Raw genomic sequence first — 57536 nt, forward strand, 5'->3', positions numbered from 1 at the left:
GTACGCCGTCGTCCTGGGCGGTTCCAAGGTCTCCGACAAGCTCGGGGTCATCGCGAACCTGTTGACGAAGGCGGACCGGCTCCTCATCGGCGGCGGGATGGTCTTCACGTTCCTGGCCGCGAAGGGCCACTCCGTGGGCTCCTCGCTGCTCGAGGCCGACCAGGTCGAGACCGTCAAGGGCTACCTCGAGCAGGCCGAGCAGAACGGCGTCGAGATCGTGCTGCCGACGGACATCGTCGCGGCCGACGCGTTCGCCGCCGACGCCGCGCACCGCACGGTGCCGGCCGACGCGATCGCCGACGGCACCATGGGCCTGGACATCGGCCCGGAGTCCGGCGAGCTGTTCGCCGCGAAGCTCGCGGACGCGAAGACCATCGCCTGGAACGGCCCCATGGGCGTCTTCGAGTTCGACGCCTTCGCGGGCGGCACCCGCGCCGTGGCCCAGGGCATCGTCGACGCGACGGCGGCCGGCGCGTTCTCCATCGTGGGCGGCGGCGACTCCGCCGCGGCGGTGCGTGCGCTCGGCTTCGACGAGGCCGGGTTCAGCCACATCTCCACCGGCGGCGGCGCCAGCCTCGAGCTCCTCGAGGGCAAGGAGCTCCCGGGCCTCGCGGTCCTCGCCGACTGACACCGCGGGCGGGCCGCGACAGCGGGGCCCCCCCCCCCCCCCCCCCCCCCCCCCCCCCCGCGCCCCCCCCCCCCCCGGGGGCCCCCCCCCCCCCCCCCCCCCGACCCACCCGTATCCCTGCAGCACGAGAGAACGAGGACCCATCGTGGCCACGAACCGCACGCCCCTGATGGCGGGCAACTGGAAGATGAACCTGGACCACACCGAGGCGATCGCCGCGGTGCAGAAGCTGGCGTGGACGCTCAAGGACGCGAAGCACGACTACGCGGCCGTGGAGGTCGCCGTCCTGCCGCCGTTCACCGATCTCCGGTCGGTGCAGACGCTGGTCGACGCCGACAAGCTGGAGCTGCGCTACGGCGCCCAGGACCTCTCCCAGCACGCCTCCGGCGCGTACACCGGCGAGATCTCGGGGGCAATGCTGGCGCGCCTGGGCGCCACGTACGCCGTCGTCGGGCACTCCGAGCGCCGTGAGTACCACGCCGAGGGCGACGACGTCGTGAACGCCAAGGTGCGCGCCGCCTACGAGCACGGCCTCGTGCCGATCCTGTGCGTGGGCGAGGGCCTCGAGGTCCGCAAGGCGGGGCAGCAGGTCGAGCACACCCTGGCCCAGGTCGCCGCCGGGCTGGTCGACGTCACGCGCGAGCAGGCCTTGCAGGTCGTCATCGCGTACGAGCCCGTCTGGGCGATCGGCACCGGTGAGGTCGCGACCCCGCAGGACGCGCAGGAGGTCTGCGGCGCGATCCGCGGCAAGCTGGCCGAGCTGTACGACCAGGAGGTCGCCGACGCGGTCCGCGTGCTGTACGGCGGCTCGGTCAAGTCGGGCAACGTCGCGCAGATCATGGCCGAGCCCGACGTCGACGGCGCCCTGGTGGGCGGTGCCAGCCTCGACCCGGTCGAGTTCGCGAAGATCGCGCGCTACCAGTCGCACGTCGGCTGACAGGCGGCACGAGGAGCGGGGCGACGCCCCGGCGGACGCCTCCCGGGACCGTCACGCGGTGGAAACACCGGTGTTCGCCTCGGGAGGCGTTCGTCACTTACTCTTGACCCGGCCGGGATGCCGTCCCGGCACCCGCCGCCAGTGACGAGCACGGTCGAGCACAGACAGCACGGGCAAGCACAGCCGGGCACGGACGAGCACAGACGAGGACAGTCGAGGAAATCGTGGACGCGTTGCAGATCATCCTTCAGGTGTTGCTGGTCCTGACCAGCGCCTTCCTGATCCTGCTCATCCTCATGCACAAGGGCAAGGGCGGCGGTCTCTCCGACATGTTCGGTGGCGGCGTCTCGAGCGCGGCGGGGAGCTCGGGCGTGGCAGAGCGGAACCTGAACCGGATCACGGTGAGCTTTGCCGTGGTGTGGTTCGTGGTGGTCGTGCTGCTGGGCCTCATCACGAAGGTCGGCTGACGCACCAACCGGACCGGGTCGCACGGGCGTAGCCCGGACCCGGGGCAGGGGCTAGCGAGGCGGCCGGCTCGGGGGAGCCGGCCGAACAGGATCGTCCGTGGGCACACGCCCACTGAGTCGAAGGTGAGGACGACAGGTCGTGGCTACTGCCGGTCATGCAATCCGAGGTTCGCGCGTGGGCGCGGGCCCCATGGGAGAGACGGAACGCGGCGAGGCGGCACCCCGGGTGCGGGTGTCGTACTGGTGCGCGAACGGTCATGAGACGACGCCGATGTTCTCGGCCAGCGAGGACGTGGCCCCCCCGGAGGTGTGGGACTGCCCGAGCTGCGGGTTCCCCGCGGGCCAGGACGCCGCCAACCCGCCGGAGCCGTCTCGCAACGAGCCCTACAAGACGCACCTCGCGTACGTGAAGGAGCGCCGTTCGGAGGACGAGGGCGCGGCTCTGCTGGAGGAGGCGCTCGAGACCCTGAGGGCACGGCGCTCCGGGCTGCGCCAGGCCAGCTGACCGCCTGCGGGTGGCGCGCGTGCACGCTCCGGCGGGCACGGGTGGCCGGCGGGCGTATCCTGGCGAAATGTTCGAAGAAGGACAGCTCTACGCCCCCGTCACCGAAGACGAGAACGGCGTCACAGTCCATCTGGCCGACGACCACCCCGGTGCGCACGACCAGGAGTACCGACGGCGCCGTGAGGTGATCGCCGGCCCGGCGCTGCGTTGGCAACCGGGTGATCCCGTGCCACAGGTGGAGTACACGGACCAGGAGAACGAGATCTGGCGCCGGGTGTGCGCCGAGCTCGCGCCGAAGCACGAGCGGCTCGCGATCAAGGGGTTCCTCGAGGGCAAGGAAGCCCTCGGCCTGCCCACGGACCGTGTGCCGCAGCTGGACGAGGTCAGCGCCGGCCTCGAGCCGCTGAGCGGTTTCCGGCTGCACCCCGCTGCGGGGCTCGTGCCGCTCGACGTGTTCTACGGCTCTCTCGCCGACGGTGTCTTCCACTCGACCCAGTACCTGCGGCACGGGTCACAACCCCTGTACACGCCGGAGCCCGACATCATCCACGAGGTCGTGGGCCACGGGAACCTGCTGGCGAACCCCGCCATCGCCGAGGTCAAGCGTCGGGCGGGGGAGGCCGCCCGCCGGTGCGAGACGCCCGAGGGACTCCAGTTCGTCGCCGACGTCTTCTGGTTCACGATCGAGTTCGGCGTCATGTACGAGGGCGGCGAGCTGCGCTGCTACGGGGCCGGCCTGCTGTCCTCGTTCGGCGAGATCGAGGAGTTCCGGGGGGCCACCATCCGGCCGATCGACTTCTACTCCATGGGCACGGTCGAGTACGACATCTCGCACTACCAGCCCACGCTCTTCGCCTGCGACGGCATGAACGAGCTCACCGAGCGGGTGGGGGAGTTCTTCGCCGAGTTCGACGACGACGTCCCGGGCCGGCTCGCGGCGGAGCGCAAGCGGGCCACGGCGAGCTGATCGGGTCCGCAGGTCGAGCCCGTCGAGACGAGGTCTCGGCGGGCTCGACCCGCGTGGCGGGGCGACGCCGCGGCCCGCGCGCGGAGGTCAGCCGTTCGCGGCGGCGGCGTCGAGCAGCCAGAGGGTGCGCTCGGTGCCGACGGCTCCCGCGGCGGGGACGTCGGTGACGGCGCCGCCCGCGAGGGCCGCGGCCGCCTGCGCCGCCTTGTCGGCGCCCGCGACGACGAACCACACCTCGCGGGCGCACCGGATGGCGTCGAACGTCAGCGACACGCGCTCCGGCGGCGGCTTCGGGGAGCCGTGGACACCCACCGTGGCGCCGACGGCCGCGAGGCCCGCGTGCCCGGGGAACAGCGAGGCCACGTGCCCGTCGGGGCCCATGCCCAGCAGCAGCACGTCGAACCGGGGGACCTGCGCCGAGGCGTCCCTCCCGTCGGCGTCGTCCGTGTCCGCGTACCGGGCGAGCTCGACGGCGTAGGCCGCCGCGGACTGCTCGGGCGTCTCGACGGTCGTGCCGGCGGTGACGGTGCCCAGGGCGGGCGCCGGGTGCACGTTGCCGGCCGGGAGGCCCGCCGACGCGACGAGCGTGTCGAGCAGCGCCTCTCGGGCCTGGGTCTCGTTGCGCTCGGGGTCGCCGTCGGGCAGGAACCGCTCGTCGCCCCACCACAGATGCACCCCGGACCAGTCGACCGCGTCCCGCACGGGGCTGACGGCGACGGCGGCGAGGGTGCGGATGCCCACGGTCCCGCCGGTGAGGACGACGTGCACGGGCGTGCGCACGGACTGCACGTCGATCAGCCGCGTGAGCAGGCGTGCGGCCGCCGCCTCGGCCAGCAGCCCGGCGTCCGGGTGGACGACGACGGCGGGCGCCGCGCCCCGCGCGGGTGTCGCGTGGCCGCTCATGCGTCGGCCCGCACGGTCTCGACCCGGTCGAGGCCCCTGGTGAGGACCTCGCCGTAGAGCTCGTCGGGGTCGAGCCGCCGCAGCTCCTCGATGAGGGCCTCGTTGAGCGCCCGGATCGGCAGCGCCATCCGGCGCTCGGGCTTGTTGGGCTGGGTGATGGTGACGACGCGCCCGTCCGGGCGGTCGAGCACGATCGGGCCGGTCTTGCGCTCGAGGACCACCCGTGTGATCGCGTCGTTGCCGTCGGTGCGGGCCACGACGGCGGGGCAGCGCAGCCGCTGCCCGAGCCAGGCGGCGAGCAGGTCGAGCGACGTGTGCTGCTCCTCGCCCTCGACGCGGACGGCGGTCACGGGCTCGAAAGGAGGCTGCTCCACGGCGGCCGCGATGAGCCCGCGCCACAGCGTGACGCGCGCCCAGGCGAGGTCGGTGTCCCCGGGCTGGTAGGCCTGGGCGAGCCGGCCGAGCATCGCCACCGGCTCGTGGGACGTCGTGGTGTCGGTGATCCGGCGGTGCGCCATGCGCCCGAGCGGGTCGGCGGACGGCTCGTCGGGACCGCCGGAGGGCCACCACACGACGATCGGGGCGTCGGGCAGGAGCAGCGGCATGACGAGGGTGTCGGTGCGCTGAACCATCTCCTGCGAGGCACGCAGGACGACGACCTCCGAGGCGCCGGCGTCGCCACCGACCCGGATCTCGGCGTCGAGCCGAGGGGGGCCGTCGTGCTCGCCGAGGGAGGTGATGACGACCACCCGGCACGGGTGCTCGTGGCTCGCCTCGTTCGCGGTGCGGACCGCCTCCTCGATGTCGGTCTCCTGGGCGACGACGACCAGGGTCAGCACGCGCCCCAGGGCGACCGCGCCGCCCTCGTCGCGCAGGTGGGCGAGGCGCTTGCCGACCGCGTTCGTCGTCGTGTCCGGCATGTCGATGATCATCGGGGCTCTCCTGTCGGGGTGCCGGACGGTGTCGTCGCGGGCGAGGGAGTCACGGGCGGGTGGGCGGGGGAGTGACGGGTGGGCTGGCGATCTCCGAACGGGTCACGGGCGACGCCAGGCGCGCCCGTCGCGGGCCATCATGGCGTCGGCCGACGGCGGCCCCCACGTCCCCGCCGGGTAGGGCTCGGGCTTGCCCTTGCTCGCCCAGTAGGAGGTGACGGGGTCGACGATCTGCCACGACAGCTCGACCTCCTCGCGGGTCGGGAAGAGCGGCGGGTCGCCCAGCAGGACGTCGAGGATCAGCCGCTCGTAGGCCTCGGGAGAGGACTCGGTGAACGAGTGCCCGTACCCGAAGTCCATCGTGACGTCCCGCACCTCCATCGCGGTGCCCGGCACCTTGGCGCCGAACCGCATCGTGACGCCCTCGTCCGGCTGGACGCGGATGACGAGGGCGTTGTTGCCCAGGTCGGAGGTGAGCGACGACTCGAACGGCAGGTGCGGCGCCTTCTTGAACACGACCGCCACCTCCGTGACCCGGCGGCCGAGCCGCTTGCCGGTCCGCAGGTAGAACGGGACGCCGGCCCAGCGGCGGTTGTCGATGTCCAGGCGCACCGCCGCGAAGGTCTCCGTGGTGGAGCGGGGGTTGAAGCCCTCCTCCTCGAGGAACCCGACGACCTTCTCGCCGCCCTGCCATGCGCCGGCGTACTGGCCGCGGGCGGTGTGCCGGCCAAGGTCGCGGGGGAGGCGGACGGAGGACAGCGCCTTGATCTTCTCCGAGCGCAGCGCCTGGGCGCCGAAGTCCACCGGTTCCTCCATCGCCACGAGCGCCAGGAGCTGGAGCAGGTGGTTCTGGATGACGTCGCGCGCCGCGCCGATGCCGTCGTAGTAGCTCGCGCGACCGCCGATGCCGATGTCCTCGGCCATGGTGATCTGCACGTGGTCGACGTAGTGGTTGTTCCACAGCGGCTCGAACATCTGGTTCGCGAACCGCAGGGCCAGGAGGTTCTGCACCGTCTCCTTGCCGAGGTAGTGGTCGATGCGGAACACGGAGTCCGGGGGGAACACCTCGGAGACGACCGCGTCGAGCTCGCGGGCGCTGGCCAGGTCGTGCCCGAACGGCTTCTCGATGACGACGCGCCGCCAGGCGTCCTCCTCGGAGCTGGACAGCCCGGAGGCGGCCAGCTGCTTGCACACCAGCGGGAACGCGCTGGGCGGGACGGACAGGTAGAAGGCGTGGTTGCCCCCGGTGCCGCGCTCCGCGTCCAGCGTCTCCACCGTCTGCCGCAGCCGTTCGAACGCCTCGGGGTCGTCGAAGGACCCCTGGACGAAGCGGATGCCCTCGGCGAGCTGGCGCCAGGTGGCCTCACGGAACGGGGTGCGCGCGTGCTCCTTGACGGCGTCGTGCACGACCTCGGCGAAGTCCTGGTCCGCCCAGTCCCGCCGGGCGAAGCCGGTGAGGGCGAAGCCCGGGGGCAGGAGCCCCCGGTTGGCGAGGTCGTACACGGCGGGCATGAGCTTCTTGCGCGACAGGTCGCCCGTGACGCCGAAGATCACCAGGCCGCTCGGGCCGGCGATTCGGGGCAGGCGCAGGTCCAGCGGGTCGCGCAACGGGTTCTGCTCAGCGGTGATCTTGGCCGGTCTCACGGTGTCCCGTCTCTCGTGCGGTGGTCGTGCGGGGGGCTGGCGGGCTGCTGACCGGGACCGCGGGCGCGCGTCCCGGCCGGTGTCAGGCGCCGGCGGCGTCGAGCCCGGACTTGGTCGTGGTGAGCAGCTCGTCCCAGCTCACTTCGAACTTGTGCACGCCCTCCTCCTCGAGCGCGCGCGTCACCTCGTCCATGGAGACTCCCTGGGCCTCGATCGCGGCGATCGTCGCGGCCGACTCGTCCGCCGCCCCCGAGACGGTGTCGCCGACGACGAGCCCGTGGTCGGCGAACGCGTCGAGGGTGGCCTGCGGCATCGTGTTCACGACCCCCGGCGCGACGAGCTCGTCGACGTAGAGGGTGTCGCGGTACGACGGGTCCTTGACTCCCGTGGAGGCCCACAGCGGTCGCTGGCCGCGTGCCCCGGACGCGGCGAGCGCCGTCCAGCGGTCGGAAGCGAAGACCTCGTCGTGGGCGGCGTAGGCGAGGCGCGCGTTGGCGATCGCCGCCTTGCCGCGCAGCGCGAGGGCCTCGTGGGTGCCGACGTCGGCCAGCGCCTTGTCGACGGCGGCGTCCACGCGGGAGACGAAGAACGACGCGACGGAGCCGATGGGAGCCAGGTCGTGGCCGTTCGCCTTCGCCTGCTCCAGACCGGCCAGGAAGGCGTCCATCACGGCGCGGTAGCGCTCGATGGAGAAGATCAGGGTGACGTTGACGCTGATGCCCTCGGCGAGGACCGCGGTGATCGCCGGCAGGCCCTCCACCGTCGCGGGGATCTTGATCATGACGTTCGGGCGGTCGACGGTGGCCCACAGCCGCTTCGCCACCGCGACGGTGGCGTCGGTGTCGCGCGCCAGGCGCGGGTCGACCTCGATCGACACCCGGCCGTCGACGGTGCCCGTCGCGTCGTAGACGTCGCGCAGGACGTCGGCCGCGGCGCGCACGTCGTCGGTGGTGATGCGCTCGACGGCGGCCTCGACGTCGGTGCCGGCGAGCTCGGCCAGGGTGCCGGTGTAGGCGTCGCCCACGGAGAGCGCCTTGGCGAAGATGGTGGGGTTGGTCGTCACGCCGACGACGTCGCGCGTGCGCACGAGCTCGGCGAGGTTGCCGGTGTCGAGGCGCTGGCGGGACAGGTCGTCGAGCCAGATCGAGACCCCGGCCTCGCTCAGGCGCTGGGTGGGTCGGACCTGGTCGGTGGTGCTCTCGGTCATCGCGGTGCCTTCCTTCTCGTCGTCGCCCCCGTCGCCGAGGGCCTCGCGCCGACGTGCCGCCGACGTCCCGTCGGGGCCGGCCGGCCCGGGAAGGACCCGGGGCCGGCCGGCGCGACGGCGGTGGGCCGGGGGGGCGCGCGGGCGCGCGGGCCCCCCGCGCCGGCACCCCGGCGGGGCGGGGGCGGCCGCCCTGGCCGCGGCCGCCCCGGCCTCGGCCGTGATGCCGAACTCGCGGTACAGCGTCTGGTAGTCGGCGGACGCGCCGTAGTGCTCCAGCGAGACGGAGCGCCCGGCGTCGCCCACGATGTCGCGCCAGCCCTGCGAGATGCCGGCCTCGACGGAGACGCGGGCCTTCACGGCGGCCGGGAGCACCTGCTCGCGGTAGGCGGCGTCCTGCTTGTCGAACCACTCGCGGCTTGGCATGGACACGACGCGCGCCGCGACGCCCTCGGCGGCGAGGAGCTCGCGCGCCTGGACGGCGAGCTGGACCTCGGAACCGGTGCCCACGAGGACCACGTCCGGCACGCCGGTGGCGGGGTTCACGGAGTCGACGAGCGTGTAGGCGCCCTTGAGGGTGCCCTCGGCGCCGGCGAACCCGTCGGTGTCGCGCGGGAACGTCGGGACGTTCTGGCGGGTGAGGACGATGCCGGCCGGGTTGGCGGTGTTCTCGATGATGCCCCGCCAGGCCCACGCGGTCTCGTTCGCGTCGGCGGGACGCACGACGTCGAGTCCCGGGATGGCGCGCAGCGCGGCCAGGTGCTCGACGGGCTGGTGCGTGGGCCCGTCCTCGCCGAGGCCGATGGAGTCGTGCGTCCACACGAAGGTCGTGGGGATCTCCATGAGCGCGGCCAGGCGGACGGACGCCCGCATGTAGTCCGCGAACTGCAGGAACGTGCCACCGTACGGACGGGTCAGGCCGTGCAGCACGATGCCGTTGAGGATCGCGCCCATGCCGTGCTCACGGATGCCGAAGTGCAGCGTGCGCCCGTAGGGGTTGCCCGGGAACTTCTTGGTCGCGTGCTCGACGGGGATGAACGACGGCTGGCCGTCCATGGTCGTGTTGTTCGAGCCGGCGAGGTCCGCGGAGCCGCCCCAGAGCTCGGGCAGCACGTCGGCGAGAGCGCTGAGGACCTTGCCGGAAGCCGCACGGGTGGCGACGCCCTTCTCGGAGGCCTCGAAGACGGGCAGCGCGTCGGTCCAGCCCTCGGGCAGCGCGCGGGCGGTGAGCCGGTCGAGGAGCGCGGCGCGGGCGGGAGCCGCCGTGCGCCAGGCCGTGTAGGCCCTGTCCCAGGCGGCCCGCTCGTCGGACTGCCGCTCGGCCACGGCACGCGTGTACGCGAGGACCTCGTCGTCGACGGCGAACGTGGCCTCCGGGTCCAGGCCGAGCACGGTCTTGAGCCCGGCCACCTCGTCGGTGCCCATGGCGGAGCCGTGGATGCCGCCCGTGTTCTGCTTGGTGGGCGAGGGCCACCCGATGATCGTGCGCAGGGCGATGAACGACGGCCGGTCGGTCTCGGCCTTCGCCGCGGCCAGGGCGGCGGCGAGCGCGTCGACGTCCTCGGCGTAGCCGGTGTCGCCCTGCGTCCAGTCGACGCGCTGGGTGTGCCAGCCGTAGGAGGCATACCGCGCCAGCGTGTCCTCCGTGAAGGCGATGTCGGTGTCGTCCTCGATGGAGATCTTGTTGTCGTCCCAGATGACGACCAGGTTGCCCAGCTTCTGGGTGCCGGCGAGCGAGGAGGCCTCGGAGGTGACGCCCTCCTGCAGGTCGCCGTCGGAGGCGATGACGTACACGTGGTGGTCGAACGGCGAGGCGCCCGGGGCCGTGTCGGGGTCGAGCAGGCCACGCTCCTTGCGGGCGGCGAACGCCATGCCCACGGCCGAGGCGAGCCCCTGGCCGAGCGGGCCGGTGGTGATCTCGACGCCGGGCGTGTGGCGGAACTCCGGGTGGCCCGGGGTCTGCGAGCCCCAGGTCCGCAGCGCCTGGAGGTCGTCGATCTCCATGCCGTAGCCGGCGAGGAAGAGCTGCAGGTACAGGGTCAGGGACGAGTGCCCCGCCGAGAGCACGAACCGGTCGCGTCCGACCCAGTGGGGGTCCGCCGGGTCGTGCCGCATCGTCTTCTGGAAGAGCAGGTAGGCGGCGGGCGCGAGCGAGATCGCCGTCCCCGGGTGGCCGTTGCCGACCTTCTCGACGGCGTCGGCGGCGAGCGCCTTGATGGTCTTCACCGCGCGGTCGTCGAGATCGGTCCACTCGAGCGGGGCGACGGCGGGGTCGAACGCGTTCACAGATGTGCCTCTTTCCTGCCCGGGGCCTGCCCCGGGTGATTGCTGCTGCTCTGCCGGTACCGGGCGTCGGCCGGCGGCGGCGCGGGGCCGCCGGGACGTCCGACTGGACGGCACGGGGCGGGTGCGGTGCGGGTGTCGACGTGCTGCACGATGTCTGGCTGCATGCCCCTGCCGTGTGCAGCACCACCCTAGCGTCGAGCATTCCGCGTTCGCCCGCAGCGCAGCGGTCCGTCCCACCTACTGGGCGCAGGCGGGACGGACGCCGGGGTGGGGGCGCGGTGCGCCGGCCGGGGGACGGGCCGGGCGTTTCTCACATCATGAACCTGGCGGGTGGGCCGACGTCCGCAGGTCGCGCGGCGTAGCATGAGGCGACGAGCGGTCCCCTCCGGTCGCCCGAACTGCCAGGACCCCCAGCCGAGAACGGAACCTGAGCGCGCGTGAGCACCACCAGCCCCACGACGTCCCACCCGTCGACGCCCACCCGTGCCGTCGAGCACCGGTCCCGGCGCGAGCGGACGAACGACGATCGGGAGCAGCAGGCGCACCTGCCCCGTGCCGACCGGAGCTGGCGGGACCGCGTCGGCGCGTACGTCGCGCTGACGAAGCCGCGCATCATCGAGCTCCTGCTGTGGACGACGCTGCCGACGATGATCCTCGCCGAGGACGGGTGGCCCAGCCTGTGGCTCGTCGTCGCGACCCTGGTGGGCGGCACGCTGGCCGCGTCGTCGGCCAACGTCTTCAACTGCTACCTCGACCGGGACATCGACGAGGTGATGAACCGGACCAAGCGTCGTCCGCTCGTCACCGGCGAGGTGACGCCGCGCGCCGCGCTCGTCTTCGCCACCGTGCTCGGGGTGGCGTCGCTCCTGTGGTTCTCGATCTTCGTCAACGTGCTGTCGGCGTGGCTCGCGTTCGCCGCGATCCTCATCTACGTCGTCGGCTACACGATGATCCTCAAGCGACGGACGCCGCAGAACATCGTGTGGGGCGGCATCGCCGGCTGCATCCCGGTGTTCATCGGCTGGGCGGCCGTCAACGACAGCCTCTCGTGGGCTTCGGTGGCGCTGTTCGGCGTGATCTTCTTCTGGACGCCGCCGCACTACTGGCCGCTGTCGGTGAAGTTCAAGCGCGACTACGCCAACGCCGGCGTGCCGATGCTCCCGGTGGTCGCGTCCGACCGCCGGGTGGCCGTCGAGATGCTCGTGCACACCGGCGCCATGATCGCCTGCTCGCTCGCCCTCGTGCCGCTGGCCGGCATGTCGTGGGTCTACACCGTGGTGGCGACCGGCCTGGGCGCATGGTTCGCGTGGCTCGTCGTGGCCATGCTGCGCCGCGCGCAGGGCAAGTCCCAGGGCAAGCTCGGCGCGATGAAGGTCTTCCACGGCTCGATCACCTACCTCACGCTGCTGTTCGTCGCCGTCGCGGTGGACGTCTTCCTGCCCTTCTGAGCACGGGCACCAGCGCCCTCGGGCCGCCCACCCCCGGCCGTGCGTCGTCGACGCGCCCGCGGGGCGCGGGCCGGTGTCCCGCGGACGCGGGCATGATGGGGGACGTGCCGACCATGACCGATCCGGACCTCGCGCCCGGGCTGGCGACCCCGTTGCGCGACTACCTCGCGCACCTGCGGGTCGAGCGCGGGCTGTCGGCGAACACGCTGGCCGCCTACCGCCGGGACCTGGGGCGGTACGCACGCCACCTGGCGACGCTCGGGCGCTCGCGGCTGGACCAGGTCGCCGAGGCGGACGTCACCGCGTACGTGGGGGTGCTGCGCCGCGGCGAGGACGGCGCGGCGGCGCTGTCCGCGTCCTCCACCGCGCGCGCCCTCGCGGCCGTGCGCGGGTGGCACCGGTTCGCGCACGCCGAGGGGCTGACGGCCGGCGACCCGGCCGCCGAGGTGGCCTCGCCCAGCGCGCTGCGGCGGCTGCCTTACGCCCTGTCCGTCGACGAGACGTCGCGGCTGCTGGAGGCCGCGGGCGCGGGGGAGGGCCCGGTGCCCCTGCGGGACCGGGCGCTGCTCGAGCTGCTCTACTCCACCGGCGGGCGCATCAGCGAGGTGGTGGGCCTCGACGTCGACGACGTGACGGGCGGGGCGGGGACCCTACGGCTGCGCGGCAAGGGGGACAAGGAACGTGTCGTGCCGGTCGGGTCGTACGCGCGTGAGGCGGTCGACGCCTACCTCGTGCGCGCACGGACGCCGCTCGCCGCCGCCGGGCGGGGCACCCCCGCCCTGTTCCTCAACACCCGGGGGGCCAGGCTGTCGCGGCAGAGCGCCTGGGCGGTGCTGCAGGCGGCGGCCGACCGGGCGGGCCTGACCCAGCACGTCTCGCCGCACACGCTGCGGCACTCGTTCGCCACCCACCTGCTCTCCGGCGGCGCCGACGTGCGCGTCGTGCAGGAGCTGCTCGGGCACGCGTCGGTGACGACCACGCAGATCTACACGATGGTCACCCCCGACACCCTGCGCGAGGTGTACGCCGCTGCGCATCCGAGGGCTCTGGGGTGAGCATCCGGCGCGCCCGGCGCGCCGCCGGGGCGCCGCAGGACGCTGGGGTAGCGTGACGCAGGTGAGCGAGGGACTCGGGAGCGACATGATGACGCAGACGACCACGAGCGACGCCTCACCGACTGCTGGTTCGGGGTCGCGTCCGAGCACGGGCGCCCCGGCTCCGCTCCTCGGCGGTCCGGGCGCCGGGGACGGTCCTGACCAGCCCCGCACCGACGTCGTGGGGCGGCCGCTGCCCGACTTCCCGGAGCCCCCGCCCCTGGCCTCGCACGGGCCCGCCCGCATCGTGGCGATGTGCAACCAGAAGGGCGGCGTCGGCAAGACCACGACGACGATCAACCTGGGTGCGGCGCTCGCGGAGTACGGGCGCCGGGTGCTCCTGGTGGACTTCGACCCGCAGGGGGCGGCGTCCGTCGGCGTCGGGGTGAACCCGCACGACCTCGACATGAGCGTCTACAACCTGCTGATGGAGCGGGACGTCACCCTGGACGACGTCCTGCAGTCCACGGCGATCGACGGCCTCGACGTGCTGCCCGCGAACATCGACCTGTCCGCGGCCGAGGTGCAGCTGGTCGGCGAGGTGGCGCGCGAATCGGTGCTCGCGCGCGCCCTGCGGCCTGCGCTCGACGACTACGACGTGATCCTCGTCGACTGCCAGCCTTCCCTGGGGCTGCTCACCGTCAACGCGCTGACCGCCGCGCACGGGGTGCTGATCCCGCTCGAGTGCGAGTTCTTCGCGCTGCGCGGCGTCGCGCTGCTGGTGGAGACCATCGAGAAGGTCCGCGACCGGCTCAACCCCGAGCTCGAGGTCGACGGCATCCTGCCCACGATGTACGACTCGCGCACGCTGCACTCCCGCGAGGTCGTGGCGCGGGTGCACGAGGCGTTCGGCGACACGTTGCTGCACACGGTCATCGGGCGGACGGTGAAGTTCCCCGACGCGTCCGTCGCCGCGGAGCCGATCACGAACTACGCCCCCGCCCACGCCGGCGCCGCGGCGTACCGGCAGCTGGCGCGGGAGCTCGTGGCCCGCGGTGACTCCGCCTGAGACGAAGGTGCAGCGCAGGGTGGAGGCCGAGGAACGAGGCATCCGGCCGGAGCGGAACCGCGGTCTCGGGCGGCAGGAGTCCGGTCCTGAGACGAAGGTGCAGCGCAGGGTGGAGGCCTCGGCCCGGGCCGCTGAGCGGGATGCCGGGTCGGGCTTCGAGGTCCACCTGGAGAACTTCAGCGGTCCGTTCGACCTGCTGCTGTCGCTGATCGCGAAGCACGAGCTGGACGTGACGGAGCTGGCGCTGGCGGCGGTCACCGACGAGTTCGTGGCCCACATCCGCGCGGCGGAGGACGCCGCCCGGTCGGCGGCGGAGCGGGGCGAGGTGCTGGCGTCGTGGGACCTCGGGGTGGCGAGCGAGTTCCTCGTCGTGGCCGCGACGCTGCTCGACCTCAAGGCCGCCCGGCTGCTGCCGGGCCTGGTGGAGGAGGACGGCGAGGACCTGGAGCTGCTGGAGGCGCGCGACCTGCTGTTCGCGCGTCTGCTCCAGTACCGCGCGTACAAGGAAGTCTCCGCGGTGCTCGCGGAACGGCTGGCGACCGAGGGTCGCAGGGTGCCGCGCTCGGTGCCGCTCGACCCCGAGCTGGCCGCGCTGCTGCCCGAGCTGGTGTGGACGCTGGACGGTGACCGTCTCGCCGCGCTCGCCGCGCGTGCCCTGGAGCCGAGGCTCCCGCCGGTGGTCGGCCTCGACCACCTGCACTCGCCGGCGGTGAGCGTGCGGGAGCAGGCCGCCGTGGTGGCGCGCCGGCTGCGGCGCGACCACGTGGTGACGTTCCGGGCCCTCGTGGCGGGGGAGGAACGTCTGGTCGCGGTGGCCCGCTTCCTCGCGCTGCTGGAGCTGTTCCGCTCGGGCCAGGTCGCGTTCGAGCAGGCGGCGGCCCTGGGGGAGCTCACGGTGCGGTGGACGGCGACGGACGACCTGTCCGACGAGGATGCGGCGTTCGCCGCGGGCTTCGAGGAGTTCGACGGCGCACCGGGCGACGCACCCGACGGCGCGACGGAGGTGGTGGCATGAGTACGAGGACCGAGGAACCGGGATCGCTCGAGGAAGACGCCGTGCATCCCGGCGAGCCGGCCGCGGACGCCGTCGACGTCGTCGACGTCGACGACCTGCCCGGCGGGCTCCCTGCGGCGCTGGAGGCGGTGCTCATGGTCACGGACGTACCGGTCGCGGTGGAACGGTTGGCCGCGGGGACGTCCCGGACGGTGGCCGAGGTCTCCGCGGCGCTGCGAGACCTGGCCGCGGAGTACCGCGGCGAGCGGGGCGGCCGACCGCGCGGGTTCGAGCTGCGCGAGGGTGCGGAGGGCTGGCGGGTCTACTCCGCCCGTGCGCACGCGGACGTGGTCGGCGGGTTCGTGCTGGAAGGGCAGTCCGCCCGGCTGAGCCAGGCGGCGCTGGAGACGCTCGCCGTCGTCGCCTACCGCCAGCCGGTGACCCGCGGACAGGTCTCGGCGGTGCGGGGTGTGAACGTGGACGGCGTCGTGCGCACGCTCCTGGCGCGAGGCCTCATCGCCGAGACGGGGCAGGACCCGCTCAGCGGCGCGGCGCTGTTCGGCACGACGGGCGACTTCCTGGACCGCATGGGCTGGTCGTCCCTCGACGAGCTGCCGCCCCTCGCGCCGCACCTGCCTGGCGTCGACGAGGCGGTCGGTCTGGACCCCACGTCGAGGCGGGTCGTGCTGCCGGGGGTGGACGAGCCCGAGGCGTGACCGGGCAGGTGTGAGGTACATGGCGTGCGGTGGCGGCGCGCGCGTGGCCGCGACCTGAGAGAATTGGCGACCATGAGCACCGAAGGCCGCGGCGGGAGCCGCCGCACCCCACGTCCCGCAGGTTCGTCGTCGAGCGGGAACCGACGTCAGGGCGGTGCGCCGCGGGGCGGCAGCGCCCGGGGCGGCGCCCAGCGACCTGCACGCCCAGCGCGTCCGGCCAGGCCTCCGCGGGCCGGCAGCGGAAAGGACGACCACCTGGACGTGCACGTCGCCGACGGCGTGCGCCTGCAGAAGGTCCTCGCGCAGGCGGGCGTGGGCTCGCGACGCAAGTGCGAGGAGCTCATCGCCGAGGGGCACGTCGAGGTGGACGGCGTCCTGGTCACCGAGCTGGGCGTGCGGGTCGACCCCGCCACCGCGGCGATCCACGTGGACGGCCTGCGGGTGCAGCTCGACGCCTCGAAGATCACCCTGGTGCTCAACAAGCCCCTGGGCGTCGTGTCGACGATGAGCGACCCCGACGGACGGCCGACGATCGCCGACCTGGTCAAGGACCGGTCCGAGCGGCTGTTCCACGTCGGGCGGCTCGACACCGACAGCGAGGGCCTGCTCCTGCTGACGAACGACGGCGAGCTGGCCAACCGGCTCGCCCACCCGAAGTACGAGATCCCGAAGACGTACCTCGTGACGGTCGAGGGCGGCGAGTTCTACCCCCGGCACGCCAAGGAGCTGCAGAGCGGCGTGGAGCTCGACGACGGCGTGGCGCGCATGGACAAGGTCCGCGTGGTCGACTCCGTGCCGGGCGTGACGATGCTCGAGGTCGTGCTGCACGAGGGCCGTAACCGCATCGTGCGACGCATGCTGGCCGAGGTGGGCTTCCCGGTCATCCGCCTGGTGCGCACCCGCATGGGCCCGATCCCGCTCGGCGACCTCAAGGCGGGGCGGACACGGGTGCTCGGACGTACCGAGCTCGGCACGCTCATGCGCGCCGTCGACATGTGAGGTCGCGGCCGTCGTCGCCCCGCACGTCCGCACGATCCTCAGCACGCAGAGCAAGGCACAACAGAAGGTGAGCAGTCACGTGGTCGTCATCGCCGTCGACGGACCCTCGGGGTCGGGCAAGTCCAGTGTCTCGAAGGCCGTCGCCGCACGGCTGCGGCTGGCCTACCTCGACACCGGCGCCATGTACCGGGCGGCGACGCTCTGGTGCGTCGGGCGGGGGACCGACCTGGCGGACGGCCCCGCCGTCGCCCACGCGGTGCGCGTGATGCCGCTGGACATGGGGCTCGACCCGGCGGCGCCGACGGTGCACCTCGACGGCCGCGACGTGGCCGAGGCCATCCGCACCACCGAGGTGTCGACGGCGGTGTCCGCCGTGGCGACGAACCTCGACGTGCGCGCCGAGCTGCGCCGCCGCCAGCGGGCGATCATCGAGGCGGAGGCCGCGGCCGGCGGGTTCTCCGACGGGCGCGGGATCGTGGCCGAGGGTCGCGACATCACGACGGTGGTCGCCCCGGACGCGGACACGCGCGTGCTGCTCACCGCGAGCGAGGCGGCCCGCCTGCGCCGTCGCTCCCTGGAGGTGCACGGTGCTGCCGACGACTCCGCCGTGGAGGCGACGCGCGACCAGGTGCTGCGCCGCGACCGGGACGACGCGACCGTGAGCCAGTTCCAGGTGGCGGCGGACGGCGTCGTGACGGTCGACTCCTCGGACCTCGACTTCGAGCAGACGGTCGACGCCGTGCTGGCGGTGGTGGGGCAGACGGCCGGCGCCTGACGCCGATGGGGGGGCGTGACGGGGGTCTCGTTCGTGCCGAGGCCGCAGGCCTGGGAGAATGGTGCGCATGACCCCTCCCGCCGACGGCTCCGTGCCTGCTGCCGAGCCCGCTGACGACCGCATCGACGAGCCGAGCGTCGACGAGCCGAGCGTCGACGAGCCGAGCGTCGACGAGCCGAGCGTCGACGAGCCGAGCGTCGACGCCGTGGCCGACGCCCTGTCCGAGCCCGACGACGAGGCCCGCGAGCGCGCGCTGCGCGCCGGGCTGGAGGACTTCGAGCTCGACGAGGCGGACCGCGCGCTGCTCGAGGCCGAGTGGGACGACGAGGGCCTGGAGCCGGGCGCGGCACCGCTGCCCGTGCTCGCCGTCGTGGGGCGTCCGAACGTGGGCAAGTCCACGCTGGTCAACCGGATCCTGGGCCGCCGCGAGGCGGTCGTCGAGGACACGCCCGGCGTGACGCGCGACCGCGTCAGCTACCCGGCCGAGTGGGCGGGCCGTGAGTTCACGCTCGTGGACACCGGCGGCTGGGAGGTCGACGTCGCCGGCATCGAGTCCAAGGTGGCCGAGCAGGCCGAGGTCGCCATCGCGCTGGCCGACGCGGTGCTGTTCGTGGTGGACGCGACCGTGGGTGCGACGTCGTCGGACGAGCGTGTCGTGGAGCTGCTGCGCCGTTCCGGCAAGCCGGTGGTGCTGTGCGCCAACAAGGTGGACGGGCCCTCCGGCGAGGCGGACGCGGCGTACCTGTGGGCCCTCGGCCTCGGCGAGCCGCACCCCGTCTCCGCCCTGCACGGGCGTGGCACCGGCGACCTGCTGGACGCCACGATGGCGGTGCTCCCCGAGGAGTCCGCGCACGGCGAGCTGCGTCCCGACGGCCCGCGCCGCGTGGCGCTCATCGGCCGCCCGAACGTGGGCAAGTCGTCGCTGCTGAACAAGATCGCGGGCTCGGAGCGCGTCGTGGTCGACGAGACCGCCGGCACCACGCGCGACCCGGTCGACGAGCTCGTCGAGATCAAGGGCGTGCCGTACTGGCTGGTCGACACCGCCGGCATCCGCCGCCGGGTGCACCAGACGCGCGGCGCCGACTTCTACGCCTCCCTGCGCACGCAGGCCGCGATCGAGAAGGCGGAGGTCGCGGTCGTCCTCGTGGACGCGTCGGAGCCGATGACGGAGCAGGACACGCGGGTCGTCTCGCAGGTGGTGGACGCCGGCCGCGCCCTCGTCATCGCGTACAACAAGTGGGACCTCATGGACGAGGACCGCCGCCCGTTCCTCGAGCGGGAGATCGAGCGCGACCTCGTGCAGGTGCAGTGGGCGCCGCGGGTCAACGTCTCGGCCCGCACCGGGTGGCACACGGAGCGGCTCGTGCCCGCGCTCGAGCGGTCTCTGGAGTCGTGGGACAAGCGCATCCCCACGGGGCGGCTCAACGCGTTCCTGGGCGAGCTCGTGGCCGCGCACCCGCACCCGCTGCGCGGGGGCAAGCAGCCGCGCATCCTGTTCGGCACGCAGGCGTCCACGCGCCCGCCGCGGTTCGTGATCTTCGCCACGGGATTCATCGAGGCGGGGTACCGGCGGTTCATCGAGCGCCGCCTGCGCGAGACGTTCGGTTTCGAGGGCACACCGATCGAGATCAGCGTGCGCGTGCGCGAGAAGCGCCGCCGCTGACCGACTCCACCTCCATCGCGTGCCCCGCTGACGGACCCCGCCCGGATACCGGGCGGAGTCCGCCTGTCGAACGGCGCCTTGCCACCGGGACCCGCGGCATGGCACGGTCAGCGATGACGAGCGAGAAGCTCGCGTGCTCTGGGGTCGGTGAAACTCCGAACCGGCGGTGACAGTCCGCGACCCGGTCACATCCTGTGGCCGGTTGACCAGGTGGAACTCCTGGACCGACGGTCAAAGTCCGGATGGGAAGTGCACGCGACGGCTCGCGCCGTCGGTCCGACCGCCGAACCTCGGGCGCACCCGTGGTGCACCCGTCTCCGGCGTCCGGCCGCGCGGTGCGACCCCGTCCGACCCCTGCCTTCCCGTCCGCCCTCGCGGTGCGCGACCGGAGGAGGGGCAGGTCATGACCGAGCACGAGGCGATGCGGCGGGCGCTGGAGCTCGCTGCGCTCTGGCCGGGCGGTGGCCCCAACCCGCGTGTGGGCTGCGTCCTGCTCGCCCCTGACGGCGCGGTGCTGGCCGAGGGGCACCATCGCGGCGCCGGCACGACGCACGCCGAGGTCGACGCCCTCCAGCGCGCCGTGGCGGCCCACGGGGCCGGGGCGGCGCGCGGCGCGACCGCGGTCGTCACCCTCGAGCCGTGCAACCACCACGGTCGCACCGGCCCCTGCGTCGAGGCGCTCCTCGACGCGGGCGTGACCCGCGTCGTGTACGGCCAGCAGGACCCGAACCCCAGCGCGGCGGGCGGGTCGGCGCGCCTGCGCGCGGCCGGCGTGGACGTCGTCGGCGGGATGCTCGCCGCCGAGGCGCGCTCGCTCAACCCCACCTGGACCCGTGCCGTCGGGCTCGGCCGTCCCGTCGTGACGTGGAAGCTGGCGGGCTCCCTCGACGGCCGGTCCGCCGCTGCGGACGGCACCTCGCGCTGGATCTCCGGCCGCTCGGCGCGCACGGACGCGCACCGCCTGCGTGCCGCCGTCGACGCGGTCATGGTCGGCACGGGCACGGTCGCCGTCGACGACCCCGACCTCACCGTGCGCCACGTGCCCCTGGACGGGCCGCCGCCCGAGCGGGTGGTGGTGGGGCTGCGCGACCTTCCCGCGGCCTCCCGCCTCGCGCGCGCCGCGGCGCAGGGGGAGCGGGTGCACCACGTGCGCACCCACGACCCGCACGCGGCCCTCGAGGCGCTCTGGTACCTCGAGCACCGGCACGTGCTGCTCGAGGGCGGGCCGACGCTCGCCGCGGCGTTCTGGCGGGCCGGCCTCGTCGACGAGGTGGTCGCCTACGTCGCCCCGGTGCTGCTCGGCCTCGGCACCCCCGCCGTGGGGGACCTCGGGATCGGCACCGTCGCCGACGCCGCGCGCCTCGACCTGCTCGACGTCACGGTCCTGCCCGTCGCGGAGCAAGGCGGCGTGCAGGACCCCACCGACACCACCACCGTGCGGCTGACCTTGCGGCCGCGGAAGGAGAGCTGAGCCATGTTCACGGGGATCGTGGAGGAGCTGGGCACTGTCGTCGCCCTCACCACCGGGGCGGACGGGCACGACGGCGGGGGGCGCCTGCGGGTCGCCGCGGAGACCGTGCTCGACGGCACGAGGCCGGGCGACTCGATCGCCGTCGACGGGTGCTGCCTGACCGTGACCGCCGTCGAGGACGGGACCTGGACCGCGGACCTGATGGGCGAGACGCTCGCGCGCACCAGCCTCGGTGCGCGACGGCCCGGCGACCGGGTGAACCTCGAGCGGGCGCTCGCGGCCGACGGGCGCCTGGGCGGGCACGTCGTGCAGGGCCACGTGGACGGCGTCGGCACCGTCGTGTCACGCACCCCCGGGAAGCGGTGGGAGGTGGTGGAGGTGGGGCTGCCCGGCGAGCTGGCGCGGTACCTCGTGGGGCAGGGGTCCGTCGCGGTCGACGGCGTGAGCCTCACCGTGGTGCACGCAGGAGACGAGTCGTTCACCGTGAGCCTCGTCCCCGAGACGCTCGAGCGCACGACACTCGGGCGGCGCGAGGTGGGCGAGAGGGTCAACCTCGAGGTGGACGTGCTGAGCAAGTATGTGGAACGGCACCTGGCGCAGGGCCTGGTGCCGGCGACGGCAGCGGCGGGGGCAGGGCGATGAGCGGGTTCCGAGAGATCGACGGCACGACGGCGGGCCGGGACGCGGCCGCGGACGAGGACGCGGTGCTGCAGCGCGTCGCGCGAGCGGTCGAGGACGTCGCGGCGGGCAAGGCCGTCGTCGTCGTGGACGACGCGGACCGCGAGAACGAGGGCGACCTGATCTTTGCCGCGTCGGCGGCCACGCCGGAGCTCATGGGGCTCCTGGTGCGGTACACGAGCGGGCTGGCGTGCGTGGCCGTCTCCGGTGACGGGCTGGACCGGCTCGGGCTGCCGCTGATGGTCGCGCGCAACCAGGACGCCTTCCGTACCGCCTACACCGTCACCGTGGACGCCGCCGAGGGAGTGACCACGGGGATCTCCGCGGCCGACCGTGCCCGCACCGCCCGGGTGCTCGCGGACCCGTCCGCGTCCCCAGCAGACCTCACGCGGCCCGGCCACGTGCTACCCCTGCGGGCACGCCGCGGTGGGGTGCTCGAACGGCGTGGGCACACGGAGTCCGCCGTCGACCTGGCACGACTGGCCGGTCGCGGTGAGGCGGGCGTGCTCGCCGAGCTGGTGCACGACGACGGCACGATGATGCGGCTCCCCGCGCTGCAGGAGTTCGCCGCCGAGCACGGGCTGACGCTCGTGAGCGTGGCGGACCTGGTCGCGTACCGGCGCGCCACCGAGCTGCTCGCCGAGCGTGTCGCCGTGACGACCCTGCCCACCCGGCACGGCGAGCTCACCGCCGTCGCCTACCGCGACACCCTGACCGGCCACGAGCACGTGGCCCTCGTGGCGGGCCTGCTCGGCGCGCTCAGGACGGACCCCGACGCCGGCGTGCTCGCCCGGGTGCACTCCGAGTGCCTCACCGGGGACACGTTCGGCAGCGAGCGGTGCGACTGCGGGCCCCAGCTCGACGAGGCGCTGCGACGGATCGTGGCGGAGGGTCGCGGCGTCGTCGTCTACCTGCGCGGGCACGAAGGCCGGGGCATCGGCCTCGCAGCCAAGCTCGCCGCGTACGCGCTGCAGGACGCCGGCCTCGACACCGTGGACGCCAACCTCAGCCAGGGCCTGCCCGCCGACGCGCGGGACTACACCGTCGCGGCGCACATCCTGCGCGACCTCGGCGTCACGGGGGTGCGGCTGCTGACCAACAACCCCGCCAAGGCGGCCGGCCTCGCCGGCGGGGGAGTGGACGTCGTCGAGCGGCTCGCGCACGCCGTGGCCGCCGGTCCCCACGCCGACGGGTACCTGCGCACCAAGCGCGACCGGCTGGGGCACGACCTGCCGCACCTGGGCGGGTCCCCGCGCGGCACCAGCAAGGACGTAGTGCACGTGACGGACGAGACGGACGGAGACACCATGACGCACCCCGAGGAGCCCACCGGCGCGGCCCTGACGACCGGAGCAGCCCGGTGAGCGGGGCGGGAGCACCCACCGTCGCGCCCGTCGACTGCTCGGACCTGCGCGTGGCCGTCGTGGCGGCAAGCTGGCACGACGCGGTCATGGACGGGCTGCTCGGCGGCGCCCTGCGAGCGTGCGCGGAACATCGAGTCGTCGCGCCCCGGGTGGTGCGGGTGCCCGGCTCCTTCGAGCTGCCCGTCGCGGCGCAGGCGCTCGCGGTCGCCGGCTACGACGCCGTCGTGGCCCTGGGCGTCGTGATCCGGGGAGGCACGCCGCACTTCGAGTACGTGTGCGAGGCCGCGACCGCCGGGTTGAACCGCGTGGCGCTCGACCACTCGGTGCCCGTGGGGTTCGGAGTGCTCACCTGCGACGACGAGCAGCAGGCCCTCGACAGGGCGGGCCTGGACGGATCCGCGGAGGACTCGGGCTACGAGGCTGCCGCCGCCGCACTGGCGACGGCGCGCGTGCTGGCGGAGGTGCGGGGCGATGCAGGAGCAGCGCCCGACCTGGGGTAGTATTTCCGTCGGCCCTCCGGGGCCGCCATCGGGCCTCGACGTACGTGTCTCTACGGAGAAGACGGGCGGAGCGGACCCGATCGGGCTGTGGCGCAGCTTGGTAGCGCACTTGACTGGGGGTCAAGGGGTCGCAGGTTCAAATCCTGTCAGCCCGACAAAAGCCCAGGTGAGAGCTGTTTCTCACCTGGGCATTTGTCGTTTCTGGTCGTTGCTGCGCGCCATTTCGACGGAGCGTTTGGACACTAGAGCCCTGCAGATCGATGGCGATGGCGCCAGGTCTGGCAGTGATGACACCTTGAGAACCGCGGGGTTTCGGGCTTTGTCGGTTACGGGCGTGTGCGTGAGTCGCGGACTTGAAGTGGGGACTCTTTGGAACAGCCTGTGACACCGGTCGGCTGGCCGGAGACGGCGGAACCCCTGAGTAGCGGCCTCGTCGTGAGCGCTCTCTCGCCCATTCGCAAACGCTCGGATCTGCAGCAGCCCGAGGATCTCTGGTGGCAGCACTGGCGGGCGGTCACAGGCGACAGCCCTCCACGGTCGAACGTGGGGACACGCGGAGGGTCGAGTCGCAGGTAAGGACGGGACTCACCGGGTTTCACCGGGGCTCCGCTATGGGCCAGGCCGGAAGCAGAGAGCGACTGGACCCGCTCGTCACCCGCCGCTGTCACACCAGGTGATGCCGCTCGGTCAGTGGGGATGAGGGGCTGCGAGAACCACGGCGCAGCCCCTCATCCCCCAGATTCCAGAGAGGTGTTTCCCATGAAGGTTGTCGTCATCGGTGGGACCGGACTGATAGGTTCCAAGGTCGTCGAGAAGCTCAACGCCCACGGGCACGACGCGAGCCCCGCCGCCCCGCAGACCGGCTGCAACACGATCACCAACGAGGGGGTGACGGAGGCGGTCGCCGGAGCAGAGGTCCTGATCGACGTGTCCAACTCCCCGTCGTTCGCGGACGACGACGTCATGAACTTCTTCGTGACGTCGACCAACAACCTGATCGCCGCGGCGAGGGAGGCGGGGGTCAAGCACTACGTCGCCCTGTCGATCGTCGGCGACGACCGGCTGCCGGACAGCGGGTATCTGCGTGCCAAGGTCGCGCAGGAGAAGCTGATCGTGGAGTCGGGCATCCCCTACACGATCGTCCGCGCTACCCAGTTCTTCGAGTTCTCCACCGCCATCGCCAACTCCTCCATGATCGACGGTAAGGCGCACCTGTCGACCGCCTACTACCAGCCGATGGCCTCCGACGACGTCGCCACGGCGGTCGGGCGGGCAGCGGCCGGCGAGCCGGTGAACGGCATCGCGGAGACGGGCGGCCCCGAGAAGGTCCGCATGTCGGAGTTCATCGCGGCGGCGCTGGCTCGCACGGGGGACGAGCGGGAGATCGTCGCCGACCCGAGCGCGAAGTACTTCGGGACCGTGCTGAAGGACGACGACCTCGTCCCCGGCCCCGACGCGGTCCTGGGCACGACGAGCTACGAGGAGTGGCTCGCCGGCTCCGGCCGCTGACCGAACGCTCGTCGTCCTGAGTCTTCCCCTCTCGGGGCGGCGAGCTGTCCGGTGCCTGGGCGTGCCCGCCCGGGCACCGGACGAACCTCGTTCGCCACCGTGCGGAAGATGTCGTGCCAGTGTGACGGACGGACCCGAGGAGACCGACATGGTGGGGCTCGACACGATGAATGCGGCCTACGTCGAGAGTCGTGGCCCGGCGAGCAGCATCCAGTACGGCCAGGTCCCCGTGCCCCGCTGCGGCCCGACCGACGTGCTCGTGCAGGTCGAGGCGGTGGCTGTGAACGCCGTCGACACCTTCGTGCGGTCCGGTGCCTATCAGACGGCGATGCCGTTCCCGTTCGTCGTCGGACGGGACCTCGTGGGCACGGTCGTGGCGTGCGGATCGGGCATCACCGGCTTCAGGTCAGGCGACCTCGTCTGGACGAACAGCCTGGGACACGGTGGACGCCAGGGCGCGGCCGCCCAGTTCGCCGTCGTCGCCGCGGACAGGCTGTACCACGCGCCGCCCGGCGCAGACCCTGTTGAGCTGGTCGCTGTCGTCCACCCGGCCGCGACCGCATACCTGGGGATCGTGGTGCACGGCCGCGCCCGGGCCGGCGAGACGGTCCTGGTCGCCGGAGCGGCGGGCCACGTGGGACGGGCGGCGACGGTCTTCGCGACCCGCGTCGGAGCGAGCGTCGTCGCGACGGCCAGCGCGACGGACCTCGACGCGTGCCGGCGGCTCGGCGCGCGCGAGGCCTTCGACTATCGCGATCCGCGGTTGGGCTACCTGCTGCGCGATGCGGCACCTGATGGCGTCGACGTGCACCTGGACACGTCCGGCCACCATGATCTCGAGCTCGCGGTCGAACTTCTGGCACAGAGGGGACGCGTCGTTGTCATGGCCGGCCTGTCCGAACATCCCGGTCTTCCGGTCGGGTCTCTCTACACCCGGGACGGTCGCATCGTCGGGTACGCCATCAGCAACGCGTCGACGACGGAGCTTGCCGCTGCTGCGGAACTGATCAACGAGCTCGCGGGCGAGGGAACGTTGGAACCCGGCCCGATCGAGGAACTTCCCCTCGATCGGGCCGGTGAGGCACACGCACGCCTGGAGACCGGGCAAGCGGCTGGAGTTCGCCTCGTCCTGAGGCCTGCGCACGGGTAAGTCTCAGATGTCGCCGATAGCGCGCATGCCGTAGTCCCACAGTCTGTCGGCGGACCCCGGATCCAGCGCGTGCTCCGCGACGCCACCGGGCTCTTCGTCGTCGGCCCGTACCGTGCGCGCCTCCTGGTTGTCCTCGAAGTAGCAGCCGGTCACATCCTTGAGGAGAGGCGACGTGGCCAGCAGCACGGACGTGGCGGCACCCTGCTCGGGCGTCTTGTAGTACGGCAGAGGCGTCAGCTTGCCTTCGCTGTCCATGACGCCGAACGCGCGCATCGTGTCGTCGTCCACGTGCCGCTGCAGGCGGGTGAGGATATATCCCGGGTTGGCGGAGTTGGCGGTGATGCCGTCCCGCATCCAGCGGCGCGCCCCCACGGTGAACAGGACGTCCGCCGACTTGGACTGCCCGTAGGCGCCCCATGGGTCGTACTGCCGTCGCTCGTATTGCGGGTCCTCGAAGTCGAAGGGCGAGTCTCGGTGCGCGCCGGAGCTGACGACGACGACGCGCGAGGACCCGGCCTCCCGCAGCGCTCCGTGAAGACCGACCGCCAAAGCGAAGTGGCCGAGGTAGTTCGTCGCGAGCTGGAGCTCCCAGCCGGCCGGCGAGAGCGTGCGTTCGGGTAGTGCGAGGATGCCGGCGTTCGCCACGAGGATGTCCAGCGGTCCGCTCCACGCCCGGACGAAGGACCGGACCGAGGCGAGGTCGGACAGGTCAAGTGCCTCGACGCGCACCCGCGCGGCTTGGTGCTCGGAGCTCAGCTCCTGGAGGAGCGCATCCGCCGACCGCGGGCGCCGGGTGGCGATCGTGACCTCCGCGCCGGCGGAATGTAGGGCGCGTACCGTCTCGGCGCCGAGGCCTGTGCTGCCTCCGGTGACCACGGCGCGTCGGCCAGTGAGGTCGATGCCGTCGACGACGTCGCGGGCGCTGGCCTTGGGGGTGAACGGGGTCGTCACTCGACGGAGATCGTCGGTTGTCACGTGTCTGCTCTCCTGGGATAGGTGGGGGCCTGGATTCAGGCTAGGCCGCAAGTGTTGGACGATCTATATTCGAAGGTCTAGCAAACGTTCGTGATCGTCCAGCCTGATCGGGATGCCGATGGATCCGCTCGAAGACGTTCTGACCCTGCTCTCGCCGCGCAGCCATCTCTCCGCCCGCCTTGCCGCCGGGGGAACGTGGGCGCTGCGGTTCGAGCCGCCGGAGGGAGTGAAGTTCAACGCCGTACGTCGTGGCTCGTGCGTGCTCGAGGTTGACGGGGTCGAGGGGGTGATCGAGCTGTCGCAGGGGGATTGCTACCTGCTCACGCGCCCTGCCCCCTTCGTGCTGCGAAGCGACCCGGCCGCCGTTCCTGTCGACGCGGGGCCGGTGTTCGCGCGGGCGGAACACGGTGTCGCCCGGGTGGGCTACGGCGATGGGGTACTGCTCGTGGGTGGCGAGTTCTCCTTCGGAGCGCGCGCTCGGGAGCTCCTGATCGGCCGGCTGCCGCCAGTGGTTCACATCCCGGCGGGCAGTCGACATGCGGAGACGGTGGCGTGGGCGTTGTCCGAGATCGAGGACGAGCTCACGCACAGGCCGATGGCCTCGAGCGTGGTCGCCGAGCATCTCGCCACGGTCATGCTCGTCCATGTCCTGCGCCTGCACATCGCGCGGGACCCTCGCCCCGCGTCGGGCTGGATGGCGGGTCTCAGAGATCCCGTCGTGGCCGCTGCGCTCGCGCAGATGCACGGGGACCCGGCGCACCCGTGGACCGTGGCGGAGCTGGCGGCGCGGGCGTCGGTCTCTCGCTCCACCCTGGCCTCGCGGTTCAAGACCCTCGTGGGGATCGGGCCCCTGGACTACCTCACCCGTTGGCGTATCGAGCTCGCGGCTCGTCAGCTGCACGACGGGCAGATGACGGTCGCCAGTGTCGCCCACTCGGTGGGCTACGGCACGGAAAGCGCCTTGAGCGTGGCGTTCAAGCGGGTCCTCGGGATGTCCCCGAGTGTCTATCGGCGTCGGCAAGGGACAACGTGATGCCGTTGACGGCGAAGGTGGGTGGCCGCCGTGGCGGCCACCCACCTGGGGTTCCACGAGGCGCCGGGGTGCGGCGCCTCAGGCGGCGTCGTGCGCGGCGCCGGCGGTCCTGAACTCCCTGAGCGCCTCGAGGATGGTGCCCGTGACCTCGTAGGGGCGCGAGACGGCGATCGCGTGCGAGGCGCCGGACACCTCGTTGACGCTTCGAGCACGCGCACGCTGGGCCTCGAGACGCAGCTCTGCCGCCGGGATGTTGCGGTCCTGGTCGCCGAAGACGAACCACGACGGCAGGGTCTGCCAGGCGGGCGAGCTGGTGGGCAGCCCCTCGCTGAGCGCCACCTCGGTCACGGGGCGCTGGGTGCGGCCCATGTTCTGGGCGACGACTGCGGGGACGTCGGCTGCGAACTGGTCGTGGAACGCGTCGAGGCGGATCGTGAACTCGTTGCCCCCCGTGGACACCGGGTAGGCCGTGAGGGCGTCGCCCAGGGTGCTCCCGGGGACGTGGGTCGAGAGCTCGAGCGCGCTTTCCCCATGGTCCGGGGCGAACGCCGAGACATAGACGAGCCCGACGACCGCCGGGTTGTCGGCGGCTGCCTCGGTGATCACGATTCCGCCGTACGAGTGGCCGACGAGCAGTACGGGCTTGCCGAGGCCGGAGATCACGTCGCGCAGGTAGGCCGCGTCGCTGGTGACGCTGCGCAGAGGGTTGGCGATCGCGATTGTGTCGATGTCGAGCTCGTGGAGCCGGTCGATGACGCCGTCCCAGCTGGCGGACTCGGCGAACGCGCCGTGCACGAGCACGACGGTCGGGACTTGGGTACTCATGAGGGTTCTCCTGTCGTGAAGAGGTCAGCGTCCGTGGAGCACGGTGCGGAGGATGCCGACGGCCTGCGCGATCGCGCCGCTCGAGGCGGCCGACGGACGCAGCGGGTTGAGCATCATGAAGTCGTGGATGGTCGCGTTGTACCGGACGGTCGTGGTCCGGACACCGGCCTCGATGAGCTTGCGCGCGTAGGCCTCACCCTCGTCGCGCAGGACGTCGTTCTCGTCGACCACCACGAACGCCTCGGGCAGTCCAGCCAGGTCCGCGAGCGTGGCGCGCAGGGGCGACGCGGTGATCTCGGCACGCTTGGACAGGTCCGGCAGGTACGCGTCCCAGAACCACGCCATGGACTTCGCGAGCAGGAACGGCCCCTCGGCGAACTCCACGTAGCTGGCCGAGTCCTGCGCGGCGTCCGTCACCGGGTAGTAGAGCGACTGGTGCACGAAGGTCACGTCGCCACGCTGCTTGGCCATGATCGTCAGCGCCGCGGCCATGTTGCCGCCCACGGAGTCGCCGGCGACGGCGATCCGCTCGGGGTCGATGCCCAGGTCGGCTCCGTGGGCCATGATCCACTGCGCGGCCGCGTACCCCTGCTCGATCGCGACCGGGTACTGCGCCTCTGGCGACCGGTCGTACTCCACGAAGGCGACGGCGGCGTTGGCGCCGGTGGCGAGATCCCGCACCAGCCGGTCGTGGGTCCCGGCGTTGCCGAGGACCCAGCCGCCGCCGTGCATGTAGAGGATGGCGGGCAGAGGGGCGGCGGTCCCGGTCGGCTTGACGACGCGCACGTGCACCTCGCCGACGTGCGCCGGGACGACGATCCACTCCTCCTCGACGTCGGGCTTGGAGGTCGGGAGGGCCTGGAGGTCGTCCAGGACCTTCCTCGCGTCGTCGGGCGTCATCTCGTAGAAGAACGGCGGCTTCGCGGTCGCGTCGGCGATCGTCTGCGCCTCGGGCTCGAGGTAGTGGTTGCTCATGGTCTTTCCTTTCGGGAGAGCTGCGGTCAGCGGGTGGCGCGCACTGCCGCGGTGATGGTCCGGGTGACCTGGGTGGGGTGAGTGATGGGGCCGAGGTGGCCGGCGTGGTACCGGACGACGGTCGATCCGGCCTTGTCGGCCATGTCCTCCTGCGCGCTCGACGGGATCACCCGGTCCTCGGTGCCGATCAGGTACCAGCTCGGGATCGACTCCCACGCGGGCTTTCCGGAGGGCTCGTTCAGCGCTCCGAACGTGACGGGCCGCTGTGTCGCCCACAGTGCGAGCGCACGGTCACGGCTCAGGCCGGTGGCGAAGGACCGCAGGAACGTCGTGGACTTCAGGTACACGTCGGTCTCGGGCGTCGGCGGTAGCGCGGCGGGGACAAAGTCGAAGATCGTCGTCGGGTCGGACACCGACAGCGCCGAGTCGGGACCCGCGAGCTCCGCGACCGTCTCGCCCTCGGCGGGCACCGAGCCGTTGACGAACACCAGGGCCTGGACGGCCGGGTCCCCGGCGGCGGCGTTGGTGATGACAGCGGCCCCGTAGGAGTGCCCGACGAGGACGATCGGCCCGTCGATGGTGGCGAGGAGCGTCTCGAGGTAGTCGGAGTCCGACTCGAGGGACCGCAGCGGGTTCGCCGGCGCGATCACGCGGTATCCGTCGGCCTGCAGCTGTCGGACGACGCCGGTCCAGCTCGACGCATCGGCCCACGCACCGTGGACCAGGACGATCGTGGGCTTCGAGCCGTGGCGCTCGCTGGTGTGGGCGTCCGCAGCCCCGGGGAGCGCGGCCACCGAGCCGATGGTGAACAGACTGACCAGCATCGCGAGGCCGGCTCGGCGGCGTGCCCTGCGCCGCGCCCTGCGAAGTGCGGAGCGAGTTGTCACGGTCATGAGAAGTCTCCCGTTCGGAGGGCGGAACCGCTGGGCGATGGCCCTCGCGGGACGGCGGATGTCGTCGCACTGATCGACCGGGCGTCCAGCACCTGCGTGACACGCGCCGTCGGCGGGAGCCCTCTCGGGCGGATCCCGGGAGGCCTCTACTCGACGAGCTTCCCGTCGGCCGAGACGTCGTGCATCCGTTCGGCGATGTCGGTCGGGATCGGCGAGATGGCCTCCCGCTGCACGCCGTGGGCGGGGGACCACACCAGGTTGACCTGCAGCTCCGGATCGAGGTCGGGATAGTCGGACCGGTTGTGACAACCGCGCGACTCCCGCCGCTCCAGCGCGGACTCCAGCGTGGCCCGGGCCGAGAGGACGGCAGAGCGAAGGTCGAAGGCGTGCGCGAGGTCCTGGTATCCGGCGATGTCGATGTGCACGCCGGCATGCGACATCCGGTCCTCGACCTCGTCCAGGGCAGCGAGCCCGGCGCGCAGGCCGACCTCGTCGCGGACGACTCCCGCGTGCTCCGTCATCAGGTCTCGGACGCTGCGCTGCATCGCCCGGACGTTCTGGTCGCCGTCGGCGTCGAGCAGCATGTCGATCGACGAGTCGGCATCCCGGATCGCCCCGAGCGACCGCCGCTGCGTCGCGAGCCCCGCCGAGTACTCGGCGGCCGAGCGACCGGTGATCCGGCCGTAGACCAGGAGCTCGATGAGAGAGTTCCCGCCGAGCCGGTTCGCGCCGTGCAGCCCGCTCGAGGCCTCCCCGATGGCGAAGAGCCCGTCGACGTCGGTGCTGTGATCCTCCGGGCGTACCCAGACGCCGCCCATCGAGTAGTGGGCCGTCGGGGCGACCTCGATCGGGTCGCGCGTGACGTCCAGCATCTGCAGCTCCAGCAGCGTCTGGTAGACGCGCGGCAGCCGCGTGAGGATCGTCTCGCGCGGCAGGTGGGAGAGGTCCAGCCAGACGCCGCCGGAACGGCTTCCCCGACCCTCCTTGATCTCCGTGTACGACGCGAGCGCGACCCGATCGCGTGTCGACAGCTCCATGCGCTCGGGGTCGTACCGGGCCATGAATCGTTCGCCGAGGTTGTTGAGCAGGACTCCGCCCTCGCCACGTGCGGCCTCGCTGACGAGCGTTCCCGCGGCGTTCTCCGGCTCGACCAGCCCCGACGGGTGGAACTGCACCAGCTCGGCGTCGCGCAGCCTGGCCCCCGCGTCGGCAGCGAGGCGGAACGCATCGCCGGTGTTCTCGTCGCGGCGGGACGACGTGCGCCGCCAGATGCGGGTATGCCCGCCCGCGGCGAGGATCACGGCATCGGCGTGGATCAGGTATCGCGATCCGTCGGTGAGGTCGAAGCCGTACGCGCCGAAGACGACCCCGTCGTTCACCAGCAGCTGCGTGATGTAGACGGTCGACAGCACCGGGATGTCCAACTGGGACGCGCGGTGGACGAGGGTCCGCTGGACCTCCAGTCCCGTGTAGTCGCCCACGAAGGCGGTGCGCCGGTAGGTGTGCGCGCCGAAGTACCGCTGCGCGATCCGTCCGTCGGGCTGCCGGTCGAAGCGCATGCCGTACCGCTCCAGGTCGTCGATGCCCCGCGGCGCGCTCTGGGCCACGACCTGAACCGTCCGGGGGTCGGCCAGCAGGTAGCTCTCCTGGAGCGTGTCCGCCGCGTGCTGCTCCCAGGTGTCAGCGGGGTCCGTCGTCGCCAGTGCGGCATTGATGCCGCCTGCCGCGAGCGACGTATGGGCGTCGGACGCCGGCCGTTTGCCCACCGCGAGCACGGCGACCCCCGACTCCGCGAGCTCGATGGCGGCGCGAAGTCCTGAACCTCCGGTCCCGATCACGACGACCGAGGTGGCGAGCTGATGGACGCGTGGAGACACGATTCCTCCTGAGACAGACGTGTGGTCGTCTTGGTCGACCGTGCGACGTCGCCGCATGTGACAACCCGGGTAATCTGCCTCCGAGGGCGGCCACAGACGTGACGCTCGCCGCGAGCCCAGGAGTCCGATGAGCACCAAGTCGCTGCCGAAGCTGGTCGGACGGGTACCCGAGCGTGCGGTCCTGGACGATCTGCTCGTCCGCCTTCGCAGCGGGGACTCGGCCGTTCGGGTTCTGCGAGGTGCGGCCGGAGAGGGAAAGACGGCACTGCTCGACTACGTGACCGCCCAGGCATCGGGGATCACGGTGACTCGGGCGCAAGGCGTCGAGGCTGACATGGAACTGCCATACGCCAGCCTGCACCAGTTGTGCACCCCGTTCCTCAGCGAGATCCCCGCCCTGCCCGGGCCACAGCGTGACGCCCTCCAGGTCGCCTTCGGCATCGCGGCCGGTGACCCGCCCGACCGGTTCCTGGTCGGGCTGGCCGTGCTGACCCTGCTCACCCGGGCATCTGAGCCCAGGCCGGTGCTCGTCGTGGTAGACGACGCGCAATGGTTGGACCAGGTCTCGCGTCAGACGCTCGAGTTCGTGGCCCGACGGCTGCTTGCCGAGTCCGTCGCGATGGTCTTCGCCGTTCGGGAGCCGGAAGGGACGGCAGCGCTGACCGGGCTCGCCGAGCTCAAGGTCGAGGGACTCGACCCGGTCTCCGCCGGCGAGCTGCTCGACATCGCGGTCGGTGGTGGACTGGAGGGGCCGGTCCGGGAGCGGCTGGTCGCGGAGACCCATGGGAATCCGCTCGCGCTGCTCGAGCTCTCACGCGGTCGCAGCGGGGCGGAACTGGTCTACGGCCTGGATGCTGCCGACACGCCGTCGGTCTCGAGCCGTGTGGAGGAGGACTTCGCACGCCGGCTGGAGTCCCTCCCAGCATCGACGCGGACTCTGTTGCTCCTGGCCGCCGCCGAGCCCGTGGGTGACAGCCGGTTGCTTCAACGGGCGGCCGGTCACCTGGGCATCACGCCAGATGCCGCGCCGGCCAAGGCCGCCGGGCTCATCGAGTTCGGCGAGTCGATCCGGTTCCGCCATCCCCTCGCTCGCTCCGCCGTCTACCGTGCGGCGACACCGCAGGAGCGCCGCAGCGTTCATCGGGCGCTCGCGTCCGCCACGGATCCCAAGCTGGAGCCCGACCGGCGAGCGTGGCACGCCGCGCAGTCGTGCGACGGTCCCGACGAGAAGGTCGCCGAGGCGTTGGAGCAGGCGGCCGATCGAGCGCGGCAACGCGGTGGCATGGCAGCCGAGGCAGTGCTCCTCGAGCGGGCTGCCGACCTGACGCCCGACCAGGGACTGCGGGGACGCCGGGCCCTTGCCGCGGCGGAGGCGCACTTCTCCGCCGCGTCTCCCGACCGTGCCACGGAGATGGCGTCCGTCGCGGATCTCTGCCCGTTGAGCCCGCTCGACCGTGCTCGGCTCACCCGCTTGCGCGCACGCGTCCTGTTCGCGCGAAGTCGGAGCGACGAGGCCGCCCCGCTTCTCCTGGACGCCGCGTCGACGTTCGCGACGGAGAAATCCGCGCTGGCGCGCGAGACCTACCTCGAGGCGATCAGCGCGACGGTCTTCTCCGGCCGGGTCCACGGGCCGTCCGGTGCCGTCGCCGCCGCGTCGGCGGCGCGCGAGCTCGGCGCGGCAACGCCGGGCTCTGCCCCGTCCGACGTCCTGCTGGACGCTGTGGCGATGCTGCTCTCCGACGGCCCGGGCGAGGGCGTTCCGGCCCTGAGAGCCGCGCTCGAGCCGTTCGCGCACGAGGTGCTCGACGGCCGCGACGCCACGATGAGGTGGCTCCTGTTGGCGCCGGTCGCGTTGGAGGCGTTCATCCACCACGCATGGGACCTGAACGCGTGGGACGTCCTGTCCGCCCGCGCCGTGCGCCTGGCCCGAGACATCGGAGCCCTCGGGGTGTTGCCGCCCGCGCTCATCTACGCGAGCGGCGTGGACATCCACCACGGCGACCTGACACGGGCCGCCGGCCTGATCGACGAGGCCGACGCGATCGCCGCTGCGACCGGCAACGCCCCGCACGCCTACGCCGCGCTCGTCCATGCGGCGTGGCGGGGCGTCGAGGGCCCCGCCACAGCCCTCATCGACGAGGCACGTCACCGAGCCACGGAGCGCGGTGAGGTGTCCCTCCTCGGCGTGACGGGATACGTCCAGGGAGTGCTGTTCAACGGGCTGGCGCGGTACGACGAGGCTCTGGCGGCCTCGCAGACCGGAATCGACCACGACGGGTTCAACTTCACGGGCCTGTCGTTGGTCGAACACATCGAGGCCGCAGTGCGCTGCGGTGCGCCGGAGCAGGCGGAGCAGTCCTTCGCTCGCCTCGATGCGCTGACACTGGCGGCCGACACCGGGTGGGCGCAGGGGATCCGGGCACGGTGTGCCGCTCTCGTCGGCGCCGGCGGCGAGCCCGACGCGCTCTACCGCAGCGCCCTCGAACACCTGAGACGAGACCGGGTCGTCGTCGAGGTCGGACGGACCCACCTCCTGTACGGCGAATGGTTACGCCGGGAGGGCCGACGTTCGGACGCCAGGGAACAGCTCCGGGCGGCGCACGACATGTTCGAGGAGATGTCGGCGAGAGCCTTCGCCGAGCGAGCACGCCGTGAGCTGCTCGCCACGGGCGACCAGGTTCGGGTGCGCAGCGTAGAGCCAGCGGCGCGCCTGACTGCTCAGGAGGCGCAGATCGCCGCGTTGGCAGCAGACGGCATGACGAACCCGAAGATCGGCGCGGAGCTCTTCCTCAGCCCGCACACGGTCGAATGGCACCTTCGCAAGGTGTACGTGAAGCTCGGCATCTCCTCCCGCCGCGAGCTGCCCGGCGCGCTCGCTGCGATCGAACCCGACGGTGTGACCCGCGGTATACGCACGCCCGCGTGACCCGTCTGTCGGCGACAGGCTCCCGCACCCGTCATAGGCGATGACCTGCGAAGATACTGATTTCCCCATGGTCCGTGGTGGCACACCACGGGTACCCCCACGGACTCGCCCACGCACTCGACCACGGACTCCCGTGGCGCGGTGATCGGTGCCGCGGACGAAAGGTGAATGCACCGCCCTTGGAGGGCGACGGTCATTCTCCGAAGGAGTCCGAGATGTACGCACCGAGCACCGACACCACGCCGACGATCGTGATAGCCGAGGAACCGTCCGAGGGGACTGACGCACCCGACATCGAGCTGCAGCAGGCGATCGCGTTCTTCGTCACGCAGCGTCCCCGGCTGTTCCGCATCGCCTACCGCGTCACCGGCGGCGATGTCTCGAGCGCCGAGGACGTGGTGCAGGAGGCGTGGCTGCGATGGCAGCGCACCGACAGGGGCGCGATCAAGAACCCCGAGGCGTTCCTGACCACGACGACCACCCGGCTGGCGATCAACGTCATTCAGTCGGCCCACCACCGCTACGAGGCACCGAGCGAGACCATCGCGGCCGAATCGGGGGACACGGTGTCCGACCCGTCCGGACAGGCCGACCAGTCGGCGGCCGTCGAGCAGGCCCTCGCCGTGCTGATGGCGCGGCTGACCCGGGCGGAGCTCGCCGCTTACCTGCTGCGGAGCATGTTCGACTACTCCTACGCAGACGTCTCGCGGCTGCTGCGCACGAGCGCCGTCAACGCGCGACAGCTGGTGAGCCGAGCCCGGTGGCGCATCGAACGGGGCACGGAGCGCTCCGCGGTGGAGCCTCGGTCCCACCGCCGCCTCGTGACGGCCTTCCTGACGGCCAGCCGTACGGGTGAGTTCGAGAGCCTGGAGCGATGCCTCGCCCACTACGTGCGCCCGGCGCTGAGCCTCGCGTCGGCACCCTCGAGGAAGCTTGCCGACATGCGCCGCGGGGCGACGCCCGCGCTGGCCGCATGAGCGTACTCGCCACTGGAACGGGCACGCCGATACCACGGCCGCCGCGCCGCGCAGGTCGCTGGCGCGACGCGCTGGGCGTCGGGCGCGGCAGGATAATCTCGGTGACCATGCAGCGATCTGGCGAGGCGTCGGGAAGGCTCCTAGGCCGGCGTCGCGAGTGCGCCGTCGTGGACGACCTCCTGCAGGCCGCCAGGGACGGCCAGGGCGCATCCATGGTCCTTCGTGGTGAACCCGGCATCGGCAAGTCCGCGCTGATCGAGTTCGCGCGTGCCAGCGCGCAGGGATTCAGGGTCATCAGCGTCGCCGGCGTAGAGGCGGAGACGGAACTAGCCTTCGGCGGGCTGCACCAGCTGTGCGCGCCGTTGCTTGACCGATTCGCTCAGCTTCCTGCGCCGCAGCGGGCGGCGCTGGAGATCGCGTTCGGGATGAGCGCGGGCAGTCCTCCCGATCGATTTCTCGTCGGGCTGGCCGTCCTCAGCCTGCTGGGTGACGCCGCCCAGGACGAGCCCGTGATCTGCCTCGTCGACGACGCCCAGTGGCTCGATGAGATCTCTGCGCAGACGCTCGCCTTCGTCGCACGCCGACTGGTGGCCGAGCGGGCGGTTCTGTTGTTCGCCGAGCGCGTGCCGGCTCCACGCGCATACTTCGAGCGGCTGCCCGCGCTGCAGATCGTGGGACTTGCGGATCACGACGCCCGTGCGCTTCTGCAGACTGTCGCGCCCGGCCAGCTCGACATCCGAGTCCGTGAGCAGATCCTTGCCGAGGCGCGAGGCAATCCGCTCGCCATCCTGGAGCTACCCCGCGACCGGACGCCTCTGAGCGCTGCCGACCCGGTGGGGACCGGTGGACAACCGTTGGCGAGCCGCATCGAGACGGGGTTCCTGCACAGGATCGGGAACCTCGCGCCCGCCACACGGCAGCTGCTGCTCGTCGCGGCGGCCGAACCCGTGGGAGACGCGGCGCTTTTACAACGCGCGGGCGAGAGAATGGGCATCGACGTCGACGAGGCGGCACGGGAGGCGGAGAACGCCGGGCTGGTCACCAGGCGCGGGATGGTTCGCTTTCGCCACCCGCTGGTCCGGTCGGCGGCCTATCGCGGGGCGACACCCCAGGAGCGCCGACGCGCGCATCAGGCGCTCGCGGACGCCATCGACCCGGCGCAAGACCCGGACCGCCGCCTGTGGCACCTGGCCAGCGCTGCACCGGAGCCTGCCGAGAGCGTCGCGACCCAGATGGAGCAGGCGGCGTCGCGCTCGATGGAGCGCGGCGGCGTCGCGGCCGCCGCGGCATTCCTGGACCGAGCGTCGCGGCTCACCCCTGATCCTGCGCAACGAGGAAAGCGTGCGCTCGCGGCCGCCCAAGCCAAGAGCCAGGCCGGCGCCTACGACGAGGCGCTGGAACTGCTCGACATCGCCAGTCTCAGCCCGCTCAGCGCCTATGACGAGGCCAGGACGGACCTGGTGCGTGGCCGGCTGCAGTTCTTCTCTCGGAGCGCGGCCAAAGGACTTCCCCTGTTACTTTCCGCCGCAGGACGCCTGGAGAGGTTCGACCCGAAGCTGGCCAAGGAGACATACCGCGACGCCATGTACGCGGCTCTGACGGCCGGCAAGCTCGCCGGAGGGTCCATCGAGCAGGTCGCGTCGGCGGTGCTGAACACGACGATCTCGAGCGAGCCCACCCGAGCCGATCTGCTCCTCGTGGGGCTGTCTCGCGTGATTGCTGACGGGTACGCCGCGGGCCTTCCGCAGATCCAGCGAGCTCTCACGAGCTACCGGACAGCGGCGCTGCCACCGGATGAGGCGCTCGGCTGGCTGCCGCTCGTGTGCCGCGTGGCTCACAACGCCTGGGACTTCGACACCTGGTCATCGCTCTCCGGATCCCTGGTCGAACTGGCGCGTGGCACCGGCGCCCTGTCAGTGCTCCCGTCGGCGCTGCTGCTGCGCCTGTCCAACCGGGTGTTCGCCGGGGAGCTCGCCGTGGCCGACGCGCTCGTGTCGGAGGCGGCGAACGTGGGCGACGTCACCGGCAGCAACGTCCTGGCCCACTATGCGGCGTTGGTCGTCGACCCGTGGAAGGGCCGGGAGTCGCAGGCGTTACGGACCATCCAGACGGTCACCGACGACTTCCTCCTGCGTGGCGAGGGGAAGGTCTCGACGGCGACCGGCTGGGCGGCTGCCGTGCTCTACAACGGTTTGGGCCGCTATGACGAGGCGTTCGACGCGGCTCGGCGCGGTGCGTCCTATCCCACCGAGATGGGTCTGTCGTCGTCCGCGATGGTCGAGCTCGTCTGGGCGGCGGCACATCTGGGCCGCCCGGGGGATGTGATCGCCGAGGCGAGGCGTGTCGTCGAGATGGCGGCGGCGAGCGGCACCGACTGGGCACTCGGGACCGCGGCGCTCGTCACTGCCATGGTCGGCAACGAACGTGACACGGACGGGCGGTACCGGGAAGCGATCGAGCGGCTGGAGCGGGGCGGTACGCGCATGTTCGTCGCCAGGGCGCACCTGTCGTACGGCGAGTGGCTCCGCCGTTCGGGACGGCGATCCGAGGCGCGGCGGAACCTGGATCTCGCCCACCGGATGCTGAGCACGTTCGGAGCGGCCGCGTTCGCCGAGCGCGCCCGTCAGGAACTCGCCGCTGTCGGGGTGCAGATGCCCAAGCCGTCGCAGGACGCGAGCGCCGGCGTCGTCGATCTGACGCAGCAAGAGGCTCGCATCGCGCAGCTCGCGGCTGACGGTCTGACGAACCCCGAGATCGGCGCCCAACTCTTCCTGAGCGCACACACCGTCGAGTGGCACCTGCGCAAGGTCTTCTCGAAGCTGGGCATCAGCTCGCGCAAGGACATCGGCGCACGGTTCGCGGATCTACAGGCCTGACAGTCGACAGACGTCAGGGGAACGGGTTCGCGGTCAACGGGCAGTCGGTGCCCGCAACGCGTCGACGAACAGGCCGACCATCGCCGCTATGTGGTCGGACTCGGCGTCGTACCCCGGTTCGGTCGCGACGGAGAGCATCACGCCTAGGAGAAGTGATGTGGCGCCCTGCGGGCTGACGTCCGCGCGGAGCGAGCCGCTGCGGGCGCCAGAAGCGAGGAATTCGGCGACGACCCTCGTGAGCACCTGGCGGGTGTGCGGGGCGGGGATGGTGCCGCTCGCCATGCCGGAACGGAGGGCTGGCCTCAGGCCGGGCTGGGTCGTCGTGAAGCGCACGTAGCGCTCGGCCCAGGTGCGGAGTGCCTCGTCGGGCGGGAAGTCATCGAGCAGCCCCGGTGCCGTTGCAGCCAGCTGGTCCAGCTCGGCGCTGTAGACAGCCTCGATGAGCGCTCCGAGGTTCGGAAAGTGGCGATAGAGCGTCCCGACCCCCACCCCTGCGTCGCGGGCGACGCCCTCGCACGTCAAGGCGCCCTGGTCATGCGCCAGAGCCGACCGCGCTGCGTCGACGAGTCGGTCGCGGTTGCGCTGTGCGTCTGCGCGCAGCGGCCGTGGCGTCCCGTCCGCCGCCCCGGTGGGCGAACTTACGTCGTGTGTCCGTGGCAACTTCAATCGGAAGCCCTTCCGGTGTGGGGTAACGTATCTAAGCGGAAGGTCTTCCGCTTAGTGCCATGCTCCCACAGGAACTGAGGTCGTGACCATGACAGCTCTCATCCCCGCTGCTTCCGCCGGTCCGTCCGGCGCTCGGCGAGCCGAGATCGCGGGCCGGGCCGTTTCGGCTGTCGGCTACGGCGCGATGCAGCTCGGTCGTCTGCGCCAGGATCGCGCTGCGGCCCTCTCGCTGGTTCGCCGAGCGTTCGAGCTCGGTGTCGACCACGTCGACACAGCACAGTTCTACGCCGACGGGTGGGTCAACGGGCTTCTGCGCGAGGCGCTCCGGGCCCACGACGGGGTCGTCGTCGCGACCAAGGTCGGCGTCGAGCCGAGCGAGGCCGGCATGCGACCCGCCCAACGACCGGAGCAGCTGCGCGCGGGCGTCGAGGAGAACTTGCGCGGCCTGGGGGTCGACCAGGTCTCGGTCGTCCACCTGCGACGCATGGACGGGCTACCGATCCCTGACGAGCAGAGGGTCGACGTCGACGACCAGCTCGCCGAGCTCATCAGGATGCGTGACGAGGGCCTAGCTGGCGCGATCGGGCTGAGCAACGTCAGCCTGGACGTCGTCCAGCGTGCGCTGCCCGCCGAGGTCGCGAGCGTGCAGAACAACTACAGTGTCGTGGCTCGCGACGGTGAAGACCTCCTGAAGCTGACGATCGACGAGCAGATCGCCTGGGTGCCGTTCTATCCGCTCGGCGGCACGGTGTCGGGCGCGCCGAAGGTGACCGACGAGCCCGTGGTGCGATCCGCGGCAGCGCGTCTCGGGCTCACGCCGGCCCAGGTGGGACTGGCCTGGCTCCTCCATCGCGCGCCGAATGCCCTGCTCATCCCTGGCACGGCCTCGATCGAGCACCTGCGGGACAACGTCGCGGTGGGTGAGATCGTGCTCGACGACTCGACGCTCGAAGCGCTGGACTCCGTCTGGACCGATCCTTCGGTGGCAGGGCGGTAACCCGGCTTCTGTGTCAGGACGACCCGGCTGTCACGGATCGTCGGCCGGCCCGGTCGAATCTTCTGTCGCACGACGCTCTGCCCCTCCGTGGGCGGGTCCATTGCAGGGGAGGCGGAAGTTCACATGCTGAGCAAATGGGAAGAGCGCCGGCTGGCGGACATCGGATACGAGCTTCGCCTCGACCGCGCGCTCGAGCGGGTGATCGGCGCGCCGACCCGCAGCGAGCTCCGCCGGCTGGCCTTCAGGAGGCGCTGGGCGGCGTTCAAGCGGAGATGGTTCACGCCCTGGCCGTGACGGCGTGTCTCGGTGACAAGGGGGGCGAGTCATCCGCGTGACGAAGTCCGGTGACGAGGAGCGAGAGAAAGTATGGCCAGCGTCCCGGGTCGCCGGTCGCGCATGCGCCTTGATACGCGGCGGTCATCATCCCGACCACCACTCGGCCAGTGACGTCAGCACGTACCGCGCCGGCCTCCACCGCGCGGCGGGCCAGGAGGTCGGCGACGTTCTCGAGGCGCATCCGCCGTTCCGTCAGGCCCGGGATCGCGAGCTCTGCCGTCGACGCGAGTTGGCAGAAGGCCTGATCTCGTGCCTGCAGCCTGATCCCGGCGGCAACGAACTCCCGTAGTGCCTGCAGCGGGTCGGTCGCGTCGAGCAGGCCCTCGGCCTGTTCGACGAGCTCGTTGACCAGGCCGGCGACGACGGCAGAGACCAGGTCCTCCTTCGAGGCGAAATGCCGGAAGACCGTGCCCTTGGCGACTCCCGCTCGATCGGCGATGTCGGACACCGACGCGCTCAGGCCTGAACTTGCCAGGACGCTGGCGGCGGCCGAGATGACCGCCTCGCGGTTACGTGCAGCATCCGCGCGCATCGCGACCACCTCCTTCGCCGGGCACGCTAGCAGAACATGACCCATCGGTCATGTTTTAGGTAGCCTCTAACATGACTGCCCGGTCATCTTGGGGAGTGGAAGAGGAGCAAGCAATGGACATGACGGATCGCAAGGTGCTGGTGGTGGGGGCCTCGTCGGGCATCGGCGCGGCAGTCGCTTGCACGCTTGCCTACGCCGGGGCCAGTGTCGTCGCCGCGGGGCGCCGGATGGAGCGTCTCAAGGAGGTCGCTGCTCAGTCCGACGCTCTGCCCGGCACGATCATGCCGCTGACTCTCGATGTCGCCGACGAAATCTCCGCGCGGACGGGCGTCGCGACTGCTGCCGAGATGCTCGGGGGGATCGACGCCGTGGTCAACAACGCGGGCGTCATGCTCACCGGACCCGTGCAGCACGCCGACCCGGGGGAGTGGGAGCGCATGATGCGCACGAACCTGCTGGGCACGATGCACGTGTCGCACGCCGCACTTCCACACCTCATCGCCAGCCGGGGGACCCTGGTGCAGACGTCGTCGACGTCGGGCCGAACGGCATCGGCCGGCGCCGGTGTCTACGCCGCAACCAAGCACGGTGTGAACGCCTTCTCGGAGGCCCTGCGCCAGGAGGTTGCGCATCAGGGGGTTCGTGTGGTTCTCGTCGAGCCCCGGCATGGTCGACACCGAGCTGGCGAGCCACCTCAGCGACCCGGCCATGCGCGAGTTCGCCGCACGGATGGCCGGGGAGATCCGGATCCTGGATCCGCAGGACGTTGCCGAGGCGGTCCTCTTCGCGGTGACCCGCCCGCCTCACGTGTCGATCAGCGAGCTGCTCATACGGCCGACGGAGCAGGCGCACTGATGGACGAAGGCCGCCCGGGACGCCGGGCAAGGGCGTCACGAGCGGCGTGCTCGTGTCAGGCGACCCGGCGCGTCGGGCCGTCGTCCGTCGTCGCCGGCCTCGGATCCGCGGGTGTCGCAGCGACGAACGCTGCGCGCGGTCTCTGCACCGATGCCAGCGAGACGATGTCGCGCCCGAAGAGCGAGGCCGTCAGCCACACGGCGAGAACGCGTACCTTTCGCTCCCAGGTGGGGATAGCGAGCACGTGGTAGCCGCGGTGCATCAGCCACGCGAGGAACCCGCGCACGACCACGCGGCGGTACTGGAAGATGCCGGAGCCGAGTCCGAGCGTCGCGACGACCCCGAGGCTCCCGTGCACGTACGGACGGGTGCGTCGGCTCCGGCGGCTGGCGACCAGGTTGCGAGCCAGGCGCCGGCCCTGACGGACGGCGTGCTGGGCGTTCGGGACGGCGAGGGCGCCCGGCCGCGGTACGGCGAGGTCGGGCACGGCAGCGCCGTCTCCTGCGGCCCAGGCGTCGTCGACGGGGTGGTCAGGGGTGCCGACACGCAGGTCCGGCCTGACGACGACGTAGCCGCGGGCGTCGACGGGCAGGTCCGTGTGAGTGGCGACGACAGGGTTCGCGGCGTTTCCGGCCGTCCAGACCAGGAGCCCCGAGGGGAAGGACTCTCCGCTCGAGAGCTCGACGACGCCGTCAGCGGCTGAGGTCAGCGCCGTCTCGAGGTGCACGCGAGCACCGCGCCGCTCGAGCAGGCTCGCCACCCAGCGGCCCGGACCGTCGGTCACCTCCGGCAGGATCCGGGGGCCGCGCTCCACGAGGTGGAACTGCAGCTCCGTCGCATCGATCTCCGGGTAGGCGCGGAGCAGGTCGTGCGCCAGCCTCTGGAGCTCGGCAAATCCTTCGACCCCGGAGAAACCGCCACCGACGAACGTCACCGTCAGGAGACGGCCACGCTCCCGACCGTGGGGCAGCCCGGCAGCCCGGTCGAACGACGTGAGGAGCCGATCCCGGATCGCCACGGCCTCCTCGACGTGCTTCATGCCGATCGCATGCTCGGCCACGCCGGGCACGGGGAAGACGCGGGTGACGGCTCCTGCGGTCACGATGACCGTGTCGTAGGAAAGCCGGAAGGTATCGCCGGACCGGGGCCGCACGACGACGACGTGATCGGCATGATCGATTCGCTCGACAGTCCCCTCGATGACCCGCGTGCGGTGCAGGTGCCGACGATGCGACACCGCGGCATGGCGCGCTTCCACGGATCCCGCCACGACTTCTGGAAGGAACGGCTGGTAGGTCATGTAGGGGCGCGGATCCACCAGGGCGAGCTCGATGTCGCCGCGGCGCAGCTCCTGGCCCAGGTGCTTCTCGAGCTCCCGGGCCGCGGTGAATCCCGCGTACCCGCCACCGACGATGACGATGCGTTCCATCTGTTCCTCCCCAAGCACCACCGCGGCGCTCTCACACGTTCGACCACGTGGCCGCGCGGTTCGTGACGTGAGGTTCGCCATGCGTCCTGGGCATCGTGCTGCGGCCCTGCCGGCCACGTACGCCGGCAGGGCCGCTGCTGTAGGGCTCTCGCTACCGAGCGATCGCGGCGTCGCCGAGCTCGAGCTCGAGCGCGGCCGCGGTCACGATCTGCGCGACCGCATCGGGCCGCGAGACGGCGACCGCGTGCGACGCGCCTTCCACCTCGGTCGTACCGCGGGAACCGGCACGCTCCGCCATGAACCGAAGCGCGGCGGGCGGGATGTTGCGGTCCTCGCCCCCGTGCACGAACCAGGACGGGAGGTGCCGCCACGCCGGCTCCGTCGTTGCGAGTGGCTCGGTCAGCGCCTCCTGCGTGACCGGGCGCTGGGATGCGGACATGCACGCGGCGTGACCGGGGGCGACGTCCGCGACGAACTGCTCGTGGAACCGCTCCGGGCGGATGGTCAGGTCGGTCCCGCCGTCGGACAGCGGAGTCGATGCGAGCGTCTCCCCGAGGGTGCTGCCGGGGAACCGGCCGGCGAGGTCGAACGCGCTCTCTCCGGTCTCGGGAGCGAACGCGCCGACGTACACGAGGCCGACGACGTTCGGCGCCTGCGAGGCCGCCTCGGTGGCGACCATCCCGCCGTACGAGTGTGCGACGACCAGAACGGGTCCCTCGGTGCCGGCGATGACGTCTCGCAGGTACGCGGCGTCACCGGCCAACGAGCGCAGCGGGACGGCGTTCGAGACGACCGGGATGCCGTCGCGGTGGAGTCGCTCGACGACGCCGTGCCAGCTCGAGGAGTCGGCGAAGGCGCCGTGTACGAGGACGGCTGTGGGTGTGGTGCTCATGGAAGTTCTCCTGTCGTGCGCGTGGAGCAGGGTGTGGCGTGCGCCGTTCCCGGACTCAGGGTTCGGTGGCACCCGATGCGGCGGGCCGAGCAGGGCTGTGAATTGCCGTCGCTAGTCCGTCGGTTCGATGTGTGCCTCGCTCCGGGTGGAGACGAGCAGGGGTCGGTATCGGACCCACAGCAGGAAGGACAGCGCCGCCGCGGTCAGCGCGACGCCGGTCCACAGGTTGACCTCGGAATCCGCGTGGCGCCCGGCGGTCTCCCCGGCGCCGACCAGCCCCATGACGAGCAGGACGACGCCGTAGATGCCGAGGACGGCTCCGATGATCGTGCGGATGTCGAAGGCTCGAGCGGCGTGCGTCGGGGTGGTGGCGAGACCGTCGGGGGTGGCGTGGTTCTCGTCGTCGCCGGGATGCGACGGCCTGGCGTTGGGTGCGTCAGACATGGTGGGCTCCGATCAGAGAAAGGCGAAGTTGAGACCGACGACGATGGCGAGGGAGACGCTCGCGAGGGGCACGGGCCGACGCCACCAGGGCAAGCGTGCGGCGACGACGTCGACGAGGTCGGACTTGGGCGTGAGCGAGTAGACGAGCCCGCGCAGCTCTTGCTCAGGCTTGGGAGTGGTCCCGAGCGTGACGAGAACGCTCAGCAGGATGTCGACGACGAACGCGGTGCCGGCCGCGACGAAGCTCGCGCCCTGACCCGACAGCGGGATGGCTCCCACGCTCAACGGTCCGAGGGCGTCCTCGCTGAGCACGGCGACCAGGACCGCGCCGATCGTGCCGGCGCTGAGGCCGACCCATCCCGCGGTGGCAGTCATGCGCTTCCAGAACATGCCGAGGATGAAGGTGGCGAACAATGGCGCGTTGAAGAAGCCGAACAGCGTCTGCAGGTAGTCCATGAGGTTCGTGTAGCCGGACGCCAGCAGCGCGGTGAACAGGGCGACAACCGTGGCGACGATCGTCGCGATGCGTCCGACGCGTGTGTAGTAGCCGTCGGGCTTGTCCTTCTTGACGTACTGCTGCCAGATGTCGTAGCTGAAGACGGTGTTGAATGCGGAGATATTGGCCGCCATGCCCGCCATGAACGATGCGAGAAGCCCGGCGAGCGCGACGCCGAGCATCCCGTTGGGGAGCAGATCGCGGATCATGAGCAGGATCGCGTCGTTGTACTGCACGGTCCCGGCGCCCTGGCCATCCTTTAGGGCCGTGATCTCCGGGACGAGGACGCTCGCGATGATGCCCGGGACGACGACGACGAAGGGGATCAGCATCTTCGGGAACGAACCGATGACCGGGGCCGTGCGAGCCGATGTGATCGAGTCCGACGCCATGGCGCGCTGCACCTCGACGAAGTTCGTCGTCCAGTAGCCGAAGGACAGCACGAAGCCGAGGCCGAAGACGATGCCGATCACCGACCACACGGGGGAGTCGAAGCCGGTCAGGGACTCACCGGGCCACGAGGAGAGCATCTCCGTTCCGAACGACTCCTCGACGTTGTCGACCAGGCCGCCGACGCCGCCCACACGGTTCAGGCCGACGATCGTCAGGGGGAGCAGGGCCGCGACGATGACGAAGAACTGCAGGACCTCGTTGTAGATCGCGGCGGACAACCCGCCGAGCGCCGTGTACGTGAGCACCACCGCCGCAGCGGCGACCAGGGAGACCCATAACGGCCAACCCAGGAGGGCGTTCACGATGGTCGCCAGGAGGAACAGGTTCACGCCCGCGATGAGCAGCTGCGCCACCGCGAAGCTGATGGCGTTCACTAGGTGCGCGCCGGTCCCGAACCGTCGTCGCATGAACTCGGGGACGGACCTGACCTTCGACCCGTAGTAGAACGGCATCATCACCACGCCGAGGAACAGCATCGCCGGCACGGCACCGATCCAGTAGTAGTGCATGGTGGCCATGCCGATCTGCGCGCCGTTGGCCGACATCCCCATGATCTCGACGGCGCCGAGGTTCGCTGAGATGAACGCGAGCCCGGTGACCCAGGCCGGAAGCGAGCGGCCCGAGAGGAAGAAGTCCAGGCTGGACGAGACCTGGCGACGCGCCAGCCAGCCGATGCCCAGAACGAAGATGAAGTAGACAGCCACCAGCCCGAAGTCGATGAAGTTGGCATCCAGGCGTAGCGGGTTGTCACTGGCTGCACTGATCACGTCGTCCGCCTCACTCTCCGTGGTCGTACGTCACGATGTGGATGAGAACTCGACATGACTGACCGGACGCCGAGGCTCGGCGTGACGCGGTCGGATGACAGGCGTGCTGTGCATGCTTCCGACGGTTGGGTCGGCCCCGCACGGGACTGACCGTCCCGGGGGCGCCGTCCGCTCTCGATCGGGAGCCTCTGTGGATGTTGCGGTCCTACCTACTCCGGACTGTCCGATTCGCCTTCGCGGCGTTCGGGGCGAACGGCATTCCCGCCACACCAGGCGGAACTCGCACCAGCCCAGGAGTGCGGCCACAAGATAGAGGGCCGCGGTCAGGACGATCTGGCCGGTCATGGTGCCGGCTCCATCGTTCTGAAGGCGTCGTCGGCGAGGGCGGAAGCCGTGACCGGCACGATCGTGGTGAGCGACCTGAGGATTTCCGCGGCCTCGATCATCACGTCGACGGAGCGACTGGTGATCGCCTCGCCGGCATGGAGTCGCAGTGCGGCCCGGTACAACTGGTCGCCGAGAGCGGCGGGGTGGCCGTCGTGGGACGGGTCGTGATCGGGGTGCATGTCCGCCTCCTTGAGGATGGGAGCCGCTTCACGGCGCCACCCATCCACCGTCGGCTTGCGAGACGGGGGAGCGCGCCCTGGGAGTCCGTAGTCAGGTGCGTGGGGACTGCGTAGTGCCTGCGTTGCCTGACCAAGGCCATGACCCGGTGCCCGCGGGGATACGCTTGATCGGTGTCGCCGTCCAGAGGCCTTCTGGGTCGGGCCCAGGAGCTGACCCGATTGCAGGAGTTGGTCGTTCGCGCGCGCGACGGGCACAGCGGCGCCATCGTCCTGAGCGGCGAGGCGGGGATCGGCAAGACTGCTCTCTTGGACGCGCTGGTCGCCGACGTGTCCGCGGATGTCCGCGTCGAACGGATGGTCGCCTCCGAGAATGAAATGGAGCTCACCTTCGCGGGACTGCAGCTTCTCTGCGGACGCCTGTTGACGTCGTCGTCGGTAGATCTTCCCGAGCCTCGCCAGCGAGCGTTGGAATGTGCATTCGGCCTCCGCGCCGCGGGACCACCCAACCCGCTCCATCTCGGTCTCGGCGTCCGCGACCTTCTGACGCGTGTTGCTGGCGACGGCGTCCTGCTGTGCGTCGTGGACGACGCACAGTGGCTGGACGAGAGTTCGGCGCGCGCCATAGCGTCCGTGGCCCGTCGTCTCTCCACCGAACGCGTCGCGATGGTCGTGGCGATGCGACACCCCGATGACCGGTTCGCCGACCTGCCCCAGCTGGCCGTATCGGCGCTCAGCGACGCCGACTCCCGTGCGCTGCTGCAGAGGGTGCTACCGGGCGTGATCGATCAGCGGGTCTTCGACCAGTTGCTCGTCGAGTGTCGGGGCAACCCGCTCGCCCTCCGAGAGCTGCCTCGCTCGTCCGTTGCTGGCCTGGCCGGCGGCTACGCGCTCGCCGGTTCCCTGTCGCTCGAGAGCCGGATCGAACGCAGCCTGCTTGCTCGCCTTGACACCCTTCCCCCTCCGACCCGCACCCTGCTCCTCCTCGCCGCGGCGGATCCGACGGGGGATCCGGGCTTGCTGTGGCGCGCGAGCGCACGGCTGGGGCTTGCCCCCGAGAACCTGGACCTTGCTCAACAGGCCGACGCACTCCACGTCTCCGGACGCATCCAGTTCCGACACCCGCTCATTCGCTCGGCGATCTATCGCGCGGCCAGCCCTGCCGCGCGGCGGGCCGTCCACGCCGCTCTGGCCGATGCGACCTACGCCCAACGAGACCCGGACCGACGCGCCTGGCATCGGGCGAACGCGACTCTGCAACCCGCCGAAGACGTGGCAGCCGCCCTCGTGCAGTCGGCCGACCGGGCACGTACCCGCGGAGGTGTTGCGGCCGCTGCCGCCTTCCTCGAACGGGCCGCTCAATTGACGCCCGAGCTCAAGGCGCGGGCTGATCGGCTGATTGCGGCCGCCGAATCCAAGCTTGATGCCGGGGCACCAGACGATGCGCTGCGGCTGCTCGACGAAACTCGCGACCACGAGCTGAACTCCCTCCAGACAGCTCTGGTCGCACGGCTGCGGGCCCGCTGCGAGTACGCGCTTCGTCGCGACCGCAGTGCGCCGCGAAAGCTGCTCGCCGCAGCACAGGCGCTCGAGCCCCACGACCCGGTGCTGGCCAGAGACACGTACATGCAGGCCCTCTCCGCCGCCACCTACGCCGGGAGGCTAGGCGAGCCGGGCGCCATCGAGGAGATCGCGCAGGCGATCATGTCGTCGACGGCCACCGGGGCTCTTGACAGTGCACCGGACCTCATCCTTCGGGGCCAGGCGCAGCTCGCGCTGGGCGGACCATCTCACGCGCTGCCTGTCGTGCGGCGCGCCATCGCGGCCTTCGCCGAGGCGCCGGCCACGGACCACCGAGCTCTCGCGTGGATGTGGTTCGGGGGTCGCGCCGCCCAGGACATCTGGGATGCCGAGGGGCTGAGAACTCTCGCGGAGAAACAGGTCCGGCTCGCGCGTGCCGGAGGGGTGCTCACCGTGCTTCCCATGGCGCTCAATCTGTTGATGGTCGCCCGCACATTCGACGGTAAGCTGGACGGCGCGGAAGCCATCTGCGACGACATCGACACGATCCTCTCCATCACCGGACACCCCCTCCCGCTGTACGGGCGGATCTTTCTGGCTGCCTATCGAGGTCATGTCGACGAGGTCGAGGCCAGGGCGCCGCAACTCCGCGCCGACGGTCACGCGCGAGGTGAGGGGTACGCCCTGACCGTGGCCAACATGGCAGAGGCCGTGGTCTACAACGGCGCGGGCCACTACGAGAAGGCCTTGGCGTCGGCGCGTGAAGAGCTGCCGTACGTCAACGAGCTCGGCCACACGATGCGCACGATGCTCGAGGTGGTCGAGGCCGCCTCGCACCTCGGCGAACGAGATCTCGCAGGCAAGGCAGTCGAACGACTCCATCAGGTGACGAACCCGGTGATCGACAGCAGCCCGTGGGCTGCCGCGTTCATGGCGCTGGTCCACGCGATGCAGGACGACGATGACGGTGAGGCTCACTACCTCCGCGCCATCGACGGGTTCGAGCGGATCCGCGTGCCGATCCTCAAGGCGCGCAGCCAACTTCTGTACGGCGAGATGCTGCGCCGGCACGGGCGTCGTATCGACGCCCGTGCACAGCTGCGCTCAGCAGAGTCCATTTTTGCCGAATGCGGCATGCAGGGGTTCGCCGACCGAGCGCGCGGCGAGCTGGCCGTCACAGGGGAGAAGATGCGCACTCGCGGCACGGCGTCAGCGGACGACCTCACTGATCAGGAACGCAACGTCGCCCGGCTGGCCCGTGACGGCCTCACCAACCGCGAGATCGGAGCACGCCTCTTCATCAGTTCGCACACCGCCGAGTGGCACCTGCGCAAGGTCTTCGCAAAGCTCGACGTCAGGTCGCGGAACGAGCTGTGGAAGGTACTGCCAGGCCCGGACTAGGTCATGTCTCCTAATGGCCGGAGGGGCAGGATGTGCCTGTGGAGCACCTCGTTGACCTGGATGTCCTTGCGGACCGGCTGCGGCCGGTCGTCGAGGAATGGAGACGTGAAGTCGATGTCGGCCCGTTGACCTGGCGCGACTACGAGGCTGGCTGGCCGAAGCCGATCACGCCCGATCGGGTCAGCGTTCGGGTCCCCGAGTCGCTGGGGCTGGATCCTTCGGAAGTACGCCGTCGACGACGTGCTCGAGATCGTCGTCTACACGGGCGGCTGGGCCGACGTCGAGTACCTGGTCGGCCTTGAGGTCTACACCTTCTGTCACGAGTTCCAGGACGCGGACGGTGCGTACTCGGCCGTGGTCTTGGGGGTCGCGGACTTCCTGGCTTAGGACCTCCGCAGCCAGGTGATGATCGCGGCCAGGACGGCGCCTGCGCGGTAGACGACGGCGTGCTTGTCGTAGCGGGTGGCCAGGCCGCGCCACTGCTTGAGCAGGTTGAAGGACCGCTCGACGACGTTGCGCCGTTTGTAGGTCACGCGGTCGAGCTTCGGTGGGCGCCCGCCCTTGGCGCCGCGACGTTTGCGGTTCGCCTGCTGGTCGGACGGTTCCGGGATCACGACTTGGATCCCGCGCCGGCGCAGCATGGCCCGGTTCCCGCGTGAGGAGTACGCCTTGTCCCCGAGCACCGTGTCTGGTGTCGCCTTGGGCGACCTGCACCGAGCCGCGGCACCCAGATGTCGGCGAGCACGACTTCCAACGCTCGCCCGTCGTGCGACTGGCCCGGCGTCACTACGACGGCCAGTGGGCGGCCACGCCCGTCGACGGCGTGGTGGATCTTGCTCGTCAGCCCTCCACGAGACCGGCCGATGCCGTGACCCGCGGGTTCACTGTGGACGAGCCCGTCGCGAAGTTTCTTGTGATTCGACATTGCCCCCTGTGTCCTGCTCCGGGCGGGTCGTGTTCGTCGCGTGCTGGTGGGCGCGGTTGATCGTGGAGTCCACCGAAACCGTCCAGTCGATCTCACCTGCGGCATCGGCCTCGGCCAGCAGCTGGGCCAGGACACGGTCCCAGGTGCCGTCGTCGGCGAACTTCTTGTGCCGCTTCCACACCGTCTGCCACGGACCGAACACCTCGCGGGGAAGGTCCCGCCACGGGATCCCCGTCCGATACCGGTAGGCGATGCCCTCGACGATGGTGCGGTGGTCACCGAACGGGCGACCCACCTTGCCGGCATTCGACGGCAGCAACGGTTCGATCCGCTCCCACTGCTCGTCCGTCAAGACCTGGAACCGACTCACGCCCGCGATCTTGCCGCGAGCCTCACCTCAGAGTTGGGAGACACGCCCTAGACGTGCCGTCGCGACGTCGTGTCGAGGTGCGTAGCGACGTCCACGATCGCATCGACGAACGCTTGCGGCGCCTCGGCCGGAAGATGGTGACCCGCGTGCGGGACATGACGATGCTCGCGCCATCCGGTGAACCTGGCGGCATCGTGCGAGCCGTCGGTGGCGGGGAAGTTCCCGTCCGCCGTGCCGTCGAGCGTGATCGTCGGAGCGCTGATCGCTGGTAGCGAGGCGAGGCGCGACTCGTCTGCTGAATTGGCGACGGCGCCGGGTGCCAGTCCGAGGCGCTGTCGGTAGGCGTGGATGACGACGTCGACGTAGTCGGGGTTCTCGAACGCGCGGGCCGCCCGAGCGAGGTCGTCGTCGGTGAAGACCCACTCGGGTGAGTTCCGGCGCCAGATGACTCGGGCGATCTCCTGCCTGTTCTGCTCCAGTCCCTTGCGGCCCCGTTCGGTGGAGAAATACCAGAAGTACCAGAAGCCCGCCTCGCGCTCGGGCGTGATCGGCACGTGTGCGGAGGCGATGTCGTTGATGAGGTAGCCGTTCACGCTGACGAGCCCGCCGACGCGGTCAGGATGAAGCGCCGCGACCACGCATGCGGCTCGGCCGCCCCAGTCGTAGCCGGCGAGGATCGGGGTCTGCAGCTTGAGGGCGTCGAGGAGTGCGAGCAGGTCGGCTCCGAGAGCGGCCTGCTGACCACTGCGGGGTGTGTCATCGCGGAGGAACCTCGTGGGCCCGTGCCCGCGCAGGTACGGGACGATCACCCGAAAGCCTGCGTCGACCAGCTCTGGGGCGACGTCGATGAAGCTGTGCACGTCGTACGGGAAGCCGTGCAGGAGCACCACTGGCGGCGCGTCTGATGAGCCGAGGTCGTGGTAGGCGACGTCGAGCTCGCCGGCTGCGAGGTGCCGAAGCGTGTGCGCGGTGCCAATCATCGTGTCGTCCTTCCGGGTGTAGGTGCGGTGATATTCACGACCGGGGACGGCCGGACGATGTGATCGAGCCGGCAGCCGACGACGGAGCGCCGGCGCGCCGTCACGATCTCGGTGCCTCCGCGGTCGTTGATCGAAATGACTTCACCGCACAGTGAGCCTCACGTGCACGCGCGACGAGTGGCTGGACAGTGCCGGTGACTGCCAAGGGATCGAACTGCTCGGAGGGAAAATGAAGATCGCAGTAGCTGGAGCGACAGGGACTGTCGGCAAGTACGTCACGAGGTCAGCGCGAGACCGCGGTCACAAAGTCGTCCCACTGAGTCGGACGACGGGCGTGGACCTCCTCGCCGGTCGGGGAATCAGGGAAATTCTGTCCGGCGTGGACGTGGTGGTCGACGTGACCAACAAGACGACACTCTCTGCATCCGTCGCTCGCCGGTTCTTCGAGACGGTGACTCGTCATCTGCTCGCCGCCGAGACGTCCGCGGGCGTGGGGCATCATGTGGCGCTGTCCATCGTCGGCATCGACGACATCGACGCCTCGTACTACGCCGGGAAGCTCGCGCAGGAGCGAGTGGTCGCTTCCGGACCGGTCCCATGGACCATCGCCCGAGCGGGGCAGTTTCACGAGTTCGCCGGGCAGCTTCTCACAGGCATGAAGGGGCCGATCGCCATCATGCCCAGATGCCTGACGCGCCCGGTCGCCGCACGCGACGTCGCCGAGCACCTTGTCGACCTCGCGGAGACAGCGCCCCAGGGACGCGCCACCGACCTGGTCGGTCCGCGCGACGAGGTTCTCGCGGATCTCGCCCGCCGTCAGCTCGCGCACGACGACATCCGACGTCGAGTCGTCGAAGTCCGATTCCCCGGCGCCTACGGGCGTGGGCTGGCCTCAGGTTCGCTGCGCGGCGGGCGAGACCACGTCGCGACAACGACCACGTTCGAGGAATGGCTCCACGGTCCGGATCACCGAGCGAGCGGTCGGCTGTGAGCCGCCCTTCCACCCCGCGGGAGTCGTCATGGAGCTGGCAGTCTTTGCAGGCGTCCTGTCGACCGTCCTGTTCGCCTCGGCGAACCTCCCGATGGTCGTCAAGGCGATCCGGTCGCGCAACTTGGCCTCCTACAGCCGACCGTCCCTTGCACTCGCTAACGTCGGCAACATCGTCCACACGATCTACGTGGTCAGTCTCCCGTTCGGCCCGGTCTGGATTCTCCACGGCTTCTACCTCGTGACGACGGCCGCCATGTTTGTCATGGCCCTTCGCTATCGAGCGGACGCGTCACCGGCCGGAGCATCCCGTGTCGCGCCTGTGGTCGGGTCGCGCTTGAGCGTCAAGGGTTCCGGGCGGGGCTGTTCTCGCGCCGAGGGGCGCACCCTGTTGTGGCGATCCGCTACTGCTTGGGAGTGCGCCGTCGCGATGCTTCGACTTTCAGTGTTCGTTCGGAAGGGTCAAGCGGTGGGCGGTAGTCGTCGGTGCGACGAAAGACACCATCGCCTCTGATCTGCGCAGCCTCGGCGTGGTTGCCTTCGAGCTCGGCAATCCTTGCGAGATCCAGCCGGGCGGTCTCGTCGTAGGGGGAGGCACTGAGCGCGGTCTCGGCGGCTCGGCGGGCGGTGGATAGGTCGCCGTCTCTCATGGAGCGGGTGGCGACGAGGTGGGCGACGTCGACGATCGCGGCTGCGAACTCCTGGTCGAAGCGTTCCCCCTCGAACATCCACGTCCAGGAGTCGGCGCGCAGGTCGGCGAACGGCTCACCGCGTATCAGTCGGAGAGCGGCCACGAGGTCGGGGAGCCCGTCGGCACCGCGCGCCTGGGCGCGAGCGCGCAGCCGGCGGAACAGGTCCATGTCGAACAGCACGCCGCGCACGATGTACCCGTTCCAGCCGGTCTCGCTGCGCTCACGGGTGCTGGGTGCGGTCGGCAGGTACTCCTCGCCGGTACGGGGGTCGACGCCAAGGTACTTGCGCAGGTGGCTGATCTCGACGCGTGCGCGCTCGCGGGTGTAACCGAACTCGTCGGACAGCGTGGCGGATGGGACGCCGTGCGGGTGGGCCCACAGGTAGGTCATGAGCTCGATGTAGTGGTGCTTGCGCTCGGAGACCTCCTGGCTGACGCCGTGAGCGGTGGCGCGAAGCGTGCCGAGCAGCATGACGCGCGGCACCGGGCACTTGTCGCCCAGATGCCACAGCTCGAGGTCGGTGTCGAGGGTCGGGTCGGCGGCGTGCACCGTGTCGGTGGTCGACGGCGGTACCGGCGGGGCGAGAGCGGCGACGTCTTGCTCGGTGGTGGCCGCGGCGTCCACGTAGGCGGTGGCAGGCTCAGGCAGCAGCGACGTCGGCCCGGCTTCCTCGTCAGGCGCGGGCCGCTCGTCGACAAGCGGCTCGCGCAGCGCGCCGGTCTGGTTCATGAACGCCCGGTATCCCTCGGTGATCGTGACGTCCACCGGCACGGGCACGTTCGCCCGGCTCTGGGTGGCGCGGACGATTTCGGCGACCGCCGCAGCCTCGGCCTGGCTCAGCCCGGGTACGCGGAGGTCGATGCCGAGGGTGGGGACCGCAGGCGCTTGTCGTCGACCTCGATGATCGTCGCCGATTCCGTGGCCGGATCGCCGAGGGCGAAACTCGTCAACTCCGCGGGCAGGATTCCGGAGGTCGGGAGCCCTTCGTCCGCGCGGACACCTTCGACATAACCGGTGTAGCCGCCCATGGCGAAGAGGGCAGCGCCTGCGACCCCCACAAACCAGCACATCGCGGTGGCCAAGCGGTAGTAGTCGAGCGAGTCCATGCTGCTCCCTAGGGCATGTGCGGAAGGTGCGAGGGCGGATGCCCGTCCTGGAGGCACGGTACTGGTCCGGTGCCTCCGACAGCGGGAGGACCCGCAGCGCGTGTAAAACGGACATACCGGTGGGGCGTGTGGAGCACCGACACCTTGGCGCAACGAGAGCACCCCGCCGCAGCGTGGCGACGGGGTGCTCTCCTGCGACAGGTCAGGCGGCGCGCTGCTCGAACTCGTCGCCGGTGGCCGCGCCGAGGTCGACGACGGCCTTGACGACCCGGACCTTCGCGCCGTCCTTGGTCTCCTCCATGTGCAGGTACGCGAGCACCTTGTGGCCGATGAGGTCCTTGAACCGCTTGGCCAGCGCGCGGGCGGCGGGGTCGCCCTCGGAGCGGTCGGTGCGGAACGACTCCTGGCCGTTTGGGGCCCACTTGCTCGGCCGGGTCTTGACGGTGATGAAGCCGCGGGTGGACTTCGCCTCCTTCTGGACACGCTCGACGACGCAGACGAACCGCTTGTCGGCGTCCGTGATGGCCTCGATGGCCTTGCGAACGCGCGAGGAGGGGGAGACGAGGGAGAGGGTGATCTCGCTCGCCATCTCGGCGACGTGGGCGTCCCACGCCTCGCGATCGTCACCGACGGGGCCCGCGGCGCTGAACGCGGGACTGTACCGTTTTCGGCTCTGTCGCACTTTCGGTGATGCTGGCGGCCGGCGTGTTGGTTCTGCCATGATCTGCCGTGATCGATGCGAAGGTGCTGGTCAGTGCGGCTTTCCGGGGGTTGAGAGGGCTGGTGCTTGAGGGTGTCGCGGAGCGTGGTGACGGGTTGGTGGTGACCATGGCGACGCAGGATGGCCCGGCGTCGTGCCCGGTATGCGCGACACCGTCTGCCCGTGTCCACGATCGGGCGGTCCGCTGCCCGGCGGACCTTCCGGTGGCCGGGTTACGCGTCGAGCTGCGCGTGCGGGTGCGGCGCCTGGCATGCCAGATGACTACCTGCCCGCGCCGCACGTTCCGCGAGCAGGTCCCGGGCGTCCTGGAGCGATACCAGCGCCGCACGGCCCGGTTGCACGGCGCGCTCGAGGCCCTCACCGTCGAGCTGGCCGGGCGTGCCGCCACACGAGTGGCCCCGGCCCTCGGGATCGAACTTCGGCGGGACACCGCGCTGCGGGTCCTGCGCTCCATCGCGCTGCCGGATCTCTTGGTGCCTCGGGTACTGGGGATCGACGACTTCGCGCTGCGCCGTGGGCAGGTCTACGCCACCGTCCTGATCGACGCCGAGTCCGGCCGGCGTGTCGACGTCGTCGAGGGTCGCGGCGCCGACGTCGTCACAGCGTGGCTGCGAGAGCACCCGGGCGTGCAGATCGTCACGCGGGACGGGTCGACCGTCTACGCCCAGGCCGTGCGCGAGGCCCTCCCGGACGCGGTGCAGGTCGCCGACCGGTGGCACCTGTGGCACAACCTGGCCGACGCGGTCAGCAAGGAGATCGCCGCGCACTGCGCCTGCTGGGCGGCGACGACCGCGACCGGGATGCGCACCGGACGCATCGCGGAGACCACCGCCGAGCGCTGGACGCAGGTACGCGAGCTGCGCGATGCCGGGGTCGGGCTGCTCGACTGTTCCCGACGGCTCGGGATCGCGCTCAACACGGTCAAGCGGTACGACCGGGCCGCCCAACCCGAGCAGATCGCCCGACCCCCGCGCTACCGGCCTACCCTGGTCGACCCCTACCGCGACCACCTGCGCGAACGCCGCCAGGGCGACCCCGGCGTCAGCGTCCAGCAGCTGCTCACGGAGATCCGCGCCCTGGGCTTCACGGGAAGTCAGAACCTCCTCTACCGGTACCTGAACCAGCACCGGCACCTGGACGCCGACCCCCACCTGTCACCACGCCGGGCGACCCGACTGCTACTGACCAGGCCGTCGAACCTC

Annotated in this window: 50 protein-coding genes, 1 tRNA gene, 3 pseudogenes and 1 riboswitch (2 of these 55 only partly in view); of the genes and pseudogenes, 32 read left to right on the top strand and 22 right to left on the bottom strand. The window is 71.3% G+C overall.

Annotated elements, in window-relative coordinates:
- From LEP48_RS09435 to LEP48_RS09455, 5 genes are all read left to right on the top strand, one after another.
- Nucleotides 1–628 carry the 3' portion of a phosphoglycerate kinase gene (locus LEP48_RS09435; RefSeq protein WP_225565330.1) on the top strand. It extends 572 nt beyond the left edge of the window, so 628 of the gene's 1200 nt are visible here — the last part of the coding sequence; its start codon lies beyond the left edge, outside the window; the stop codon is at nt 626–628.
- A 169-nt stretch (nt 629–797) separates the two neighbouring features.
- Complete coding sequence (tpiA, locus tag LEP48_RS09440) at nt 798–1565, top strand: triose-phosphate isomerase (RefSeq protein ID WP_225565418.1); 768 nt, start codon at nt 798–800, stop codon at nt 1563–1565.
- A gap of 224 nt (nt 1566–1789) precedes the next feature.
- The gene (secG, locus tag LEP48_RS09445; protein ID WP_225565331.1) at nt 1790–2032 is read left to right on the top strand and encodes a preprotein translocase subunit SecG; all 243 of its coding nucleotides are present in this window, start codon (nt 1790–1792) and stop codon (nt 2030–2032) included.
- Nucleotides 2033–2171: 139 nt separating this feature from the next.
- The gene (locus LEP48_RS09450) at nt 2172–2537 is read left to right on the top strand and encodes an RNA polymerase-binding protein RbpA (RefSeq protein ID WP_225565332.1); all 366 of its coding nucleotides are present in this window, start codon (nt 2172–2174) and stop codon (nt 2535–2537) included.
- 67 nt (nt 2538–2604) lie between these two features.
- Nucleotides 2605–3504 carry a phenylalanine 4-monooxygenase gene (locus LEP48_RS09455; RefSeq protein ID WP_225565333.1) on the top strand — a complete coding sequence of 300 codons (900 nt, stop codon included), beginning with the start codon at nt 2605–2607 and terminating at the stop codon, nt 3502–3504.
- 87 nt (nt 3505–3591) lie between these two features.
- On the opposite strand, the gene pgl is transcribed toward LEP48_RS09455, so the two are convergent.
- The 5 genes and pseudogenes from pgl to tkt form a co-directional block, all read right to left on the bottom strand.
- Complete coding sequence (pgl, locus tag LEP48_RS09460) at nt 3592–4407, bottom strand: 6-phosphogluconolactonase (protein ID WP_225565334.1); 816 nt, start codon at nt 4405–4407, stop codon at nt 3592–3594.
- On the bottom strand, nt 4404–5339 hold the full coding sequence (gene opcA, locus LEP48_RS09465; RefSeq protein WP_225565335.1) for a glucose-6-phosphate dehydrogenase assembly protein OpcA: 936 nt from the start codon (nt 5337–5339) through the stop codon (nt 4404–4406). Before opcA ends, pgl begins: the two co-directional genes overlap by 4 nt.
- Nucleotides 5340–5441: 102 nt before the next feature.
- On the bottom strand, nt 5442–6983 hold the full coding sequence (zwf, locus tag LEP48_RS09470; RefSeq protein WP_225565336.1) for a glucose-6-phosphate dehydrogenase: 1542 nt from the start codon (nt 6981–6983) through the stop codon (nt 5442–5444).
- Between the two features lie 82 nt (nt 6984–7065).
- Nucleotides 7066–8190, bottom strand: coding sequence for a transaldolase (gene tal, locus LEP48_RS09475; protein ID WP_225565419.1), 1125 nt, complete (start codon nt 8188–8190; stop codon nt 7066–7068).
- Nucleotides 8191–8355: 165 nt separating this feature from the next.
- A pseudogene (gene tkt / locus LEP48_RS09480) lies at nt 8356–10473 on the bottom strand (transketolase); the annotation flags it as partial.
- 437 nt (nt 10474–10910) lie between these two features.
- On the opposite strand from tkt, the gene LEP48_RS09485 reads away from it, so the two are divergent.
- From LEP48_RS09485 to LEP48_RS09555, 15 genes are all read left to right on the top strand, one after another.
- Complete coding sequence (locus LEP48_RS09485; protein WP_422723824.1) at nt 10911–11921, top strand: heme o synthase; 1011 nt, start codon at nt 10911–10913, stop codon at nt 11919–11921.
- A gap of 113 nt (nt 11922–12034) precedes the next feature.
- Nucleotides 12035–12976 carry a site-specific tyrosine recombinase XerD gene (gene xerD / locus LEP48_RS09490; protein WP_225565337.1) on the top strand — a complete coding sequence of 314 codons (942 nt, stop codon included), beginning with the start codon at nt 12035–12037 and terminating at the stop codon, nt 12974–12976.
- Nucleotides 12977–13028: 52 nt separating this feature from the next.
- Complete coding sequence (locus LEP48_RS09495; protein WP_422723825.1) at nt 13029–14024, top strand: ParA family protein; 996 nt, start codon at nt 13029–13031, stop codon at nt 14022–14024.
- 97 nt (nt 14025–14121) lie between these two features.
- On the top strand, nt 14122–15039 hold the full coding sequence (locus tag LEP48_RS09500; RefSeq protein WP_225565421.1) for a segregation and condensation protein A: 918 nt from the start codon (nt 14122–14124) through the stop codon (nt 15037–15039).
- The gene (gene scpB, locus LEP48_RS09505; RefSeq protein WP_225565339.1) at nt 15036–15734 is read left to right on the top strand and encodes an SMC-Scp complex subunit ScpB; all 699 of its coding nucleotides are present in this window, start codon (nt 15036–15038) and stop codon (nt 15732–15734) included. The genes LEP48_RS09500 and scpB overlap by 4 nt, the downstream gene beginning before the upstream one ends.
- Nucleotides 15735–15995: 261 nt before the next feature.
- Nucleotides 15996–16733, top strand: a complete 738-nt coding sequence (locus LEP48_RS09510; RefSeq protein ID WP_422723826.1) for a pseudouridine synthase — start codon at nt 15996–15998, stop codon at nt 16731–16733.
- A gap of 67 nt (nt 16734–16800) precedes the next feature.
- On the top strand, nt 16801–17508 hold the full coding sequence (cmk, locus tag LEP48_RS09515; protein WP_225565341.1) for a (d)CMP kinase: 708 nt from the start codon (nt 16801–16803) through the stop codon (nt 17506–17508).
- A 67-nt stretch (nt 17509–17575) separates the two neighbouring features.
- The gene (der, locus tag LEP48_RS09520) at nt 17576–19171 is read left to right on the top strand and encodes a ribosome biogenesis GTPase Der (protein WP_225565342.1); all 1596 of its coding nucleotides are present in this window, start codon (nt 17576–17578) and stop codon (nt 19169–19171) included.
- 129 nt (nt 19172–19300) lie between these two features.
- Nucleotides 19301–19430: riboswitch (FMN riboswitch) on the top strand.
- A 144-nt stretch (nt 19431–19574) separates the two neighbouring features.
- Entirely contained in the window at nt 19575–20642 is a 1068-nt protein-coding gene (gene ribD / locus LEP48_RS09525) for a bifunctional diaminohydroxyphosphoribosylaminopyrimidine deaminase/5-amino-6-(5-phosphoribosylamino)uracil reductase RibD (RefSeq protein ID WP_225565343.1), read from the top strand.
- A 3-nt stretch (nt 20643–20645) separates the two neighbouring features.
- Entirely contained in the window at nt 20646–21284 is a 639-nt protein-coding gene (locus tag LEP48_RS09530; RefSeq protein ID WP_225565344.1) for a riboflavin synthase, read from the top strand.
- The gene (locus LEP48_RS09535; protein WP_255641054.1) at nt 21281–22684 is read left to right on the top strand and encodes a bifunctional 3,4-dihydroxy-2-butanone-4-phosphate synthase/GTP cyclohydrolase II; all 1404 of its coding nucleotides are present in this window, start codon (nt 21281–21283) and stop codon (nt 22682–22684) included. Before LEP48_RS09530 ends, LEP48_RS09535 begins: the two co-directional genes overlap by 4 nt.
- Nucleotides 22681–23184 carry a 6,7-dimethyl-8-ribityllumazine synthase gene (gene ribH, locus LEP48_RS09540; RefSeq protein ID WP_225565345.1) on the top strand — a complete coding sequence of 168 codons (504 nt, stop codon included), beginning with the start codon at nt 22681–22683 and terminating at the stop codon, nt 23182–23184. Before LEP48_RS09535 ends, ribH begins: the two co-directional genes overlap by 4 nt.
- Nucleotides 23185–23265: 81 nt before the next feature.
- Nucleotides 23266–23339: transfer RNA gene (locus LEP48_RS09545), tRNA-Pro, on the top strand.
- Between the two features lie 604 nt (nt 23340–23943).
- Nucleotides 23944–24693: an SDR family oxidoreductase gene (locus LEP48_RS09550; protein WP_225565346.1), complete on the top strand. Its 750-nt coding sequence runs from the start codon at nt 23944–23946 to the stop codon at nt 24691–24693.
- A gap of 148 nt (nt 24694–24841) precedes the next feature.
- Complete coding sequence (locus LEP48_RS09555) at nt 24842–25843, top strand: NADPH:quinone reductase (protein ID WP_225565347.1); 1002 nt, start codon at nt 24842–24844, stop codon at nt 25841–25843.
- A gap of 3 nt (nt 25844–25846) precedes the next feature.
- Here the strand turns inward: LEP48_RS09555 and LEP48_RS09560 are convergent, their stop codons facing one another.
- The gene (locus LEP48_RS09560) at nt 25847–26794 is read right to left on the bottom strand and encodes an SDR family NAD(P)-dependent oxidoreductase (RefSeq protein ID WP_225565348.1); all 948 of its coding nucleotides are present in this window, start codon (nt 26792–26794) and stop codon (nt 25847–25849) included.
- Nucleotides 26795–26936: 142 nt separating this feature from the next.
- Between LEP48_RS09560 and LEP48_RS09565 the strand changes: the two genes are divergently transcribed.
- The gene (locus LEP48_RS09565) at nt 26937–27851 is read left to right on the top strand and encodes an AraC family transcriptional regulator (protein WP_225565349.1); all 915 of its coding nucleotides are present in this window, start codon (nt 26937–26939) and stop codon (nt 27849–27851) included.
- 78 nt (nt 27852–27929) lie between these two features.
- On the opposite strand, the gene LEP48_RS09570 is transcribed toward LEP48_RS09565, so the two are convergent.
- From LEP48_RS09570 to LEP48_RS09585, 4 genes are all read right to left on the bottom strand, one after another.
- Nucleotides 27930–28676, bottom strand: coding sequence for an alpha/beta fold hydrolase (locus LEP48_RS09570; protein WP_225565350.1), 747 nt, complete (start codon nt 28674–28676; stop codon nt 27930–27932).
- 24 nt (nt 28677–28700) lie between these two features.
- Complete coding sequence (locus tag LEP48_RS09575; RefSeq protein WP_225565351.1) at nt 28701–29651, bottom strand: alpha/beta hydrolase; 951 nt, start codon at nt 29649–29651, stop codon at nt 28701–28703.
- 26 nt (nt 29652–29677) lie between these two features.
- On the bottom strand, nt 29678–30445 hold the full coding sequence (locus LEP48_RS09580; RefSeq protein WP_225565352.1) for an alpha/beta fold hydrolase: 768 nt from the start codon (nt 30443–30445) through the stop codon (nt 29678–29680).
- A gap of 245 nt (nt 30446–30690) precedes the next feature.
- Complete coding sequence (locus tag LEP48_RS09585) at nt 30691–32421, bottom strand: L-aspartate oxidase (protein ID WP_225565353.1); 1731 nt, start codon at nt 32419–32421, stop codon at nt 30691–30693.
- 127 nt (nt 32422–32548) lie between these two features.
- Between LEP48_RS09585 and LEP48_RS09590 the strand changes: the two genes are divergently transcribed.
- From LEP48_RS09590 to LEP48_RS09600, 3 genes are all read left to right on the top strand, one after another.
- On the top strand, nt 32549–35347 hold the full coding sequence (locus LEP48_RS09590; RefSeq protein WP_225565354.1) for a helix-turn-helix transcriptional regulator: 2799 nt from the start codon (nt 32549–32551) through the stop codon (nt 35345–35347).
- A 215-nt stretch (nt 35348–35562) separates the two neighbouring features.
- A complete protein-coding gene (locus LEP48_RS09595; protein WP_225565355.1) occupies nt 35563–36324 on the top strand; it encodes a sigma factor in 762 nt (253 codons plus the stop codon).
- A 107-nt stretch (nt 36325–36431) separates the two neighbouring features.
- Nucleotides 36432–39200: an ATP-binding protein gene (locus tag LEP48_RS09600; protein WP_225565423.1), complete on the top strand. Its 2769-nt coding sequence runs from the start codon at nt 36432–36434 to the stop codon at nt 39198–39200.
- A gap of 33 nt (nt 39201–39233) precedes the next feature.
- On the opposite strand, the gene LEP48_RS09605 is transcribed toward LEP48_RS09600, so the two are convergent.
- Entirely contained in the window at nt 39234–39866 is a 633-nt protein-coding gene (locus LEP48_RS09605) for a TetR/AcrR family transcriptional regulator (RefSeq protein WP_308010001.1), read from the bottom strand.
- Between the two features lie 88 nt (nt 39867–39954).
- On the opposite strand from LEP48_RS09605, the gene LEP48_RS09610 reads away from it, so the two are divergent.
- Nucleotides 39955–40863: an aldo/keto reductase gene (locus LEP48_RS09610; protein WP_255641056.1), complete on the top strand. Its 909-nt coding sequence runs from the start codon at nt 39955–39957 to the stop codon at nt 40861–40863.
- Nucleotides 40864–40986: 123 nt separating this feature from the next.
- Nucleotides 40987–41157, top strand: coding sequence for a hypothetical protein (locus LEP48_RS09615; protein ID WP_225565357.1), 171 nt, complete (start codon nt 40987–40989; stop codon nt 41155–41157).
- Here LEP48_RS09615 and LEP48_RS09620 read toward each other — a convergent pair.
- A complete protein-coding gene (locus LEP48_RS09620) occupies nt 41141–41731 on the bottom strand; it encodes a TetR/AcrR family transcriptional regulator (protein ID WP_225565358.1) in 591 nt (196 codons plus the stop codon). The genes LEP48_RS09615 and LEP48_RS09620 overlap by 17 nt on opposite strands.
- Before the next feature lie 119 nt (nt 41732–41850).
- On the opposite strand from LEP48_RS09620, the pseudogene LEP48_RS18940 reads away from it, so the two are divergent.
- Nucleotides 41851–42384 (top strand): annotated as a pseudogene (locus LEP48_RS18940) (SDR family oxidoreductase); the annotation flags it as partial.
- A 13-nt stretch (nt 42385–42397) separates the two neighbouring features.
- On the top strand, nt 42398–42586 hold the full coding sequence (locus LEP48_RS09630) for a Rossmann-fold NAD(P)-binding domain-containing protein (protein ID WP_225565426.1): 189 nt from the start codon (nt 42398–42400) through the stop codon (nt 42584–42586).
- A 55-nt stretch (nt 42587–42641) separates the two neighbouring features.
- On the opposite strand, the gene LEP48_RS09635 is transcribed toward LEP48_RS09630, so the two are convergent.
- From LEP48_RS09635 to LEP48_RS09655, 5 genes are all read right to left on the bottom strand, one after another.
- Nucleotides 42642–44015 (bottom strand): NAD(P)/FAD-dependent oxidoreductase, encoded by a 1374-nt coding sequence (locus LEP48_RS09635; protein ID WP_225565359.1) that lies wholly within the window; start codon nt 44013–44015, stop codon nt 42642–42644.
- Between the two features lie 151 nt (nt 44016–44166).
- Nucleotides 44167–44907, bottom strand: coding sequence for an alpha/beta fold hydrolase (locus LEP48_RS09640; RefSeq protein ID WP_225565360.1), 741 nt, complete (start codon nt 44905–44907; stop codon nt 44167–44169).
- A gap of 111 nt (nt 44908–45018) precedes the next feature.
- Nucleotides 45019–45351 carry a hypothetical protein gene (locus tag LEP48_RS09645; RefSeq protein ID WP_225565361.1) on the bottom strand — a complete coding sequence of 111 codons (333 nt, stop codon included), beginning with the start codon at nt 45349–45351 and terminating at the stop codon, nt 45019–45021.
- A 12-nt stretch (nt 45352–45363) separates the two neighbouring features.
- The gene (locus LEP48_RS09650; RefSeq protein ID WP_225565362.1) at nt 45364–47067 is read right to left on the bottom strand and encodes a sodium:solute symporter family protein; all 1704 of its coding nucleotides are present in this window, start codon (nt 47065–47067) and stop codon (nt 45364–45366) included.
- Between the two features lie 341 nt (nt 47068–47408).
- The gene (locus tag LEP48_RS09655) at nt 47409–47633 is read right to left on the bottom strand and encodes a hypothetical protein (protein WP_225565363.1); all 225 of its coding nucleotides are present in this window, start codon (nt 47631–47633) and stop codon (nt 47409–47411) included.
- A 171-nt stretch (nt 47634–47804) separates the two neighbouring features.
- Here LEP48_RS09655 and LEP48_RS09660 point away from each other — a divergent pair, with 171 nt between their 5' ends.
- Both LEP48_RS09660 and LEP48_RS09665 read left to right on the top strand, forming a co-directional pair.
- A complete protein-coding gene (locus tag LEP48_RS09660; protein ID WP_225565364.1) occupies nt 47805–50552 on the top strand; it encodes an AAA family ATPase in 2748 nt (915 codons plus the stop codon).
- A 240-nt stretch (nt 50553–50792) separates the two neighbouring features.
- Entirely contained in the window at nt 50793–50939 is a 147-nt protein-coding gene (locus tag LEP48_RS09665; RefSeq protein WP_225565365.1) for a hypothetical protein, read from the top strand.
- Here LEP48_RS09665 and LEP48_RS09670 read toward each other — a convergent pair.
- Together LEP48_RS09670 and LEP48_RS09675 are read right to left on the bottom strand one after the other, a co-directional pair.
- A pseudogene (locus LEP48_RS09670) lies at nt 50936–51847 on the bottom strand (IS5 family transposase). The gene LEP48_RS09665 and the pseudogene LEP48_RS09670 sit on opposite strands and share 4 nt — an antisense overlap.
- 47 nt (nt 51848–51894) lie before the next feature.
- Entirely contained in the window at nt 51895–52827 is a 933-nt protein-coding gene (locus LEP48_RS09675) for an alpha/beta fold hydrolase (RefSeq protein WP_225565366.1), read from the bottom strand.
- A 334-nt stretch (nt 52828–53161) separates the two neighbouring features.
- Between LEP48_RS09675 and LEP48_RS09680 the strand changes: the two genes are divergently transcribed.
- Complete coding sequence (locus LEP48_RS09680; RefSeq protein ID WP_479691266.1) at nt 53162–53818, top strand: SDR family oxidoreductase; 657 nt, start codon at nt 53162–53164, stop codon at nt 53816–53818.
- A gap of 401 nt (nt 53819–54219) precedes the next feature.
- Here LEP48_RS09680 and LEP48_RS09685 read toward each other — a convergent pair whose 3' ends face one another.
- The 3 genes from LEP48_RS09685 to LEP48_RS09695 form a co-directional block, all read right to left on the bottom strand.
- Nucleotides 54220–55272, bottom strand: a complete 1053-nt coding sequence (locus tag LEP48_RS09685; protein ID WP_225565368.1) for an AfsR/SARP family transcriptional regulator — start codon at nt 55270–55272, stop codon at nt 54220–54222.
- A gap of 71 nt (nt 55273–55343) precedes the next feature.
- On the bottom strand, nt 55344–55613 hold the full coding sequence (locus tag LEP48_RS09690; RefSeq protein ID WP_225565369.1) for a hypothetical protein: 270 nt from the start codon (nt 55611–55613) through the stop codon (nt 55344–55346).
- Nucleotides 55614–55815: 202 nt separating this feature from the next.
- Nucleotides 55816–56295 (bottom strand): OTU domain-containing protein, encoded by a 480-nt coding sequence (locus tag LEP48_RS09695; RefSeq protein WP_225565370.1) that lies wholly within the window; start codon nt 56293–56295, stop codon nt 55816–55818.
- Nucleotides 56296–56342: 47 nt separating this feature from the next.
- Here LEP48_RS09695 and LEP48_RS09700 point away from each other — a divergent pair, with 47 nt between their 5' ends.
- Nucleotides 56343–57536, top strand: partial view of an ISL3 family transposase gene (locus LEP48_RS09700; protein ID WP_225565371.1) — the 5' portion only. Its footprint extends 345 nt past the window's final position; the window shows 1194 of its 1539 coding nt (coding positions 1–1194); its start codon is at nt 56343–56345; the stop codon falls past the right edge of the window.

This window comes from Isoptericola luteus, assembly GCF_020297055.1.
In the GTDB taxonomy this organism is placed as follows: Bacteria; Actinomycetota; Actinomycetes; order Actinomycetales; family Cellulomonadaceae; genus Isoptericola; species Isoptericola luteus.

Coding starts and splice junctions, on each gene's coding strand:
- LEP48_RS09620 (WP_225565358.1), bottom strand. CDS start 41,731: ATGCGCGCGGATGCTGCACGTAACCGCGAGGCGGTCATCTCGGCCGCC.
- LEP48_RS09590 (WP_225565354.1), top strand. CDS start 32,549: ATGAGCACCAAGTCGCTGCCGAAGCTGGTCGGACGGGTACCCGAGCGT.
- LEP48_RS09690 (WP_225565369.1), bottom strand. CDS start 55,613: ATGGACTCGCTCGACTACTACCGCTTGGCCACCGCGATGTGCTGGTTT.
- LEP48_RS09675 (WP_225565366.1), bottom strand. CDS start 52,827: ATGATTGGCACCGCGCACACGCTTCGGCACCTCGCAGCCGGCGAGCTC.
- LEP48_RS09565 (WP_225565349.1), top strand. CDS start 26,937: ATGGATCCGCTCGAAGACGTTCTGACCCTGCTCTCGCCGCGCAGCCAT.
- LEP48_RS09595 (WP_225565355.1), top strand. CDS start 35,563: ATGTACGCACCGAGCACCGACACCACGCCGACGATCGTGATAGCCGAG.
- LEP48_RS09635 (WP_225565359.1), bottom strand. CDS start 44,015: ATGGAACGCATCGTCATCGTCGGTGGCGGGTACGCGGGATTCACCGCG.
- LEP48_RS09550 (WP_225565346.1), top strand. CDS start 23,944: ATGAAGGTTGTCGTCATCGGTGGGACCGGACTGATAGGTTCCAAGGTC.
- der (WP_225565342.1), top strand. CDS start 17,576: ATGACCCCTCCCGCCGACGGCTCCGTGCCTGCTGCCGAGCCCGCTGAC.
- LEP48_RS09530 (WP_225565344.1), top strand. CDS start 20,646: ATGTTCACGGGGATCGTGGAGGAGCTGGGCACTGTCGTCGCCCTCACC.
- LEP48_RS09615 (WP_225565357.1), top strand. CDS start 40,987: ATGCTGAGCAAATGGGAAGAGCGCCGGCTGGCGGACATCGGATACGAG.
- LEP48_RS09600 (WP_225565423.1), top strand. CDS start 36,432: ATGCAGCGATCTGGCGAGGCGTCGGGAAGGCTCCTAGGCCGGCGTCGC.
- LEP48_RS09455 (WP_225565333.1), top strand. CDS start 2,605: ATGTTCGAAGAAGGACAGCTCTACGCCCCCGTCACCGAAGACGAGAAC.
- LEP48_RS09655 (WP_225565363.1), bottom strand. CDS start 47,633: ATGCACCCCGATCACGACCCGTCCCACGACGGCCACCCCGCCGCTCTC.
- opcA (WP_225565335.1), bottom strand. CDS start 5,339: ATGATCATCGACATGCCGGACACGACGACGAACGCGGTCGGCAAGCGC.
- LEP48_RS09535 (WP_255641054.1), top strand. CDS start 21,281: ATGAGCGGGTTCCGAGAGATCGACGGCACGACGGCGGGCCGGGACGCG.
- LEP48_RS09610 (WP_255641056.1), top strand. CDS start 39,955: ATGACAGCTCTCATCCCCGCTGCTTCCGCCGGTCCGTCCGGCGCTCGG.
- ribD (WP_225565343.1), top strand. CDS start 19,575: ATGACCGAGCACGAGGCGATGCGGCGGGCGCTGGAGCTCGCTGCGCTC.
- xerD (WP_225565337.1), top strand. CDS start 12,035: ATGACCGATCCGGACCTCGCGCCCGGGCTGGCGACCCCGTTGCGCGAC.
- LEP48_RS09570 (WP_225565350.1), bottom strand. CDS start 28,676: ATGAGTACCCAAGTCCCGACCGTCGTGCTCGTGCACGGCGCGTTCGCC.
- tal (WP_225565419.1), bottom strand. CDS start 8,190: ATGACCGAGAGCACCACCGACCAGGTCCGACCCACCCAGCGCCTGAGC.
- LEP48_RS09555 (WP_225565347.1), top strand. CDS start 24,842: ATGGTGGGGCTCGACACGATGAATGCGGCCTACGTCGAGAGTCGTGGC.
- pgl (WP_225565334.1), bottom strand. CDS start 4,407: ATGAGCGGCCACGCGACACCCGCGCGGGGCGCGGCGCCCGCCGTCGTC.
- LEP48_RS09640 (WP_225565360.1), bottom strand. CDS start 44,907: ATGAGCACCACACCCACAGCCGTCCTCGTACACGGCGCCTTCGCCGAC.
- LEP48_RS09575 (WP_225565351.1), bottom strand. CDS start 29,651: ATGAGCAACCACTACCTCGAGCCCGAGGCGCAGACGATCGCCGACGCG.
- scpB (WP_225565339.1), top strand. CDS start 15,036: ATGAGTACGAGGACCGAGGAACCGGGATCGCTCGAGGAAGACGCCGTG.
- tpiA (WP_225565418.1), top strand. CDS start 798: ATGGCGGGCAACTGGAAGATGAACCTGGACCACACCGAGGCGATCGCC.
- LEP48_RS09645 (WP_225565361.1), bottom strand. CDS start 45,351: ATGTCTGACGCACCCAACGCCAGGCCGTCGCATCCCGGCGACGACGAG.
- LEP48_RS09630 (WP_225565426.1), top strand. CDS start 42,398: ATGGTCGACACCGAGCTGGCGAGCCACCTCAGCGACCCGGCCATGCGC.